The sequence below is a fragment of the Tropicimonas sp. TH_r6 genome (assembly GCF_033101155.1).
In the GTDB taxonomy this organism is placed as follows: Bacteria; Pseudomonadota; Alphaproteobacteria; order Rhodobacterales; family Rhodobacteraceae; genus Tropicimonas.
Genome location: NZ_JAWMPX010000003.1, coordinates 113467 through 168842, shown reverse-complemented (window position 1 = coordinate 168842; position 55376 = coordinate 113467). Strand labels below are relative to the sequence as shown.

Annotated in this window: 56 protein-coding genes (1 of these 56 running past the window's edge); 23 read left to right on the top strand and 33 right to left on the bottom strand. The window is 63.4% G+C overall.

What is annotated here, in order from left to right; genetic code table 11:
- Positions 1-538: 538 nt before the first annotated feature.
- The gene (locus tag R3X27_RS04835; protein ID WP_317707700.1) at positions 539-1066 is read left to right on the top strand and encodes a peroxiredoxin; all 528 of its coding nucleotides are present in this window, start codon (positions 539-541) and stop codon (positions 1064-1066) included.
- Between the two features lie 385 nt (positions 1067-1451).
- On the opposite strand, the gene R3X27_RS04830 is transcribed toward R3X27_RS04835, so the two are convergent.
- From R3X27_RS04830 to R3X27_RS04815, 4 genes are read right to left on the bottom strand one after another with little or no spacing between them, the layout of a single operon-like run.
- Positions 1452-2645, bottom strand: coding sequence for a carbohydrate porin (locus tag R3X27_RS04830; protein ID WP_317707699.1), 1194 nt, complete (start codon positions 2643-2645; stop codon positions 1452-1454).
- Positions 2646-2653: 8 nt separating this feature from the next.
- On the bottom strand, positions 2654-3382 hold the full coding sequence (locus tag R3X27_RS04825; protein WP_317707698.1) for a DUF3299 domain-containing protein: 729 nt from the start codon (positions 3380-3382) through the stop codon (positions 2654-2656).
- A gap of 8 nt (positions 3383-3390) precedes the next feature.
- The gene (locus R3X27_RS04820) at positions 3391-4335 is read right to left on the bottom strand and encodes a hypothetical protein (protein WP_317707697.1); all 945 of its coding nucleotides are present in this window, start codon (positions 4333-4335) and stop codon (positions 3391-3393) included.
- A 52-nt stretch (positions 4336-4387) separates the two neighbouring features.
- Positions 4388-5995 carry an amidohydrolase family protein gene (locus tag R3X27_RS04815; RefSeq protein WP_317707696.1) on the bottom strand — a complete coding sequence of 536 codons (1608 nt, stop codon included), beginning with the start codon at positions 5993-5995 and terminating at the stop codon, positions 4388-4390.
- On the opposite strand from R3X27_RS04815, the gene R3X27_RS04810 reads away from it, so the two are divergent.
- Positions 5977-6987 (top strand): AraC family transcriptional regulator, encoded by a 1011-nt coding sequence (locus R3X27_RS04810; protein ID WP_317707695.1) that lies wholly within the window; start codon positions 5977-5979, stop codon positions 6985-6987. The genes R3X27_RS04815 and R3X27_RS04810 overlap by 19 nt on opposite strands.
- Positions 6988-7799: 812 nt before the next feature.
- Here the strand turns inward: R3X27_RS04810 and R3X27_RS04805 are convergent.
- Positions 7800-10064 carry an adenosylcobalamin-dependent ribonucleoside-diphosphate reductase gene (locus R3X27_RS04805; protein ID WP_317707694.1) on the bottom strand — a complete coding sequence of 755 codons (2265 nt, stop codon included), beginning with the start codon at positions 10062-10064 and terminating at the stop codon, positions 7800-7802.
- 120 nt (positions 10065-10184) lie between these two features.
- Here R3X27_RS04805 and R3X27_RS04800 point away from each other — a divergent pair, with 120 nt between their 5' ends.
- Positions 10185-10616, top strand: a complete 432-nt coding sequence (locus R3X27_RS04800; RefSeq protein WP_317707693.1) for a DUF1489 domain-containing protein — start codon at positions 10185-10187, stop codon at positions 10614-10616.
- A 92-nt stretch (positions 10617-10708) separates the two neighbouring features.
- Here the strand turns inward: R3X27_RS04800 and hisG are convergent, their stop codons facing one another.
- Genes hisG through hisS form a run of 3 tightly spaced genes read right to left on the bottom strand, consistent with a single transcriptional unit; the run spans position 10709 to position 14000 of the window.
- Positions 10709-11407 carry an ATP phosphoribosyltransferase gene (gene hisG, locus R3X27_RS04795; RefSeq protein WP_317707692.1) on the bottom strand — a complete coding sequence of 233 codons (699 nt, stop codon included), beginning with the start codon at positions 11405-11407 and terminating at the stop codon, positions 10709-10711.
- Positions 11407-12516 (bottom strand): ATP phosphoribosyltransferase regulatory subunit, encoded by a 1110-nt coding sequence (locus tag R3X27_RS04790; protein ID WP_317707691.1) that lies wholly within the window; start codon positions 12514-12516, stop codon positions 11407-11409. Before R3X27_RS04790 ends, hisG begins: the two co-directional genes overlap by 1 nt.
- Positions 12517-12521: 5 nt before the next feature.
- Positions 12522-14000: a histidine--tRNA ligase gene (gene hisS, locus R3X27_RS04785; RefSeq protein WP_317707690.1), complete on the bottom strand. Its 1479-nt coding sequence runs from the start codon at positions 13998-14000 to the stop codon at positions 12522-12524.
- Positions 14001-14108: 108 nt separating this feature from the next.
- On the opposite strand from hisS, the gene R3X27_RS04780 reads away from it, so the two are divergent.
- From R3X27_RS04780 to R3X27_RS04760, 5 genes are all read left to right on the top strand, one after another.
- Positions 14109-14309, top strand: a complete 201-nt coding sequence (locus R3X27_RS04780; protein WP_317707689.1) for a SlyX family protein — start codon at positions 14109-14111, stop codon at positions 14307-14309.
- A 594-nt stretch (positions 14310-14903) separates the two neighbouring features.
- Positions 14904-16760: an ABC-F family ATP-binding cassette domain-containing protein gene (locus tag R3X27_RS04775; protein ID WP_317707828.1), complete on the top strand. Its 1857-nt coding sequence runs from the start codon at positions 14904-14906 to the stop codon at positions 16758-16760.
- 388 nt (positions 16761-17148) lie between these two features.
- Positions 17149-17988 carry an alpha/beta hydrolase gene (locus R3X27_RS04770; protein WP_317707688.1) on the top strand — a complete coding sequence of 280 codons (840 nt, stop codon included), beginning with the start codon at positions 17149-17151 and terminating at the stop codon, positions 17986-17988.
- Positions 17989-18010: 22 nt separating this feature from the next.
- Complete coding sequence (locus R3X27_RS04765; protein WP_317707687.1) at positions 18011-18991, top strand: threonine/serine dehydratase; 981 nt, start codon at positions 18011-18013, stop codon at positions 18989-18991.
- Positions 18992-19393: 402 nt separating this feature from the next.
- On the top strand, positions 19394-20614 hold the full coding sequence (locus tag R3X27_RS04760) for a polysaccharide pyruvyl transferase family protein (protein WP_317707686.1): 1221 nt from the start codon (positions 19394-19396) through the stop codon (positions 20612-20614).
- A gap of 248 nt (positions 20615-20862) precedes the next feature.
- Here the strand turns inward: R3X27_RS04760 and R3X27_RS04755 are convergent, their stop codons facing one another.
- The 6 genes from R3X27_RS04755 to R3X27_RS04730 all read right to left on the bottom strand — a co-directional run bounded on the left by R3X27_RS04755 (position 20863) and on the right by R3X27_RS04730 (position 25362).
- The gene (locus R3X27_RS04755) at positions 20863-21258 is read right to left on the bottom strand and encodes a GNAT family N-acetyltransferase (protein ID WP_317707827.1); all 396 of its coding nucleotides are present in this window, start codon (positions 21256-21258) and stop codon (positions 20863-20865) included.
- Positions 21259-21308: 50 nt separating this feature from the next.
- On the bottom strand, positions 21309-21953 hold the full coding sequence (locus tag R3X27_RS04750) for a phosphoribosylanthranilate isomerase (protein WP_317707685.1): 645 nt from the start codon (positions 21951-21953) through the stop codon (positions 21309-21311).
- A gap of 4 nt (positions 21954-21957) precedes the next feature.
- Entirely contained in the window at positions 21958-22323 is a 366-nt protein-coding gene (locus R3X27_RS04745) for a LapA family protein (protein WP_317707684.1), read from the bottom strand.
- A 13-nt stretch (positions 22324-22336) separates the two neighbouring features.
- Positions 22337-22627: an integration host factor subunit beta gene (gene ihfB / locus R3X27_RS04740; protein ID WP_317707683.1), complete on the bottom strand. Its 291-nt coding sequence runs from the start codon at positions 22625-22627 to the stop codon at positions 22337-22339.
- A gap of 544 nt (positions 22628-23171) precedes the next feature.
- Positions 23172-24659, bottom strand: a complete 1488-nt coding sequence (locus R3X27_RS04735; protein WP_317707682.1) for a D-alanyl-D-alanine carboxypeptidase/D-alanyl-D-alanine-endopeptidase — start codon at positions 24657-24659, stop codon at positions 23172-23174.
- Positions 24660-24987: 328 nt separating this feature from the next.
- Positions 24988-25362 carry a hypothetical protein gene (locus R3X27_RS04730; protein ID WP_317707681.1) on the bottom strand — a complete coding sequence of 125 codons (375 nt, stop codon included), beginning with the start codon at positions 25360-25362 and terminating at the stop codon, positions 24988-24990.
- A 103-nt stretch (positions 25363-25465) separates the two neighbouring features.
- Here R3X27_RS04730 and R3X27_RS04725 point away from each other — a divergent pair, with 103 nt between their 5' ends.
- Both R3X27_RS04725 and R3X27_RS04720 read left to right on the top strand, forming a co-directional pair.
- Positions 25466-26233, top strand: a complete 768-nt coding sequence (locus R3X27_RS04725) for an alpha/beta fold hydrolase (RefSeq protein ID WP_317707680.1) — start codon at positions 25466-25468, stop codon at positions 26231-26233.
- 73 nt (positions 26234-26306) lie between these two features.
- Positions 26307-26582 carry a hypothetical protein gene (locus R3X27_RS04720; protein WP_317707679.1) on the top strand — a complete coding sequence of 92 codons (276 nt, stop codon included), beginning with the start codon at positions 26307-26309 and terminating at the stop codon, positions 26580-26582.
- A 50-nt stretch (positions 26583-26632) separates the two neighbouring features.
- Here the strand turns inward: R3X27_RS04720 and R3X27_RS04715 are convergent, their stop codons facing one another.
- Together R3X27_RS04715 and R3X27_RS04710 are read right to left on the bottom strand one after the other, a co-directional pair.
- A complete protein-coding gene (locus R3X27_RS04715; RefSeq protein ID WP_317707678.1) occupies positions 26633-26815 on the bottom strand; it encodes a hypothetical protein in 183 nt (60 codons plus the stop codon).
- 361 nt (positions 26816-27176) lie between these two features.
- Positions 27177-27701, bottom strand: coding sequence for a CBS domain-containing protein (locus R3X27_RS04710; protein WP_317707677.1), 525 nt, complete (start codon positions 27699-27701; stop codon positions 27177-27179).
- Between the two features lie 208 nt (positions 27702-27909).
- Between R3X27_RS04710 and pth the strand changes: the two genes are divergently transcribed.
- The 3 genes from pth (at position 27910) to R3X27_RS04695 (ending at position 30131) form a co-directional block, all read left to right on the top strand.
- Positions 27910-28593, top strand: coding sequence for an aminoacyl-tRNA hydrolase (pth, locus tag R3X27_RS04705; RefSeq protein ID WP_317707676.1), 684 nt, complete (start codon positions 27910-27912; stop codon positions 28591-28593).
- Entirely contained in the window at positions 28590-29669 is a 1080-nt protein-coding gene (locus R3X27_RS04700) for a DUF2332 domain-containing protein (RefSeq protein WP_317707675.1), read from the top strand. The genes pth and R3X27_RS04700 overlap by 4 nt, the downstream gene beginning before the upstream one ends.
- Positions 29670-29732: 63 nt before the next feature.
- Positions 29733-30131: a DUF2237 domain-containing protein gene (locus R3X27_RS04695; RefSeq protein WP_317707674.1), complete on the top strand. Its 399-nt coding sequence runs from the start codon at positions 29733-29735 to the stop codon at positions 30129-30131.
- Positions 30132-30247: 116 nt separating this feature from the next.
- On the opposite strand, the gene trpB is transcribed toward R3X27_RS04695, so the two are convergent.
- The 4 genes from trpB to fabA all read right to left on the bottom strand — a co-directional run bounded on the left by trpB (position 30248) and on the right by fabA (position 34334).
- Positions 30248-31480 (bottom strand): tryptophan synthase subunit beta, encoded by a 1233-nt coding sequence (trpB, locus tag R3X27_RS04690; RefSeq protein WP_317707673.1) that lies wholly within the window; start codon positions 31478-31480, stop codon positions 30248-30250.
- Positions 31481-31766: 286 nt separating this feature from the next.
- Positions 31767-32555 (bottom strand): enoyl-ACP reductase, encoded by a 789-nt coding sequence (locus R3X27_RS04685; protein WP_317707672.1) that lies wholly within the window; start codon positions 32553-32555, stop codon positions 31767-31769.
- Positions 32556-32562: 7 nt separating this feature from the next.
- A complete protein-coding gene (locus R3X27_RS04680; protein WP_317707671.1) occupies positions 32563-33792 on the bottom strand; it encodes a beta-ketoacyl-ACP synthase II in 1230 nt (409 codons plus the stop codon).
- A 29-nt stretch (positions 33793-33821) separates the two neighbouring features.
- Entirely contained in the window at positions 33822-34334 is a 513-nt protein-coding gene (gene fabA / locus R3X27_RS04675) for a bifunctional 3-hydroxydecanoyl-ACP dehydratase/trans-2-decenoyl-ACP isomerase (protein ID WP_317707670.1), read from the bottom strand.
- Between the two features lie 176 nt (positions 34335-34510).
- On the opposite strand from fabA, the gene irrA reads away from it, so the two are divergent.
- The gene (irrA, locus tag R3X27_RS04670) at positions 34511-34927 is read left to right on the top strand and encodes an iron response transcriptional regulator IrrA (protein WP_317707669.1); all 417 of its coding nucleotides are present in this window, start codon (positions 34511-34513) and stop codon (positions 34925-34927) included.
- Positions 34928-35290: 363 nt separating this feature from the next.
- On the opposite strand, the gene R3X27_RS04665 is transcribed toward irrA, so the two are convergent.
- Together R3X27_RS04665 and R3X27_RS04660 are read right to left on the bottom strand one after the other, a co-directional pair.
- Positions 35291-36406, bottom strand: a complete 1116-nt coding sequence (locus R3X27_RS04665; RefSeq protein ID WP_317707668.1) for a glycoside hydrolase domain-containing protein — start codon at positions 36404-36406, stop codon at positions 35291-35293.
- A gap of 105 nt (positions 36407-36511) precedes the next feature.
- Positions 36512-37378, bottom strand: coding sequence for a hypothetical protein (locus R3X27_RS04660; RefSeq protein ID WP_317707667.1), 867 nt, complete (start codon positions 37376-37378; stop codon positions 36512-36514).
- Positions 37379-37516: 138 nt separating this feature from the next.
- On the opposite strand from R3X27_RS04660, the gene miaB reads away from it, so the two are divergent.
- Positions 37517-38836, top strand: a complete 1320-nt coding sequence (gene miaB / locus R3X27_RS04655) for a tRNA (N6-isopentenyl adenosine(37)-C2)-methylthiotransferase MiaB (protein ID WP_317707666.1) — start codon at positions 37517-37519, stop codon at positions 38834-38836.
- 36 nt (positions 38837-38872) lie between these two features.
- On the opposite strand, the gene R3X27_RS04650 is transcribed toward miaB, so the two are convergent.
- The 6 genes from R3X27_RS04650 to R3X27_RS04625 form a co-directional block, all read right to left on the bottom strand.
- Positions 38873-39670, bottom strand: coding sequence for an ABC transporter permease (locus R3X27_RS04650; protein ID WP_317707665.1), 798 nt, complete (start codon positions 39668-39670; stop codon positions 38873-38875).
- Entirely contained in the window at positions 39663-40430 is a 768-nt protein-coding gene (locus R3X27_RS04645) for an ABC transporter ATP-binding protein (protein ID WP_317707664.1), read from the bottom strand. The genes R3X27_RS04650 and R3X27_RS04645 overlap by 8 nt, the downstream gene beginning before the upstream one ends.
- Positions 40414-41106, bottom strand: coding sequence for an NAD(P)H-binding protein (locus R3X27_RS04640; RefSeq protein ID WP_317707663.1), 693 nt, complete (start codon positions 41104-41106; stop codon positions 40414-40416). Before R3X27_RS04640 ends, R3X27_RS04645 begins: the two co-directional genes overlap by 17 nt.
- Positions 41107-41134: 28 nt before the next feature.
- The gene (locus R3X27_RS04635) at positions 41135-42148 is read right to left on the bottom strand and encodes an ABC transporter substrate-binding protein (RefSeq protein ID WP_317707662.1); all 1014 of its coding nucleotides are present in this window, start codon (positions 42146-42148) and stop codon (positions 41135-41137) included.
- A gap of 558 nt (positions 42149-42706) precedes the next feature.
- Entirely contained in the window at positions 42707-43393 is a 687-nt protein-coding gene (gene rpe, locus R3X27_RS04630; RefSeq protein WP_317707661.1) for a ribulose-phosphate 3-epimerase, read from the bottom strand.
- Between the two features lie 88 nt (positions 43394-43481).
- Positions 43482-43817 (bottom strand): hypothetical protein, encoded by a 336-nt coding sequence (locus R3X27_RS04625; protein WP_317707660.1) that lies wholly within the window; start codon positions 43815-43817, stop codon positions 43482-43484.
- Positions 43818-43996: 179 nt separating this feature from the next.
- Between R3X27_RS04625 and R3X27_RS04620 the strand changes: the two genes are divergently transcribed.
- Together R3X27_RS04620 and R3X27_RS04615 are read left to right on the top strand one after the other, a co-directional pair.
- Positions 43997-45148: an amidohydrolase gene (locus tag R3X27_RS04620; protein ID WP_317707659.1), complete on the top strand. Its 1152-nt coding sequence runs from the start codon at positions 43997-43999 to the stop codon at positions 45146-45148.
- 289 nt (positions 45149-45437) lie between these two features.
- Positions 45438-45941 carry a hypothetical protein gene (locus R3X27_RS04615; protein WP_317707658.1) on the top strand — a complete coding sequence of 168 codons (504 nt, stop codon included), beginning with the start codon at positions 45438-45440 and terminating at the stop codon, positions 45939-45941.
- 90 nt (positions 45942-46031) lie between these two features.
- On the opposite strand, the gene R3X27_RS04610 is transcribed toward R3X27_RS04615, so the two are convergent.
- Entirely contained in the window at positions 46032-46289 is a 258-nt protein-coding gene (locus R3X27_RS04610; RefSeq protein WP_317707657.1) for a BolA family protein, read from the bottom strand.
- 110 nt (positions 46290-46399) lie between these two features.
- Between R3X27_RS04610 and R3X27_RS04605 the strand changes: the two genes are divergently transcribed.
- Positions 46400-47026, top strand: coding sequence for a J domain-containing protein (locus R3X27_RS04605; RefSeq protein ID WP_317707656.1), 627 nt, complete (start codon positions 46400-46402; stop codon positions 47024-47026).
- Positions 47027-47111: 85 nt separating this feature from the next.
- Here the strand turns inward: R3X27_RS04605 and R3X27_RS04600 are convergent, their stop codons facing one another.
- On the bottom strand, positions 47112-47411 hold the full coding sequence (locus tag R3X27_RS04600; RefSeq protein ID WP_317707655.1) for a DUF4389 domain-containing protein: 300 nt from the start codon (positions 47409-47411) through the stop codon (positions 47112-47114).
- Between the two features lie 137 nt (positions 47412-47548).
- On the opposite strand from R3X27_RS04600, the gene R3X27_RS04595 reads away from it, so the two are divergent.
- From R3X27_RS04595 to R3X27_RS04585, 3 genes are all read left to right on the top strand, one after another.
- On the top strand, positions 47549-48724 hold the full coding sequence (locus R3X27_RS04595; protein WP_317707654.1) for a dipeptidase: 1176 nt from the start codon (positions 47549-47551) through the stop codon (positions 48722-48724).
- Between the two features lie 143 nt (positions 48725-48867).
- Complete coding sequence (cobS, locus tag R3X27_RS04590) at positions 48868-49854, top strand: cobaltochelatase subunit CobS (protein WP_317707653.1); 987 nt, start codon at positions 48868-48870, stop codon at positions 49852-49854.
- Between the two features lie 313 nt (positions 49855-50167).
- Positions 50168-50554 (top strand): hypothetical protein, encoded by a 387-nt coding sequence (locus R3X27_RS04585; protein WP_317707652.1) that lies wholly within the window; start codon positions 50168-50170, stop codon positions 50552-50554.
- A 6-nt stretch (positions 50555-50560) separates the two neighbouring features.
- On the opposite strand, the gene R3X27_RS04580 is transcribed toward R3X27_RS04585, so the two are convergent.
- Positions 50561-50863, bottom strand: a complete 303-nt coding sequence (locus R3X27_RS04580; RefSeq protein ID WP_317707651.1) for a PAAR domain-containing protein — start codon at positions 50861-50863, stop codon at positions 50561-50563.
- A gap of 119 nt (positions 50864-50982) precedes the next feature.
- Between R3X27_RS04580 and R3X27_RS04575 the strand changes: the two genes are divergently transcribed.
- Together R3X27_RS04575 and R3X27_RS04570 are read left to right on the top strand one after the other, a co-directional pair.
- The gene (locus R3X27_RS04575; RefSeq protein ID WP_317707650.1) at positions 50983-52533 is read left to right on the top strand and encodes a CHAD domain-containing protein; all 1551 of its coding nucleotides are present in this window, start codon (positions 50983-50985) and stop codon (positions 52531-52533) included.
- An 82-nt stretch (positions 52534-52615) separates the two neighbouring features.
- Positions 52616-53101 (top strand): hypothetical protein, encoded by a 486-nt coding sequence (locus tag R3X27_RS04570; RefSeq protein ID WP_317707649.1) that lies wholly within the window; start codon positions 52616-52618, stop codon positions 53099-53101.
- Between the two features lie 202 nt (positions 53102-53303).
- Here R3X27_RS04570 and R3X27_RS04565 read toward each other — a convergent pair whose 3' ends face one another.
- Positions 53304-54179 carry a 1-acyl-sn-glycerol-3-phosphate acyltransferase gene (locus R3X27_RS04565; protein ID WP_317707648.1) on the bottom strand — a complete coding sequence of 292 codons (876 nt, stop codon included), beginning with the start codon at positions 54177-54179 and terminating at the stop codon, positions 53304-53306.
- 304 nt (positions 54180-54483) lie between these two features.
- Positions 54484-55376: the final stretch of an aminopeptidase N gene (pepN, locus tag R3X27_RS04560; RefSeq protein WP_317707647.1), read on the bottom strand. It continues 1660 nt past the right edge of the window; 893 of the gene's 2553 nt are visible here — the last part of the coding sequence; the start codon falls outside the window, past its right edge — the gene reads right to left on this strand; its stop codon occupies positions 54484-54486.

Here is a 55376-nt window from a genome sequence, read left to right as displayed (position 1 = left end):
TCGAAGTCGTCTCTGCGTCGCGGAAAGGTAAGATCTTCTCGACGCACTTGTCCAGAATCCGGAAATCGCATTCCACGATACAGAATGAACCCTCGCGCATGTCGACATCGGTCCCACGCCCAATTCGGGCACCGTACAGGCTGTGGACCGGTCGCTCGGTCTGCTGGAAGTCTTCTCTGAAGGCGCCACACGCCAGCCTATCCCTGCTTGCGACACCCGCGCGACCGAACGCGGGAAACGGCGAATCTCGGCGTGACAGAGGCAGAGGCAGAGGAAGCAGTGACCATGGCCAAAGTGAAAAGCCGAGAAATCATGCGGGCCATCGCCTTGGATGTCCGATCTGCGGCAGTTCAGCTGACGGCCGCGATCAGAGGGGGCACCGCAATGAACGGTCTGCCCCACGGGCCATTGCGCCGCGGATCGGGGAGGCCTCTGCGCGTCGCTCCAACCCGCGGTGCAAGGAGGACAACCGCCCGGCCCGCAGGGTCACCATAACGAGCGCTGGCCCCGACGGCCGTCCAACATAGAGGAGACATCGATGCATCCCAACTTCGTCCCAGAGATCCTGTTCCACACCCGGGTCCGAAATGACGCCCTGGAAGGACCCAACCCGTTCGAGTGGAAACAGGTGTCCTCGTCTGAGATATTTGCAGATCGACGTATCGTGCTGTTTGCACTGCCCGGAGCCTTCACACCCGCCTGTTCCGAGAGCCATCTGCCCGGCTTCGAGGCCCACTACGACGCCTTTGTAGGCCTTGGCGTTGACCAGGTGATCTGCCTGTCGGTAAACGACGCGTTCGTCATGCACCAATGGGCAAGAAGCCTTGGCATCGACAAGGTTTCGATGCTGCCGGATGGAAACGGCGACTTCAGCAGGGGCATGGGAATGCTGGTTGACCGGAGCAACCAAGGCATGGGTCGCCGGAGTTGGCGATACTCCATGTATGTGGAGAATACAGCAATCCGGAAGGTCTTTTCGGAACCCGGGTTCCAGGACAATCCAACCGGCGTTCCTGTACAGGTCTCAGACGCCAGGACCTTGCTGGCATACCTGCGGTCCCGATGACCGCGTTGTCTTTCGGTTTTGGGGATTCAACTATTTCGCAGGCGCAGCAGCATCCCTTGAAGCGGAAGCCGCCGTTCCTACCGTGTGCGTCGAAGGCCCGGGAAGGCCCGGGAAGGCCCGGGAAGGCCCGGGAAGGGCCGGCTTCGTCGGTGGCCGGCTCGGTCGGATTGATAGGCCCGCCGCAACGCAGAAACCTGCAAGAAGGGCGGAATCCGGACTTTCTCTGCAGGCGCGAACCGCTCATGGAATGACGTCAAAAGCCGACATCCACAATCGCCTGAATCCGAGATGTTCTCTGCGCTGCCGCAAGTCGGCTCGGAGCCCATTCTGGACATTTCCTACGTCACTTTTGAGCGACTGCTTCTGACGAATTCAATGCGGCACTTCAGAATACGATCCTTGCCCGCAGGCCGAGGATGGTCAGGTCGTCCTGGCCGGGGTTGAGCAGCGGGTCGCGGATATACTGGATCGAGGGAGTGATCTGGAAATCGGGCGAAATGTTGAAGCGGTAGAAGGCTTCGGTGGTAAACTGGGTTTCGTCGATATCTTTCGCCTCGGCCCAATTTAGGCCAATCCCGGCGAGATCATTGTTCCGACGATACCATCCCAAACCTGTGGAGAGGGAGCGTTCGTAGAGCGCGGCCGTGCCCTCGGCAACGCCGGCCCTCAGGAACGGCATCCAGGTATTGTCGATGAACCAGGCGGCGGAGAAGGCCGCGCCCTTGTCCTCGGCCCGGCTGCCATCCTTGGCTGCGTCCGACTGCCAGACGGTCAAGTGGATGTTGTCGAAGTAGATCCGGTCCGAGCCGCTGGTATAGCCGATCTCGATGGATTTGAACGTCTCCCCGGTTTCGAACACATCGAAACTGGGCTCGGTCGGGTCCCCGTTCGCGTCGGCCACCGCGCCCACAACATAGAAATTCTCACCCAGCTTCACACCGCCCGCAATCCCGAGGCCTGGATTGGGCGCGTTGATCGTCGGGTTGGTGTTGAAAGCGAGATTCTGGAACGACGTCCAAGGGCTGACAAGGCCATAGACGTCCACGAAATCGGTCAGGTCAAGTTGACCGACCTGCAATGTCCATCGACCCTCCGGATCGCGTTGGGTCCAGAACAGGTTCGTCAGCATCGTGCCGTTGTCGTTGAAGGCCGTGCCAGTGATCGACAACGCGCCGGACTCGAAGCCGAAGAACTGGGGCGCAACGGCGCCATAGGCCTGCCGGTTCTCGATCTTGAAGGTCAACGAGCCGTTTTCGGTGGCCTGCCAGTTGCCGTAGAACCGCAGCACGCCACCGCCGGCGTATCCTTCCCCCAGATCGCTGTCGCTCCACTGGCCGAGCGCGAAGTAGTCGAGGTTGAACCGGAAGCCGTTCTCGGCCAGCCCGTCCTTCCAACCGAAATATCCCGGCAGCACGTTGCGTGGGAAGTCCGTGCGCGGCTGCGGATCGGTCAGCCCGTCGCCGGGCGTCAGGTCCGCTTCGACCGAAGACGGACCAGAGAGGCCCTGTTGGGCCAATGCGGCATTCGGCAAAGGCGACAGCGCGAGCAGCGTTGCCGCCGCGTATCTGGATTTCGACATGGGGTCTCCTACTCGCCGGTCTCGGCCTTGTTCGCCTTCAGCTTCGCACGGAGTTGGTCAACCCATTCCGAGCTGGCATCTGCCGCAAGTGGCGCCGCGGAGTAGGTTTCCACCGCGATGGCATCCAGCTGCCAGGTCGCCGCCATCGGCACATCGCCGTCGACCACCCGAAAGACCTCTTGCGTCGGATTGATATGAAGCCGTCCGGTCAGGCTGACAGGCTGGTGCATGTATTCGGGCGTCCAGTCCGATGTAAGGCGCACCCGGATCATCTGGTTCGGCATGGGCGGAGGCATGTGGCTGCACATGCCGCGCTGCTCGACGAGATAGGCGACGGATGTCCCATCGGTGGCGGGGGGGGCGGGAATGGCGAACCCCGAAATCGTCACCTCCGCACCATCGAGTTCCGGGTTGCCGGCAAAAGCTGCCTGCTCCCGACGCTCTGCGACGACCCAACGTTGCGAGATCAGCCAATCCGCATCAACGTCATTCTCGGCCAACTCGGCTTCGCGCGCGGCCAGTTGGGCAGATACGGAGGCATCACCGGCTGCCACCTGCTGACGCAAGCGAGCGACCTCTACCAGGTCGTCAAGCTGGCCTGGCGAGAGGTCGCGGTACGGGTCTTCGAATACCTGAGTAGAGGCATCGACCAGATCGCTCCAGCCGATCTGCGCGTTGTCGGCCATCGAAGCACTTGCCAAGATGCCCAGCCCAAAGGCGGCGAGAAAGATTCGCATGTGCACTCCTATCTGATGGGCGCAAGAAGCGCCGCGCGTGTGGGTGGGTCAATCGGGGATGCAGGTGGATTGGGCTGGAAGGGGTTCTTGACCACCGGGCTGATCTGGAAGGTGTATTTCAAGTCTGATGCAAAACTGTCCGGGGCGATCACGTTCTTCTCGACAGCGAGATTGAGTTTCACCAGCTGTTTGCCGATTGTTGCCGTCTTGGCAATGGTCACCCCGATCGGAACGGTCCAGGCATCGTCGTTCTCAGCGTTCCAATCATAGCTGTTGGTGGGGCCGGTTCCAATCTGCCATCCGTCCCCAAGTCCGTAGAACAGGAAGTATTGCAGCGAAGTTATCGACGTCTCGGGGCCGTTTCCACCAATCTTCTCGTTATGGAACGGGAACAGACCGGCCACCCCCCAGTCAAAGGTCTTCACCGCCAGAAAGCTTGGGCCGAGGGTCCAGTTCTCCGACGACAGATCGGTGTAGGTCGGGATTGATCCGACGATCCCAGCGCCCAGTGTCCAGGCCCCGGATTGCCAAGAGTAGAGAAGATCGTAGGGAATATCTCCGAAGGAATCGACGTTCTCGAACGCCAATTCCTCAGCGTTGAAGCCGGGTTGATCCCAGACATAGGGAAACGCAGGGCGGAAGATCAGATTGTTGCCATTTGGCAGCTTGAAGGGCAACACCGGCTGGAACGTCAGGGTCAGGCTGTCCTGATCGTCGGCACCCGGGAGGTCGCCGTCAAATGTCCGGTACTCAAGCTTGAAGTTCAGCGTGGCATTCGCCGCGCCCGGATTGGCCAACTCCTTGGCGAGCTCGTCGATATTGGGACCCACTTGCGCTTGAATTGCACAGGGTACCAACGCCAGAGCGGCAATGCAGGGGCTGAGATGTTTCAGGGTCTCGACTCCAAGTCTGACAGGAAAACGGTCGCGACACCCGGAAGCTTCGTTCTCCATTCAATTAAAGAAAGGCGGGGCGGCCGAGATAGGAAACCGCCCCGATGCTCGATCAGTTCAGTGTGTTCTTGTAGATTACACCGTCCTTCATGATGATCCGGATTGTTTCGGGGCTGTCAGGCCGCGGCTCTGCGCCGAACCATTGGTCACCCGTTCCAACCACTGAGAAATCCTCCAGCGGATTGCCGTCGATCAGAAGAATATCCGCATAGGCGCCTTCCTCGATCACGCCGAGTTTGCCCTCAGGGTACGGGTTCATGAAATCCCCGGTCAGGGCCGCGATCTCGCCTCCGACCGAGGTCAACGCAACGAGAGACGTGTACGCGCCGAAGAACTCATTCGCGAGATGTTTTTCATAGGCGATTTGGATGTTGCAGGCATCAACCGTACCCACACAATCCGTGTGATGGCCGCGTTTCGCCGGACATTCGCGCATATTGTCGAGGTAGTCCGTGAAGGCTGCGGCGGCTGATTTTGCCTTGCGCAAACTGGCCGGAACCTCGCTGATGGCTGGGATATCGAACAGGTTCGGATCGAAGGCTGTCAGGTTTGTCGTGATATAGGCATCCTTTTCCGCCATCAGAGCGGAGATTTCGCAGTCGAACATGAAGCCGTGTTCGATCGAGCGGACGCCTGCATTGAGCGCGTTCAGAATCGCTTCCTTCCGGTAGGAATGCGCCATGACATAGCTGCCATATTCATTGGCCACCTGAACGGCTGCCTCGATCTCGGCCTGCGAACCGGCGATCAGTTGCCACGGGTCGAAGACCGATACCACGCCGCCCGACTGCATGAACTTCAGCTGGCTGGCCCCCATGCGGAAATTGTTGCGACCGAATTTCTGGACGTCGGCAACATTGTCTACTTCCTGCGCCATATTCAGCCGGCTGAAATTGGAGCTTTCCCCGACAGGCGACGTGTAGTTCGCAAAATCCGCATGGCCGCCCCGAGTGCTCAGAAAGGCACCCGACGGGTAGATACGCGGTCCGGCAACCGTTCCGGCGTTGATGGCGCGTTGCAGGCCGCCGTTCTGGCCGCCTGCGTCCCGGACGGTGGTAAACCCTTGCATCAGGTACATTTCGGCAGAGGCGACACCGGCAATCGCAAGGTCTTCCCAGGTGCTGTTCGCTTCCATCGACGGAAGCGTCGGCCCCGGCAGCATCAGGTGCACGTGGTTGTCAATGAAGCCCGGCGTCAGTGTCCGACCTCCGCCGTCAATGACTGTGGCTTCCCCTGCGTCGATGGCCTCCGTCGATACCGTCTTGATCAGGTTACCTTCGACCAGAACAGACCCGTTCTCGACCAGAGCTTCCGAGACCCCGTCGAATATGTTGACGTTGGTGAACAGCACCTGACGCGGTGCACCGTCCTGCGCCGAGGCGGTCGTCGCAATCCCGGCGGCCAGCGCAAGTCCGGCGACCGAGGCAAGAAAACTCTTCATATCCATCTCCCATTGGATCAAACCCCTTTGCGGGGCGTTTGACTGGGTAGCAGTATAACGACTGAAACAGCCCCTGCTTGTCCTCAGCGGGCGGGCCGGGCACCTTTTTGCACCATAGGGACTGATTTCTGTGGATTTTTCTGGTTCGGTCGCCGTCAGGAAGTAGGCTGGAACTGATCGAAAGCGCGAAGGCCGCACAAATGACGCAAACCTTGCCACTCGTGAAACTGAGCGTTCTGCGCCCCTTTGCCATGGAACTTCGCGAACGCGGTGTTAATCCGGAACCGGTCTTTTCAAGCGTCGGGCTGACGGAAGGTGCGACCTGGGAAGCCGACCTTTCGGTCCACGTGATGGTCATCCACCAGTTTGTCGAGAATGCCGCCAAGTCTGCCAAAGATCCCTATTTCGGGGCCCGCGTCGGAAGCAAACTCGACGTCCAGGGCTGGCCGGTGCTTGCCGACGCTGAGGCCCGTGCGTCCACGGTCGGAGACTACCTGTCGATCTTCATCGCGCGCGCCAACGAGATTGCCAGTTCTGTCACCGAGTATCTCAATGTCGCCGGCCAAACGGCTGTCTTTGGCGAGACGCGCTCCTTTGAGCCCACAATCCAGCCGGCACAGAACGATGCCTTCATGGCAGCTCTTGGCTGGGCTATTCTCCGGCGGGCGCTAAATGACCGCCTTGATCCGTCACAGGTCACCATGTCTATCAGCGATCCGGGTGTCCTTCCACCGGAGTTCGATCTTATGCACCCGATCAAGGGGGACAGGATGGGCTTCAGTATTCGCTTTCCGTCTTCCTGGCTGTCGTTGTCCCTTGATGCTGCCTGGTTTGATGCGCCGCAAGAGGAGCGATCGGACTCCCCCCCCAGCGGGTTTGTCCATGCCTTTCGGCAGATGCTCCGCGCGCACATTGGAGAGGGTGGACTGAATGCCGCAAAGGCAGCCGCTCTTGCATCGATGAGCCAGCACAAACTGAAGCGGCGTCTTGCTGCGAACAGCACGGATATCACCAGCGAGATAGGCTTCGTGAAGCAGGAACTCGCAAGAGAAACTCTTGCCGAAACCGACCGATCAATCTCCGACATAGCAACCGCATTGGGATTCACGGATGCTGCCAATTTCACCCGAGCCTTCCGCCGCGCGAACGGCATGACACCAACCACATTTAGAAAGCTGCAAAAGACCGGGGATGACGAATCCACTGAATAGTACGCCGAAGCTGACATTCATCGGTACAAGTGCAATGACCGCAGGGTCCCGCGATCTGTGCGTTCGCACCCGATCCGCATGTTGCGCTTGCAGCGAAGGGCGGCTTTGACGGGCCGCACTGCAGCAATATGATAGGATGCCCGAGGTCGGGATTGGGCCGGTCGCGACGGTCATCAAAATGCTGCACCTGCGAAGCGTCGGGATCTCGTGAATGGCAGGAATGCGCAGTTAGCGCCCGTTGGCCGCTCGGAGTTGATGAGCGCAAAGACCGCTGTCCTGTCCTTGGTGTGGGTCGCCGTGAATGTCCGGTCCTCGCTCGGCTTGCGGGATGCCGGGCCGAAATGAAGGGCAAAGCTGCGGTTGCAGCGAATGACCGGAAGGTCGGAAAAGTAGAAGCGCGCGACTGCCTCCCTCGTCGCACGCTTTCAACATTTATCGCAGGGGCTGGGGGGTATCGGACGCGACTTTGTCCAATGTCTTTGGGCAACCACATGGTATTCGGAAAATGGACCTCGGTCTGGAAAAATGCCACCAAGGCATTGGACGCAGAAACCCGCAAAATGGTCAAACTGGTTGTCCCTACATTGGGTGATCCTCACAGGCGAGGCCTCAGTGCGACCCAGTCCCGGAATTACGCGCATATCCCAGAGAATTTGCACCCAAACAGGCAAACGATCAGAACCAGTACCTTTTCATGCCAGTTTCCCGTCGTTCGAGTTCGATGGACCTTATTTGGTTGCGAAATGGACCTTTTGAACCCGCCGCTGGCCATTAATTGGTGGTCAGAACAAACAACCTGAAAGATACAGTTGCTAACCGCACTTGGAATGGCCACAACTCATGCAGGTATTGCACCCTTCGACCATCCTCATCTCGAACTGTCCGCATGATGGACAGGCCTTGCCACGCGGTCGTTCGCCGACAGCCAGTCTTTCGGCTTTCGGGTCTTCCTTCAACCCGAGGCCTTCTCCTTCGATGAAGCCGATCGAAATTAGATGGCGCTCGATCACGCCGCCGATTGCCGCCAGAATTGAAGGCACGTATTTCCCCTGCATCCAGGCTCCGCCGCGCGGGTCAAACACCGCTTTGAGTTCTTCGACCACGAAGGAAACATCACCACCACGCCGGAACACTGCCGAGATCATGCGGGTCAGTGCTACGGTCCAAGCGAAATGCTCCATGTTCTTGGAATTGATGAAGACTTCGAAGGGCCTACGCGTCCCGTTCAACACGATGTCGTTGATGGTGATATAGATCGCATGTTCGCTGTCGGGCCACTTGACCTTGTACGTCGCCCCGTCCAGCGCCTGAGGCCGATCCAACGGTTCGGAGAGATAGATCACATCGGCACCCTGGTCTATCTCGGGTGTGGCTTCCGTGGTCTCGCTGACCGAGAGAACGGAGCCTGTCACGTCATTCGGCCGGTAGGTCGTGCAGCCCTTGCAACCCTGATCCCAGGCTTGCAGATAGACATCCTTGAAGGCGTCGAACCCGATATCTTCGGGGCAGTTGATCGTCTTGGAGATGGAACTGTCGACCCATTTCTGCGCCGCGGCCTGCATGCGGACATGATCGGCCGGTGCAAGTGTCTGGGCATCGACGAAATGGGCGGGCAGGGGGGCGTCGCCGTTTTTCTCGCGCCAGAGACGAACCGCATAGTCGACCACTTCTTCCTCGCTGCGCGAACCGTCCTGCTGCAGCACCTTGCGTGAGTAGGCATAGGCGAAGACCGGCTCGATACCGGAGGAGACATTGCCGGCATAGAGGCTGATCGTGCCGGTGGGCGCGATGGAGGTCAGCAAGGCGTTGCGGATCCCATGCTCGGCAATGGCGGCGCGGATGTCATCGTCCATCCCGACGAGGGCGCCGCTGGCGAGATAGGGTTCGGCATCGAAGAGCGGGAAGGCGCCCTTCTCCCGTGCCAATTGCACTGAGGCCTGGTAAGCGGCGCGGGCGATGCGGTGCAACCAGCGCTCGGTCTGACGCGCCGCTTCCTCCGAGCCATAGCGAAGACCGACCATCAGAAGTGCATCCGCCAGGCCGGTTACGCCCAGCCCGATGCGGCGCTTGGCCTGTGCTTCCTGCGCCTGTTCGGGAAGCGGGAACCGGGAGATGTCCACGACATTGTCCATCATCCGCACCGCTGTCACGACGAGATCGTCCAGTGCGCCCTCGTCCAGTGCGGCCCCTGGCTCGAAGGCGTCCGAGACCAGTCGGGCGAGGTTGACCGAGCCCAGCAGGCAGGCGCCATAGGGGGGCAGGGGCTGCTCGCCGCAGGGGTTGGTGGCCGAGATCTGTTCGCAATAGGCAAGGTTGTTCATCGCATTGATCCGGTCGATGAAGATCACCCCCGGCTCGGCATAGTCATAGGTGGCGCGCATGATCTTGTTCCACAGGCCACGCGCCTCCACCGTGTGATAGACCTTGCCATCGAATTGCAGCTCCCAGGGCCCGTCTGCCTTCACGGCTTCCATGAAAGCATCCGTCACCAGCACGGACATGTTGAACATGCGCAGCCGCGCCGGGTCCGACTTGGCGGTGATGAAATCCTCGATGTCGGGGTGGTCGCAGCGCATGGTCGCCATCATCGCGCCGCGCCGGGAGCCGGCCGACATGATCGTGCGGCACATCGCATCCCACACATCCATGAAGCTCAGTGGCCCTGAGGCATCCGCTGCCACGCCCTTCACATCCGCTCCCTTTGGACGGATTGTCGAGAAATCATAGCCGATGCCGCCGCCCTGCTGCATTGTCAGTGCTGCTTCTTTCAGCATGTCGAAAATGCCGCCCATATCGTCCGGGATCGTGCCCATGACGAAGCAGTTGAAGAGCGTGACCGAACGGCCCGTGCCGGCGCCGGCTGTGATCCGGCCGGCGGGCAGGAAACGGAAATCCTCAAGCGCGGCGTAGAAGCGCTCCTCCCAGACCGAGGGCTCCGCTTCGCTCTCCGCGAGCGCGCGGGCGATTCGGCGCCAGCTATCCTCGACCGTCTGGTCGATCGGCGTCCCATCGGCTTCCTTGAAACGGTATTTCATGTCCCAAATGGACTCGGCGATGGGGGCGGCAAAGCGGGTCATGGGCGATCCTCGGTGTCTCGGGCAGGAAAGCAGATTAGCGTGAAGCGGATGTGAAAGCTACCAGCATTTGCATCACCGGCTTTTGGAACTACAGTATATACCTCAAAGGCGAGGGATTCCGTGAGCACGCATATCAACCTTTTGAAACTCTGTGTCGGCGCCGAACGGGTCGAGGACCTGATCGGCTGGCAGGAGATGACGCGTACCCGGTGGCCCGACGAGCTGCCGCGTCACATCACGCGAATGTGGCCGAAACGCGAGGCGGAACTGGTCGATGGCGGCTCGCTCTACTGGGTTTTCAAGGGGCAGATCCTGGCACGCCAGCGGCTCTTGCGGCTCGAAGAGGTGCAGGGCGACGACGGAATCCGGCGCTGTGCCCTTGTGCTCGATCCGGAAATCTGCCGGACGCAGTCCGCACCCCGACGACCCTTCCAGGGCTGGCGTTACCTCAAACCGGAAGATGCACCGGCGGATCTGCCAAAGGGGCGGGCGCAGGAGGATCCTCTGCCGCCAGAACTGTCTGCGGCTCTGGCGGAGATCGGCGTGCGGTGACGTGAGCGCAGACGCTGGCACGGCCGAAGAGTATTCCGGCGAGGGGCGCGCACAATGTCCTTGCGAGGTCCTGTGCTTCGGAAATGGTGTCCCTAGCGGAACTGCGCCAACCGGCCCGTCAGCTCCGCATAAGCCGTCCGCTCGGGCTCGTCCCAGGCCGCGCCTCGCGACTTGAACAGCGTCGCCTGGCTGCGATGGATCAACCCGTCGGAGAGGATCTTCAGGTGGTTGGCCCGCAATGTTTCGCCGGTCGATGTGATGTCGGCCACGGCCTCTGCGGTCAGGTTCTTCACTGTCCCCTCCGTTGCACCCTGGCTGTCCACCAGCTTGTAGTCGGCCACACCCGCCTCGCGCAGATACTCCCGCACCAGCCGGTGGTATTTGGTCGCGATCCGCAAGCGGTGTCCATGCACGCGCCGGAAGGCCGCCGCCGCCGCGTCCAGGTCATCGACGCAATCGACATCGACCCAGCATTTCGGCACCGAGATGATCAGGTCCGCCTGACCGAACCCCATCAAGGCAAGTTCCTCGACACGGTTTTCCCAGCCTGGAATGCGCTCGCGCACGAGGTCCGTCCCGGTGACGCCGAGATGGATCCGTCCGGCCTCCAGCTCGCGCGGGATCTCACCCGCCGAGAGCAGCACGAGATCGACTCCGTCGATCCCGCCGACCGAGGCGGCATATTCGCGATCCGACCCGGTGCGGCGAATCTCAAGCCCCCGCGCGCCGAACCAGTCGAAGGTCTTCTCCATCAACCGGCCCTTGGAGGGCACTCCCAGTTTCAGCGCCATCACAGCCCCTCCTGGCTCAGTTCCAGCAACAACCCAGGCCGGATCATCCCGCCCACGGCCGGAATCTCACGCCCCTGACCCAACACGCGGGCCAGCGCGTCATAGCGCCCGCCCGAGGCCACTGGCGGCAAATGCGGTCGGGCCCCGGCATAGAAGCCAAAGACGAAACCGTCGTAATACTCCATCGTCGTGCGCCCATAGCTGGCCTCGAACTCGATCTTGTCGAGATCGACCCCGTGGCCGCGCATTGCATCCAGTCGCCGTTCCAACCGCTCCACGGCCGGATCGAGCGCCGGCATATCGACGGCGATGTCGCGCAGCCGGTCCAGCGAGTTGCCGGGGGTCTCGCGGATATCGAGCAGGTCGTCGATCATCTCCACCAACGCTTCCGAGAGTGGTGGCTCGGCGGCATCCGCCTGCAGCACCCGCATCCGGGCGATGATCTCGGTGGGCTCACGCAAGCCGATGATCATCCCGGCATCAGCGAGGATCTCCTCCGGCGCTTCGGTCTCCATCCGTTCCAGCATGAGCTTGCGCGCATGCGGCACCTTGCTCCGACCGGCATAGCGGTCGAGCAACGCCCGGAAGCGCTTGGGCCGCCAGATATGGCGCATCAGCGCGTCGCGCCGTGCCTCGCTTGTGTCCAGCCCCTGCACGATCGCCGTCAGAAGGCCGATATCGCCCATCGCGGCTCGCAGGCCCATCGGCGCAAGAGCGGCATGGAACCGGGCGAAGATCTCCGCTTCGGCCTCGGCCGGGTCCTCGGCATCGAAGATCTCCATGCCGACCTGGAAATACTCGTTGGAACGGCCCGGCTCTTCCACTTCCTGACGCCGGAAGACCTCGCCGGAATAAGTGTAACGCGCCTCGCCGTCGCCTTCGGCTACATGCATCTGCACCACGGGCACGGTAAAGTCCGGCCGCAACATCTGCTCGCCCTGGAGCGGGTCCGCGGTCACATAGGCTCGGGCGCGGATGTCCTCGCCATAGAGATCGAGCAGCGCCTTGGCGGGCTGCAGGATATCCGGCTCGACGCAGCGCGCGCCGGAGCCCTTGAAGAATTCCTGCAACCGCGCGGCTTCGGCGCGGATCTGGTCCTTGCTGGGCATCTGGATCAGCCCTCCTGTTCCAGCATCTTGCGGATTTCGGCGACAAGGTCGCTCCGCGCAATCTCGCGCTGCGCAGGCTGGGATTTCCACTCTTCGAGGCTCGCGCTCTGAGCAATCCTGGCGCCAAGCACGAGGTCCTTGACCTGCACAACGCCGCGCGCAGCCTCATCCTCGCCCTGGATCACGGCGACGGGGGAGAGGCGCTTGTCGGCATATTTGAGCTGGTTGCCGAAATTCTTCGGATTCCCGAGATAGACCTCGGCGCGGATCCCGGCGGAGCGCAGCTCGCCGACCATCGCCTGGTAGTCGGCCATCCGACCCTTGTCCATCACGGTCACCACGACGGGACCGACGGATTTTCCATCCATCCGGCCCTTGGCACGCAGGGCGGCGAGCAGCCGGTCGACACCGATAGAGATGCCGGTGCCGGGCACAGCCTGCCCGGTGAAGCGCTTGACGAGATCATCATAGCGCCCGCCCCCCGCAACCGACCCAAATTGCTGTACGCGGCCTTTCGCGTCGGTGATCTCGAAGGTCAGTTCGGCCTCGAAAACCGGGCCGGTATAATAGCCAAGGCCGCGCACGATGGAGGGGTCGATCTCGGTCCGGTCCGGGCCATAGCCCTGGGCCGCGAGCAGCTCGCCCATCTGTTCCAGCTCGTCGATTCCGGTGGTGCCGGAAGCCGATCCCTGCACGACGTCGCGCAGATTGGCGATGGTCGCGGCGGCATCCGTGCCCTTGGCCTGCATGAAGGCGATGACCGTGTCGGCCACGTCGTTGCCGAGGCCGACACCGTCGATAAAGGCGCCGGAGGCATCCTTGCGTCCCGTGGTCAGCAGCTCGCGCACGCCGCCGGCGCCGACCTTGTCCCATTTGTCGATGGTGCGCAGCACCGCATCCGCCGTGGCGCGATCCTCGGCGGGGTTGAGGCCGACCGCCTCCAGAACGCCGTTCAGCACCTTGCGGTTGTTGATGCGGACGAGATAGTCGCCGCGCGGAATGCCGACGCGTTCCAGCGTGTCCGAGAGCATGGCGCAGATCTCGGCATCGGCGGCGACGGAAGCGCTGCCCACCGTGTCGGCGTCGCATTGGTAGAACTGCCGGAACCGCCCCGGCCCCGGCTTCTCGTTGCGCCAGACCGGGCCCATCGCGTAGCGGCGATAGGGGGTGGGCAGGTCGTTGCGGAACTGCGCGGCGACACGGGCGAGCGGCGCGGTCAGGTCATAGCGCAGCGCCAGCCAGTCTCCATCCTCTTCCCAGGCGAAGACGCCCTCGTTCGGGCGGTCGACATCCGGAAGGAACTTTCCAAGCGCCTCGACCGTCTCGACGGCGGAGCTTTCCAGCGGTTCGAAACCGTAAAGATGATAGACCTCACCGATCTGGCTCAACATCTGGTTGCGCTCGGCCACTTCCGCGCCAAAATAGTCGCGAAAGCCCTTCGGCGTCTCCGCCCTGGGGCGGCGGGGCTTCTTGTCCTTCGCCATGTCGGTGATCCTTGGTCCTCGTTCGGGCTCGCATCTAGCCCAAGGGGGGCGGGGTCGCAAGCATGGGCGGGCCAGGGGGCAGCAAAAACGCGGTATCGGGAGCAGAGTATGGCCGATCAGAGGATAGAAGAAGAACTGGCGCATTTGCGACGCGTGACGGAGGAACTCTCGGACGTCGTAACGCGACAGGCCGGCGAAATCGAGCTGTTGACGCGTCGGGTGCGGATGCTGATGCAGCGGGCGGCCGAGCAGGAGGCGACGGGCTCCGGTGGGGTCGTCCTGGCTGACGAGCGGCCACCGCATTACTGATCGATTCCATGGGTGGGGCAGGGGATGGTCTGCCGGTCGAGAGGCGTTGGTCGTGTTGATGAGCCGGTGAGGAACGGCCGATCCTGGCAATCTCAGAGTTATGCAAACGCGCGGAGGGGGGCGTGCCGCCGAGCAAGCTCGAGCGGCGGTGGCGCCGCTTCGCGGCGGAGTGGTCGTCAATTCGTGAATAGGCGATAGCGGATGTCGGGTTTGCGCACTGATTGGCACGGAACAAGGCCGAAGGCCGCCGTGCCAGCGCCTGCCCGTCCCTGCGGGCTGACGCTTTGTCATCCGTGCGCAACGCTCTGATCTATTTCAGACTTGCTTAGGGTAAAGTGCTGACCTCAACCGGTGCGGCGCTATCCCACGGGCAGGCGCTGGCACGGCTCGGGTCGCACTCCTTTGCAACCGCAGCGAAAGGCATCTCAGTCCGCCAACAAGACAATAGATCAACAGAGTCCGGACGGTTTTCGAATCTGACCTACGCCAGCGCCGACCATCGATAGGATTTCCAGGCAGATCGCCACCGTGCCAGATCGCACCACCCTGCCGCTTGCCATTGACGCGCCGCTCCGGCTGGGGCAGAGGCACGCCATGCTCAGGCTCTCCGATATCTCCTATTCCGTCGACGGTCGCCCGCTGATCGAACACGCCTCCGCCGTGATCCCCACCGGCCACAAGGTCGGCCTTGTGGGCCGCAACGGCACCGGCAAGACCACGCTGTTCCGGCTCATCAAGGGCGAGTTGACGCTCGAAACCGGATCTATAGAACTGCCGCGCGGGGCGCGAATTGGCGGCGTCGCGCAGGAGGTTCCTGGCAACGAGGTCTCGCTGCTCGACACGGTGCTCGCGGCGGACGTGGAACGCGCGTCCCTGCTGGCCGAAGCCGAGACCGCGACCGATCCCGGGCGTATCGCCGAGGTACAGACACGGCTCTCCGATATCGACGCCTGGTCCGCCGAGGCGCGCGCGGCTTCGATCTTACGAGGGCTCGGTTTCGAAACCGAGCAGCACGCCATGCCCTGTTCCGCTTTCTCTGGCGGCTGGCGGATGCGCGTGGCGCTGGCGGCGGTTCTCTTTGCCCGCCCCGACCTGCTGCTGCTCGACGAGCCGACCAACTATCTCGACCTCGAAGGCGCGCTCTGGCTGGAAAACTACCTCACCCGCTACCCGCATACCGTCCTCATTGTCTCCCACGACCGGGCGCTGCTTAACCGCTCTGTCGGCGCGATCCTGCATCTCGAGGACCGCAAGCTCACGCTCTATCAGGGTCCCTACGACACGTTCGCCGAGACCCGCGCGGCCCGCATCGCGGCCGCCGAGAGCGAGCGCAAGCGACAGGAGGCGCGGCGGGCGCATCTGCAAAGCTATGTCGATCGGTTCCGCTACAAGGCCGACAAGGCCCGGCAGGCGCAATCCCGGATCAAGGCGATCGCGCGGATGAAGCCGATCTCGACGCCGCAGGAAGCCGCCCTGCGCCGCTTCACCTTCCCCGAACCCGAGGAGCTTTCGCCCCCAATCATCGCCACCGAGGGCGCTGCCATCGGCTATGGCGAAACGACCATCCTCAGCCGGTTGAGCCTGCGGGTCGACCAGGATGACCGCATCGCGCTTCTGGGCAAGAACGGGGAGGGCAAGTCGACCCTGTCGAAATTCCTCTCCGGGCGGCTGGAGGCACAGAAAGGGCGGATCAACAGGGCCAACAAGCTGCGCGTCGGCTATTTCGCCCAGCATCAGGTGGATGAGCTTTTCATCGACGAGACTCCGTTGGAGCATCTGCGTCGCCTGCGTCCTGATGAGACGCCGGCAAAGCTGCGTTCCCGGTTGGGCGGGTTCGGCATTGGTGTGGAGCAGGTCGATACGGTCGTTGCAAAGCTCTCGGGCGGGCAGAAGGCGCGGCTCTCGCTGATGCTGGCCACGCTGGACGCGCCGCATCTGCTGATCCTCGACGAGCCGACGAACCATCTCGATATCGAGAGCCGCGAGGCGCTGGTCGAGGCGCTGACGGCGTATTCCGGTGCGGTGATTCTGGTCAGCCACGATCTCCACCTGCTGACCCATGTCGCGGACAGGCTTTGGTTGGTTTCGGAGGGACGGGTTCTGCCTTTCGAGGAGGATCTGGACGCCTATCGGCGGATGTTGCTGGAACGGGAAAAACCGGAGCGTCCGAAGGCCGAACTGCAACCGAAGCGGACCAGCCAAGCCCGGGTTCTCGAGTTGAGATCGGATGTCAGGAAATGCGAGCAACGGCTTGAAAAATTGACGGAAATGCACACCACGCTTTCTGATCGTCTGGCCGATCCGGCGGTGTATGATGAATCGAACCGTGACAAGCTTGATCTCTGGCAGGGCAAATTTGCCGAAGTGGAATCGGCGATGGAACGGGCCGAAACGCTGTGGATGGAGGCCGTAGAGCGGTTGGAGGAAGCCCAGGCCGAGACACGCGGCTAAGTCTTTGAAAATACTTCAAGGCGAGCCCGCAGAAAAGGCCGAAATGATCGCGCAATTATCGCGAGGCATCCGGTGACAGTTGAGGCCCCGCATCGCCCTTTCCGTCTGACGGAATTGATCCTCCCAAGGCTGCAATCGGGCGGAGGGCTCGGGACTTCCATTGAAAGGTGCCGGATTGCGAGACCGGGGGGCGCACCCTGCCAAGGCTGGCGCCAATGCTTCCTTTCTGGTGCCGCAACCGGCGGAGATGCTTGCAAGCGAGGATTTCGAGCTACCGAAGCGCATAAGAGCAGCCATTTCCATCCTGCAGCCGCTATGCCAGACTCTGAAATGCGGGACGTCCGGTTCCGTGTGTCCTTGCTGATCTTGCGAAAGCGGTGCGCCTGCCATGACCGATCACTTCATCACGGAAGACGGCCTCAGTCTGGCCTTTGACGATCAGGGCTCAGGCCATCCGCTTCTCTGCCTGGCCGGGCTGACGCGCAACATGGATGATTTCGCGCCAGTCGTCGCAGGTTTCGCCGGCACAGCCCGAATCCTGCGCCTCGACAGTCGGGGGCGCGGCCGGTCTCAACATGATCCGGACTTTCACAATTACAACATCGCGCAGGAAGCGCGGGATGCTATTGCCCTGCTTGATCATCTTGAGCTTGAGACAGTCTCCATTCTCGGGACCTCTCGGGGAGGATTGATCGCCATGGTGCTGGCCGCGAGCCACCCGGAGCGGATCCATGGCGCCATCCTCAACGATATCGGACCGGCTGTCGAAGAGCGGGGACTCTCCGAGATCATGGCCTATCTCGGACAAAAAACTGCCTTTCGGAGCCATGACGAGGCCGTCAGAGCGCTTCCGTCGGCGATGTCCCCGGCTTTCACCGATGTCCCCGAGGCAACCTGGCGCGCCTTTTCCGAGGCGCTCTGGAGCGAGACTGCTGAGGGTCTGGAGCTGCGCTACGATCCGGCCCTGCGCGATGCGATCGTGGCACAGAGCTCGGAAGAGGGTGCGGTGCCGGATCTCTGGCCGCTCTACGACGCGTTGGCGACCCGACCTATTGCTCTGATCCGGGGTGAAAATTCGAACATTTTGTCCCGGGAGACCGCCAAGGAGATGCACCGACGCCAACCAGCGCTTGTCCTTGCGGAGATTGCCGGGCGCGGGCATGTTCCCTTTCTGGACGAGCCCGCCGCGCAGGCGGTGATCGCCGACTATCTCGACCGCGTTGGATAACGCCTCCAGAGGACCGAAAGACATGGATATCGACAGGATCGAAGCGGCTGCCACGCGGGGTGCCGGGAGGGTGCGGCATACCCCGTTGCTCTCCTCGCCCTTTCTGGACGAGATTGCCGGGCGCCAGGTCTTCGTGAAAGCCGAATGCCTGCAGCATACAGGCTCTTTCAAGTATCGCGGCGCATGGTCGGCACTCTCGGCGTTGCCTGAAGACACGCGGGGCGTCATTGCCTTTTCTTCGGGCAATCACGCGCAGGGCGTGGCTCTTGCCGCCCGGCAGCACGGGCTGCCGTCGGTGATCGTCATGCCGGCGGATGCGCCGGCCCTCAAGCGCGCCAACACGGCGGCGCTTGGGGCTGAGGTTATCCTCTATGATCGGGCGAAGGAGGATCGCGACGCGATCGGCGAGCGGCTCGCGGAGGAGCGCGGATTGGCGCTGATCCGGCCTTTCGACGATCCGCAGGTGATTGCGGGGCAGGGGACCTGCGGTTTGGAGATTGCCGAACAGGCTACCGAAGCCGGGATCGACAAGGCGACCGTCCTGACCTGCTGTGGCGGTGGCGGTTTGACGGCAGGAATCGCCCTCGCGCTGGAGGCGCGGGCAAAGGGACTGCGCGTTCGTCCGGTCGAGCCGGCGGATTCAGATGATGTGGCGCGCTCGCTTGTGGCGGGCCGGCTGCTGCGCAACGAGGTCCAGAGCCGATCCGTGTGTGACGCCATTGTCACGCCGGCGGCCGGAAAACTCACCTTCCCGATCCTGCAACGCCTTTGCGGGCCGGGGCTGACGGTCACGGACGAGCAAAGCCTGCGCGCCGTGGCGCTGGCCTTCCTGCGGCTGAAGATCGTCGTTGAACCCGGTGGGGCCGTTGCGCTGGCAGCAGCCCTGTTCGGCGGGCAGGAGCTGGACGAGGGGCCGGTGATCTGCACCGCAAGTGGCGGCAATGTGGATCCCGGAATCTTCGGCCGCGCGCTGGAGGAAATGTCCGGGCTGGATGGGGTCTGAGCCGAACGGGGACGTTCGAGCGCGGCGCTGGATCGAACGATTGCGCGGTGGGAGCAACCACGTGTTCATTTTCGTGTTGGCGGTGCCGATCCGCGCCAACCACTCGCGCTGCTGCTGTTGCAGGTCCCGGGGAATAAGCGAACTTTCAACGCCGCCGAAAAAGAGGACAATTTACTGGACTACCCGGCGCAGCACATCGTCGATCCTCCCGGCACCGGCCGCCAATTCGTCCGGATGTGTCTCCCGCCCAAGCCCACCGAGCAAAAACTTCCTACCGAAGTTCAAGTCAGCTTCCAAGCCGCTCTGGAAATCTCAGCCATGGCCGCGTAATTAACAAAAACCGCCTCCGAAGAACTCGAGGCGGCTCGGCTCAGTGCTTGGGACATGTCCAAAGGGATTCTAATGACACATTGGCAGGTTTCGGCGATTGGAGCATTTGATCGGTTCAATTACGGCGATGTGCTTTTTGCGAAAGTCGCCGAGCATATGCTTTCGCAGCATTTTCCGGACGCTGATGTCGCGTTCTATGCACTGCGGGCGGCGGACCTGCAGGGAGAAGGCGGTGTGGTCACCGAGCCGCTCAGCGCGCTTTACAGAAAGCAGACGCCGCCCGACCGACGCCATTTGGTCATGCTGTGCGGCGGAGAACTTCTGGCGCCGACCTGGGCGCAGATGGCGGAACATCTGGTGGGTCACAATTTCAGCCTGCAGATGAAACGGCTGCACAGCAAGACAGGGCATTCCAATTGGACCTGGTTCTGGCGGCGATTCTATGGGTGCTCCAATTTGCAACCCTGGACGATCGATCCGGACGATATGAAGGACCCGGACCGGGTTTCTGTTGTCTACAATGCGGTTGGTGGGACCAGCACGTCCGCACTTTCGCCGCAGGAACTGGCGTGGCAAACACGCGCTCTTCGAAAAGCTGCATGGATCAGCATACGGGATGAAATCGTCGCGGGTGCGGTTGTGGAGCGTGGCTTGCCCACCCCGCGGGTTGTGCCGGACAGTGCCGTTGTCATGGCGGCGCTCCTGTCCGAAGCCGAGACACTGGCCGCCCGCCAGAAGGCGGTTGAGATTGCCGGGCTGTCGTCGGCACCCTATCTCTGCTTCCAGGCGGCCGAACGCTGGGCACGTGGCCACGAAGACGAACTGGTCGACGCCCTGCGCCGGGTCCACGACGAAACCGGCTTGAATGTCCTGTCATTCGCCATTGGGCGCGCTGCGGGACATGACGACCATGTGACATCACTACGGTTGCTGGATCGACTGAGCGGAGAAGACTGGTTCGGCATTGTCGATCAGCCCCTGACGGTAAATGAAACCATGGGCCTGATCGCGGGTTCGCAATGTTATGTCGGCACCTCTCTGCATGGTTTCATCACGGCATTCGCCTTTGGACGGCCGCGGGTCGGGTTGATGCCCCATCTGGAGAAGTTGATTGGCTTTCGCGACGCCTGGGATCTTGCTGAAATGCCGGCAGGAATGGAATTCTCTCAGATCCCCGATGGCGTGAAAACCGCAATGAGCCTTGATTCCGGGCTGCAAAGTCAGAAGGCCGCGACCGCTGATCAGGCGTATCGTCAGAGCTTTGCCGAGATGATCTCCGTGCTGCAACGGTAATTGGCCTACCCGTGGGATGTGGGCATATCCAATTGGCGAGATGTGCGCCGGTCGATCAGATCAACAACACTGATCGATACGGCGTCGGGCGGTGTCGGCTCGGCCGAAACGCCCGGTGTGTCAGTGGAGATTGAGGGCCGTCAGAGGGCGGGCGCCATACGGCAGCGCTGGCTCCTTCCGGTTCAATACCGGATTTTTTCCCGCCGCCCGATGCGCAAGGCGTGACCCGGGCCGCTCGCAGATCCGCCTCAGTCCAGTCCTTTTTTGAAGCCGACATGGGTCGGCGCGTAGCCGAGACTCGTGTAGAAATCATGCGCCCGCTTGCGTGCCGAGTTCGAGGTGAACTGCACCAATGTGCAGCCGCCCGCCCGCGCGCGCGCTTCGACATCCGCCATCAGAGCCGCACCGATCCCCTGACCGCGTCGATCCGCAGCGACCCGAACGGATTCCAGTTGCGCCCGCCGCGCTGCCCGGAGCGACAGGCCGGAGATTATCGTCAATTGGTAGGTCGCCAAGACCGTCCCATCCGTTTCGCCGACGATCAGGAGATTGCTGCCCTCCGCCTGCATGGCTTCGAATGCGGCGAGATAGCGAGCCAGGTCGAGGCCTTCCCGACCTTTCCCAAGCATGTCATCGGCGAGCATGGCGACGATCGCGGGCACATCCTCCGCCCGCGCCTCCCGCCATAGGAGTGTCACGACTGGGCTGCCACGACGAATGCGGAAATCCGGGCGCTGTCTTTTTCACCGGGGGCTGCTTCAACACCCGAAGAGACATCGACCTGCCGCGCCCCAGTCAGGTGCACCGCATCGCGCACATTTGCTGGCGTCAGCCCGCCGGCCAGCATCCAGGGCACCGCCCAGCGACGCCCGGCGATCAGCCTCCAGTCGAAGGCAAGCCCGTTGCCGCCCGGCAGACCGCCATCCTTCGGCGGCTTGGCATCAACCAGCAATTGGTCGGCTACGCGCGAAAACTCGACCAGTTTCGGAAGGTCCGACTCATCCGCGATCCCGACGGCTTTCATGATCGGAAGACCATAGCGTGCCCGCAATGCGGCCACGCGCTCGACGCTCTCGGCACCGTGGAGCTGGAGCATGTCCAGCGGAACCGCCTCGATGATCCGATCGAGCTCGGCATCCGAGGCATTCACGGTCAGGGCCACCTTGGCCAGTCCGGCGGGCGCTTCCAGTGCGAGTGCTTTCGCGGTGTCGATATCCAGGTTACGCGGCGATTTCTTGAAGAAGACGAAACCGGCATAGGCCGCCCCGGCCTCAACCACGGCGGCAAGATCCTGCGGCCGGGTCAGGCCGCAGATCTTCACTCGAATGTCGGAGGACATCGCGTCAGCCCGCCTTGCGCTTGGGTGCCTCTTCAAGGATCGCAAGAACGTCGTCCTTGCCCTTGTTCTTCTCGGCCTTGAGCTCGGTCACCTCGCGGTGGAGCTTCTTGACCTGGCGCTGGCGCTTAGAGACCTCGGAGCGGTGCTTGCTCTCGCGAATCCATTCCAGCAGGTAGCCCAGCAGCAAGCCGATGGCCACGAAGCCGAGCGCGACGATGAAGAGCGGCAGCTCAATGGTGAAGTTCCAGCCTGCCAGATCGGCCAGCGGTGTGGGCAGAACAGTCAAGGTAACGGAGCCGCGATTGGCCATGGACACCACGACGAGCCCGGCCACGATCAGCCCGACAAACAGGTAACGGATGTAACGCATCTTGGCGCCCCTCTCAGCTTTCCTCGATGCCGTTCAGCCGGTCCCTAAGGAGCTTTCCGGTCTTGAAGAACGGCACATGTTTTTCCTCCACATCCACCGCTTCGCCGGTGCGTGGATTCCGTCCCGTCCTCGCATCCCTTTTCTTCACAGAAAAGGCGCCGAAACCGCGCAGTTCGACCCGGTCGCCCCGCGCCATTGCATCGATGATCTCTTCGAAGACCGTATTGACGATCTTTTCCACGTCGCGCTGGAAAAGATGCGGGTTCTCCTCGGACAGGATCTGGATCAGTTCGGATCGAATCATGTTTCTCCCCCACAACCGCGCAAAAACCGGCGGTGCACTGTTCGTGTCATTCGCCCGACTATACGGCATTTTTAGAGTTCTGGAATGCAAAAGGGCGGCCTGTGGAGTGGATTTTTGTCTGTAACGCCCCGGAAAAAGGCAAGAAAAATGGAAGGTTCTGCTTGAGAAGGCGGCACAAGGCTGTTGGGGCGTCCAAAGGAGCGTGTCGAATCGCATCTGAGGAGGAGCGATTCTCTTTCGCTGTTTCGGGGACGGGACGAGAGCATCGGGCCGTTTCGGCAAGGGCGAGGGCACCCGCCGTTGACTGGTTGGTGACGAAGTGGGCCGGTCTCAGGCAGAACACGTCCGCGTTGGGTCGCGTCTGCGCGACGATGTTCGGTAGGTCCATCAATGCGTTGCGCGCGCCCGCCGGCGGTCGCGCAAAGTACGTTTCCGCACCGCGCCGAGCGGGACAGGTTCTGTCAGTGGAGGACCGTGAGACTCATCCCGGGGAAGACGTCTCAGGCTTCATCGACGGGGATTCCGCAAACGACACCGCCGGGGATCAGGCGCTGTAGACGCCGCTCCAGCGGTCGATCAATTGCAATTGCAATCTGCGCGCCCGCGCGACCCAGCTTGACATGCCGTCGGGCCGCTCGCGTTGTGCGCGCGTGAGCGCCTCGCGGCGGGGCACATCGGCGACGAATGTCGCGAAGGCGAGCCGGCGTCCGTCCGGCTGGACAGCGTACCCGGCCAGGCCGGAGACAAAGTTCAATGTGCCGGTCTTGGCGAGAATCTTCACCGGATAGTTCGCTATCGGACGGCCTTTGGTATCTTTCATGCGGATGGACTTGAGCAGCGGTTCGAGATCATGGCGCGGACCGAGTGTCACGAGGGCGCGGACCATGTCCTGCGCCGAGATGCGGCTGTCTCCGCCGAGACCGGAGTGATCGATCAGTGCAGGCCCGGTGGTGGCGGAAGTCGGCCCCGGCTCGCCGGCCACGAGGCTACCCGTGCCGACACTGCCCATAGCGCTGCCGAGCGCCGGCGCGACGCTGGCAGCGCCGCCAATCTCGCTTCCGACCCAGTCGCACATGCGCCCGGCGGAGGCGGTCAGCGTGTCCGGACGCGGACCGGCAGCGGCACTGGCCGCCAGTCCCACCGCCTCGGCGGTCAGGTTGGTCGAGTATTTCAGCATCCCGCGCACCACTTCGCGCAGATCCTCGCTCTCGACCCGGGCCAGTTCCTGCCCAGTGGGCAAAGCCGCGCTCAGCCGCGCGGCCGGCAGCGTGATGCCAAGGCTGCCAGCCAGAATCTGGAAGACCTCGGCCGTGTACGCGGTCGGCTTGCGGACGGGGAGCCAGCGCGCGCCATCCGTTCCAAGCGCGCCGGAGGCAACGGTCCAGCGATCGATATCGCCGGCATCCTCATAGGTATAGATCGGGTATTTGCGCCGCACGATTTCCATTCGCGACACGCGTACGTCCGGCCGGCGGTTCGCGGAGCGGGCGTCCATCGCGACGTTCCAGCCGGAGCCGGATTTCCGCCATTCGAAATGGACCCGGTTGAAATTCAGGTTCAGCCCGGAGACCGCCGGGTTGTAGCCGACCTGATCGGGCTGTCCGGGGTCGATGGAATGCAGGTTCGGAAGCGCCGCGTCCCAGGTCAGGAAATCGCCTTCGACCTTTGAGATGCCGCTGGCCTTGAGCTGGCTTGCGAGCTCGGCCAGCCTGTCTGTATCGAGCGTCGGATCGCCCGAGCCCACAAGCACAAGATCGCCTTTCAGGACCCCCGCCTCGACCGGGCCGGTTGCAACAAGGCGCGTCGCGAAACGATGGTCCGCGCCGAGCCGTTCCATTCCATAGAGCGCCGTCAATGCCTTGGCGACGGAGGCCGGGGGAAGGGGCAGTTCCGGGTTCATGCCCTCCAGCATCTCGCCGGTCTCGGCATCGGCCACGGCAAAGCCGACCGACGTAGCGCCCAGCTTTGCACGGGCGACCAGGGTTTCGGCAGACGGATAGAGCCGTGCCCCCGGATTGCCCGGCCGCGGCATGGGACGCAGCGAGCGTGTCGGCGGTTCGGCAAGCGCGGGCAACGCCAGGCAGCTGGCCCCTGCGACAAGTCCGGTGAGAAGCCGACGACGGTTCGGCGAGAAGTGGCTTTTTGACATGAAGCGGAGAAAAGCAAACTGCGCCCGCCCCGGCAAGCAAAAGCCCATCGGTTTCACCGAATTGTCAGCTGACGCGCGTGATCGAGACGGGGTCGTGGCGCGGATATTCGCGCGGCCCGGACGTACAATCACAAGTAGAATCAGGCAATACGGGGCGCTGCGCGCTCAACAGCACGGTTCCGTTGGGGATCTCGGGCCCCAAGCCGAGACCCTAAACCCGTCCCGTCATCACCAGCCAGATCACCCAAGCCGCGAAAACCAGCAGGATATTGAACATCAGCGGCGCGAGAATGCCGAGGAAACGGCCGATCAGACGGTCGCGGGGGTCGATGGTCTTCAGGAAGCCGCGCAGGCTTTCCTGCGCGCGTCCGACACGAGCCAGGTCGATCTGCCGGCGCAGCTTGGGGTTGTCCCAGAGCTGCTCCATCTCGACGAGGAACCGCACTTCGCGCTTGAGGCTGCGCGGCAGCGTTCCCGGGGCTCGCCGGAGCTTGGTCGCCAACCGGTCCTTCCCGCGCACGCCGAGCTGCTCGCGCCACAGCTGGGCGAGTTCGGCATTGGTTTCGGGCAAGGGGCGTTCGGTCATGGGGCTCCTTCTAGAGAGTTTCGAAAAGGAGGTGAAGCGCCCGCTTGCACCCCGACGCGAAACCGGGAAAGAAACAGGTAATCCCGTCACTGGAGTGTTCCCGATGCTAGCCACCTATCGCCAGGGTCCCGAGGAGGGCCACCCACTGCTGATCGTCCACGGGCTATTCGGCTCGGCGCGAAACTGGGGTGTGCTTGCCAAGCGCCTCTCGACGGACCGTCCGGTGATCACGGTGGATATGCGCAATCATGGCGAGAGCTTCCGCGCCGAAGCCAATGGGTATGCAGATATGGCGGCAGATCTCGCTCAGGTGATCGAGGTCAATGGCGGGCAGGCGGATCTGCTGGGCCATTCCATGGGCGGCAAGAGCGCCATGGTATTGTCGCTGACCCGGCCGGAACTGGTGCGCCAGATGATCGTGGCCGATATCGCGCCGGTCGCCTATTCGCACACGCAGCTACATCTCATTCAGGCGATGAAGGAGCTGAAGATCGAGGGGCTCCGGAGCCGAAGCGAGGCCGATGCCGCCCTTCAGGAGCATGTCGCGGAAAGTGCCATTCGCGCCTTCCTGCTGCAATCGCTCGACCTGAAATCCGAAGCCCCGCGCTGGCGGCTCAATCTCGATGTGCTGGCCGAGGAAATGTCGAAGATTCTCGGCTGGCCGGAAACCGAGGGGCGCTACGAAGGACGAGTGATGTTCCTCTCCGGCGGCGCCTCCGACTACGTGCTCCCGGAACACCGCGAAAAGATCCGCGGACTCTTTCCGACAGCCCGTTTCGTCAAGATCCCGGGGGCAGGCCACTGGCTGCACGCCGAAAAGCCCCGAGAGTTCGAATCGACCGTTGCGGCGTGGCTGAATGCAATAAATTGATCCATGTTAAGGACTCAGTTTGTCGAATTGTGCTAGCAGGTCGTTAGTGGATCAGCCGAAAGGGGAGGATAGGATGATCACACTGGACGACATGGAGGACATGTGCTGCCTGGATCGGGACCAGATTTCCGCCATCGCAGAGAGCCAGAGTATCAGCGTGGTCGAGGCGACCATGCTGGGCGAATACCTTATGCATATCCACAAGGGCGCGCAAAAAGTGCATCAGATGATTTGCGACGACATGCGTATGGCGATGCACAGGGATGACCTTGCCCACGCAAAGGACCTTTTCCGCACGCTTCAGCACTTCATGAAGGACCATCCGGAGGCGGCGCGCGGCGTTGCATGAGTGATCAGATCAGGCTGTTTTCGGGAGATGCCCCCGAGGCGGGACTTCGTTCACTCCTTGAGGAGTTCCTTCGCAATCAGCCGGGCAATCGGCCAGCCGAGCACAAGCCCGGCAATGATCGCGATCACGATCGCCTTGGCGGAGACGAAGCCCAGTGTGAGGGCGGCCACGATGCCAATGCCCATGATGACCGTAGAGGCGATGGCGTGCAGCAATAGGGTCAGTCTGAACATCGGGCCGGCCTGCCTTTGAAATGTAACCACGCGCCGCCGGGTAGCAGCCCGGGGGCTTTGGGTCGTTGATCGTGATCAAGCGGAAGGAAGCTCCGTAGCGGCTTCGTCGCGAGTTCGTGCCAATGTCAGGCGACCGCATCGTTCCCGCTGGTCTCCTTGCGCGCAGTCAGATCCGTCCGGCCTGCCCATTCCGTTTTCCGGCACTCATAAGTGCAGGATGGCCCGAGGCCGCGGTGCGAACCGTCTCCTTCCTTGTTCGGGAGACTCGAAAGCCGCGCATCAAAAAGGGCCGCACTGCCATCGCTGCGCGGCCCGTTGGTCTTGTCGGATGCTTCCTTGTCCCGGTAGGACGCAAGCGCCTTCAGCCGACAATCATCTGCTTGAGCTTCAGCGCCTCATATTCCAGCTCCCTCAGGCGGAACTTGACCACGTCGCCGATCGAGATCAGTCCGGCGATATGCTCGCCATCCAACACCGGCACATGGCGGAAGCGCCCTTCGGACATCGTGTGGAGAATCTCCAGCACCGGCGTTTCGGAGGTCACTGTCACGACTTCCCGCGTCATGAGCTGTTCGGCACATGTGTTGTCGGGGTCCTCGTCGGGATGAGTCGCGAATCCCATCACGAGGTCACGCTCGGTCAGCATGCCGACAAGATGCCCGTTCTGATCTTTCACCACAACCGAGCCGATCTGGTGGTCATACATGACCCGCACAACGTGCCGGATCGTGTCGGCCGGGCGCACGGAGACGACCTCGTGCCCCTTGTCCGCAAGGATATTCTCCGCCGTTCCCTTCGACGCATTCGCCACGGACGCTTCCACAGATTGGCTGTGGGTATGTGGGTTCTCGTGGCCGAAATGCGGGGTTTTCTTCTTCGATACCATGTGTGTCGTCTCTCGCTGCCTGTCGGTCGCGGGGAGCGAAATCTCCCCTTCGCGTACAGTTTAGCCTCTCCGCCCCTCGTTTCCCCAGTGTAAATTTCGAATTGCGGCATTGCAGCGTACGAAAATGTCTTCTGCACCTGCGCGGGCTGGAAATCGCGCCCGGTTCGCGGCATGAGGGGGCAACTGAACGGGAAACGGAGACTGCGCGGTGCAACTTTTTGTCGGCCTCGGCAATCCGGGCGCGAAATATGCCCGAAATCGGCACAATGTCGGTTTCATGGCTTTGGACCAGATCGCCTCTGATCACGGGTTCGGACCCTGGCGCGGCAAGTTTAAAGGCGCGCTCTCGGAGGGCCGCTTCGGCTCGGACCGCGTGATGCTGCTCAAGCCGGAGACCTTCATGAACCGCTCCGGCCAGTCGGTCGGCGAGGCGATGCGCTTTTTCAAGCTGGAGCCGGGCGACGTGACCGTCTTCCATGACGAACTGGACCTCGCGCCGGGCAAGCTGCGCGTGAAACAGGGCGGTGGCCATGCCGGCCATAACGGGCTGCGCTCGATCCATGCCGCCATCGGGCCGGAATACCAGCGAATTCGTATCGGCATCGGCCATCCCGGCCACAAGGATGCGGTCTCCGGCTATGTGCTGCGCGATTTTCCCAAGGCGGATGCGGACTGGCTCGACGACCTGCTGCGCGGCATCGGCGACGGAGCGCCACAGCTCGCGGCGGGCGATGCCGGCAAGTTCATGAATGCGGTAGCGTTGCGGGTGAACCCTCCGCGCTCCTCGACCAGCAAGCCGAAAGAAGCGCAGACGCCAGCCGACTCCACGCCCGAGGCCCAGGAAGGGGACAGCCGCAACCCGCTGCAGAAGCTCGTGGACCGCTTCCGGTGAAGCGCGCCGAGGCGGTCCGCGCGTCCTTCGCCGAGCAGGCACCGACCATGGAGCGGCTCGGCTCGCCCTTCATGGCCCGGCTGATGCGGCTGCTGGCGGCGCGGCTCGCGTCCGGGACGCCGGTGACGGATCGTGTGCTCTCCTGGCCGGGGGACCCGCGCGCCGGAGCCGACAATCTCTCCATGCGGCTTGCCGGAGGGTTGCATGCGCTGGTCATTTCGGGCGCAGCTCCTGAACTGGCCGCTGTCTATCCGCCGCAGGAGGTCGATGACGAAACGCTGTGGCGCGCCGTTTCGGCGGCCTTCGAAAGTAGGTCCGAACAAATCTTCCCCTGGCTCGACCGCCCGCCTCAGACCAACGAGATCCGCCGCGCCGCCGCCGTTATCCCGGCGATGCATCTTGTCGCTGGGGCGACCGGCCTGCCGCTGGCGCTTTGGGAGATCGGCTGTTCGGCCGGGCTAACCCTGCGCGCGGAGGCTTTTCGCCTCGACGCGGAGGCGGTGTCTTTCGGCCCGCCCGAAGCCGATTTGCGCCTCGCACCGGACTGGCAGGGATTGCCCCCGGTTCCGGCGGCGCTTGACGTGATCGAACGGCGCGGTGTCGATCTTGCGCCGATGGATCCGGTCGACCCCGTGCATCGCCTGCGCTTGCTCTCTTATCTCTGGGCCGATCAGCCTGACCGCCGCGCGCTGACCGAGGCCGCCATATCGCTGGCCGCACGCTTGCCCGCGCGGCTTGACCGGTCCGACGCGCTTGACTGGCTGGCAGAGTGGCTGCCGCAGCGCCCGCGCGGCGCAGTGACCTTCCTGTTCCACACGATAGCCTGGCAATATCTGCCGCCCGAGGCCCGTGCCCGGGGCGAGGCGCTGATCGCGGCCGAAGGCGCGCGCGCGACCCGAGAGGCACCACTGGCCCGGTTCAGCATGGAAGCCGATGGCGGCACGGATGCAGCGCTCACGCTCCAGCTCTGGCCCGGCGAGATTTGCCTGCCGCTCGGCCGCGCCGATTTCCACGGGCGCGCCGTGACCTGGACGGCGGAGCCGGGATGTCTCGACGGAACTGTCCCGACCCCCTGAGATCATTTGCAGAATGCGCGCGCCCGGCTATCTTGTCAGGGAACAGGAAAGAGGCCGCGCGACATGGAAAAAGACCCGTCCACCAATATCATCGGCAGCGATTTGTTGCCCTGCTCGAACGATCCGCTGACCGGCTTTTTCCGCGACGGGAGCTGCAATACCTGCGACGCGGATCAGGGGAGCCACACTGTTTGTGCGGTGATGACCGCCGAGTTCCTCGCCTATTCGAAATATGTCGGCAACGACCTGTCGACACCGCGTCCCGAGTTTCGTTTTCTGGGTCTGAAGCCGGGCGATCACTGGTGCCTCTGTGCCGGCCGTTTCCTGCAGGCGCATGACGAGGGGTGCGCGCCGAAGGTCGACTTGCTGGCGACCCATGTCCGCGCGCTGGAGATCGTGCCGCTGGAGGTGCTCTATACCCACGCCCATTCAGGCAGTGGTCCCGTCGAAGGCGACGGCTGAGACCGCGTCTGCCATGGGGTCAAAGGTAGAACCGCCGGCTTTCCCCTCCGGACCCGTGCAGGTCCGATAGAGGAAGGATCGGAGGTGCGCCCCCGATCCAACCCCCTGCCGGAGTGTCAGTCGCTCTCGCCCATATCGACATTGAGCGCACGCGCGACAGTGAAGATATCCTTGTCGCCCCGACCGCACATGTTCATGCAGATGATGTGGTCTGCGGGCAGTTCCGGTGCGATCTTCACCACATGGGCCAGCGCGTGCGACGGCTCCAGCGCCGGAATGATCCCCTCCTGCTCGCAGCAGAGCTGGAAGGCGGCCAGCGCCTCCTTGTCGGTGATCGAGACATATTTCGCCCGGCCGATATCGTGCAGCCAGGAATGCTCCGGCCCGATGCCCGGATAGTCGAGCCCGGCCGAGATCGAATGGCCTTCGAGGATCTGCCCGTCATCGTCCTGCAGCAGGTAGGTCCGGTTGCCATGCAGCACGCCGGGCCGACCGCCGGTCAGCGAGGCGCAATGCTCCATCTTCTCGTTGACGCCGTGACCGCCCGCCTCGACGCCGATAATCCCGACCTCCTTGTCGTCCAGGAAGGGATAGAACAGGCCCATCGCGTTCGAGCCGCCGCCAATGGCCGCGATCAGCGTGTCGGGCAGACGGCCCTCGCGTTCCAGCATCTGCGCCTTGGCTTCCTTGCCGATGATGCACTGAAAGTCGCGGACCATTGCCGGATAGGGGTGTGGCCCGGCAACCGTGCCGATGCAGTAGAACGTGTCGCGAACGTTGGTCACCCAGTCGCGCAGCGCGTCGTTCATCGCGTCTTTCAGCGTGCCACGCCCGGAGGTCACGGGGATCACCTCGGCGCCGAGCAGCTTCATACGGAACACGTTCGGCGCCTGCCGTTCGACATCGGTCGCGCCCATATAGACGATGCATTTCAGCCCGAACTTGGCACAGACCGTCGCTGTCGCCACGCCATGCTGGCCGGCGCCCGTCTCGGCGATAATACGTGTCTTGCCCATGCGACGTGCGAGGATGATCTGGCCGAGAACGTTGTTGATCTTGTGCGCGCCGGTGTGGTTGAGCTCGTCGCGCTTGAGATAGATCTTCGCGCCGCCGAGATGATCGGTCAGCCGGTCGGCGAAATAGAGCGGCGAGGGACGACCGACATAATGCGTCCACAGGTCGTTCATCTCGGCCCAGAAGCTCTCATCCGTCTTGGCGTATTCGTACTGCGCCTCGAGATCGAGGATCAGCGGCATCAGCGTCTCGGAGACAAAACGCCCGCCAAACTTCCCGAAGCGCCCCTTCTCGTCGGGTCCGCTCATGAACGAATTGAAAAGATCTTCGGCCATTGATGTCCTCGTTTCTGACGCCGCCCCGACGGACAGCCCGCGCGACCCTACACAAAGCCTCGGTCGGGGAAAATCCCCTGCACGAGGCAATCAACGAAAATTGTGGAAAGGCTGCGGTCGCAAACAGGTCCGGGAGTTGATGCAAGGGGCCGATAGACGACATTGGATTTGAGCACTGACTGGCGCGGCTTGGATTGGGTTTCATAGAAACCGCAGCGAAGGTCCGGCCTGTTTGCAAACCGGACACCGGGGCCGAAAATCGTCCTGCCGTCCCCGGGTGTCGCCGTCAGAGATTGTCCGGCTGCGGCATCCCGAGCACGTGATAGCCGCCATCGACATGGATGATCTCGCCCGATGTACAGGCGCCGGCATCGGAAGCCAGGTAGACCGCCGTGCCGCCGACCGCGTCCAGCGTTGCATTGGCGCGCATCGGCGCGTTGGCATTGGTGTGGCGGAATGTGGATCTGGCACCGGAAATCGCGGCTCCGGCCAGGGTTTTCATCGGCCCCGGCGAGATCGCGTTGACGCGGATCTGGTCCGGGCCGAGATCGTTGGCAAGATAGCGCACCGTCGATTCCAGCGCCGCCTTGGCCACGCCCATCACGTTGTAATAGGGGGTGACGCGGTTGGAGCCCTGATAGGTCAGGGTCATGATCGCACCACCAGCCGACATCATCGGGGCTGCCCGGCGCGCAACATCGATCAGCGAATAGCAGGAGATGGTAAGCGAGTTGCGGAAATTGTCGCGGCTGGTGTTGATGAATCGCCCGCCCAGCTCGTCCTTGTCCGAAAAGGCGATGGCGTGCACGAGGAAGTCCAGCTTGCCCCACTTCTCCCTGAGTGTCGCGAAGGCGGCGTCGAGCGAGGTGTCGTCGGTCACATCCACATCGATCAGGATATCCGAGCCGACCGATTCCGCGAGCGGCGCGACGCGCTTGCCGAAGGCTTCGCCCTGGTAGGAAAAGGCGAGCTCCGCCCCTTCCGAGGCCATCGCCTTGGCAATGCCCCAGGCAATGGAGCGTTCATTGGCAACACCCATGACAAGCCCGCGCTTGCCCTTCATCAAATCAGCCATGACTGGTCTACCCGTCGAATTTGGACAGCAGCATGGACCCGTTGGTCCCGCCGAAGCCGAAGGAATTGGTCATAACGGTGTCGAGCCCGGCGGACTCGACCAGCGAGGTCGCGATCTCCTCCGGCTTCAGGGCCGGGTCGAGTTCGGTGACGTTGATCGACGGCGCGATGAAATCGTTCTTGAGCATCAGCAGGCAGAACACGGCCTCCATCGCCCCCGCAGCACCCTGCGCATGGCCGGTCATCGACTTGGTCGAGGAAACCGGCGGCGTCGTGCCTTCCCCGAAGACCCGGCGCACGGCTTCGATCTCGCCGACATCACCGACCGGGGTCGAGGTGCCATGGGCGTTGATATAGCCGACCTTGCGGCCCTCGGGCAGCGTCTCCAGCGCCAGGCGCATCGCCCGCTCGCCGCCCTCGCCGGAGGGGGCGACCATGTCATGGCCGTCGGAGGTGGCAGCGAAACCGGTGACTTCCGCGTAGATCTTTGCGCCGCGCGCCTTGGCATGCTCCAGCTCTTCGAGCACGACGATGCCGCCGCCGCCGCCGATGACGAAACCATCGCGCGTGGCGTCGAAGGCCCGCGAAGCGGTGGTCGGGGTGTCGTTATACTTGGAGGACATCGCGCCCATGGCGTCGAACAGGCAGGACAGCGTCCAGTCCAGTTCCTCGCCGCCGCCGGCGAACATCACGTCCTGCTTGCCCATCATGATCTGTTCGGAGGCAGAGCCGATGCAATGCAGCGAGGTCGAGCAGGCCGAGGTGATGGAATAGTTGATGCCCTTGATCTTGAAGGCCGTGGCGAGGTTGGCCGAGATCGTGGAGGACATGCATTTCGGCACCGCAAAGGGGCCGATGCGCTTGGTCGCGCCGGTCTTGAGCACCGATTGATGCGCCGTCAGCATGGCCGAGGTCGAGGGGCCGCCCGAACCGGCGATCAGGCCGGTGCGGGTGTTGACGATGTCGCTCTCCTCAAGCCCGGAATCCGCGATCGCCTGTTGCATGGCGATATGCGCGAAAGCTGCGCCCGCGCCCATGAAGCGCAAGCTCCGCTTGTCGATAAGATCGGCAGGCTTGATGTCGAGCTTGCCCGAAACCTGGGAGCGGAACCCGTGTTCGGCCATCGTCTCGTCGAAGGAGATGCCGGAGGTGCCGGCCTTCAGGTTGGCGGTGACTTCTTCGGCGGAAGTGCCGATGGGCGAGACGATGCCCAGCCCGGTGACGACGACGCGACGCATATTGGTTTCCCCCAGGGATCGTTTTCGGATCAGGATTCGGCTTCGGCCAGGCCAACCTTCAGCCCGGTCACGTTGTAGATTTCCTCGCCATCGGCGAAGACCTTGCCATTGGCCACACCCAGCTTGAGCTTGCGGTCAATGATGCGGGTGTAGTCGATATTGTAGGTGATCACCTTCGTGGTCGGACGGACCATGCCGGAGAACTTGATCTCGCCTGCGCCGATGGCAAAGCCCTGGCCCTTCATGCCGCGCCAGCCGAGGCCGAATCCGGTCAGCTGCCAGAGCCCGTCCAGGCCGAGACATCCCGGCATGACCGGATTGCCGGGGAAGTGGCAGGGGAAGAACCACAGGTCCGGGTCGATATCGAACTCGGCCACGATATGGCCCTTGCCATGCTCGCCGCCATCCTCGGAGATCTCGGTGATCCGATCCATCATGAGCATCGGCGGTAGCGGCAGCTGGGCATTGCCCGGGCCGAACATCTCGCCGCGGCCACAGGCCAGCAGGTCTTCCTTCTCGAAATACGTCTTTCTTTCGGACATGTACCTGCCTCCCATTCGCCTGATCCGTGTGCTCCGCGCTCAGTATCACTGCGCGCGCGCGGGGTGCAAGGGGCGGCTTGGCGCGCGCGCGGTCGGGTGACGCTATCTGTTTTCGTTTGAAATTCAGATGGGAATGCGCATATTTTGTTCAACCGTCGGATTGCGGACAGGAACTCATGAGCGATCAGCAACAGAAACGCGTATCGGAATGGCTTGCACGCGGGGGGCTTCGGCCGACCCGGCAGCGCACGACGTTGGCTGGCCTGCTGGTGGGCGACGGCAAGAACCGCCATGTCACGGCCGAGAGCCTGTTCGAATCCACGCGCGACAGTGGCGACCGGGTGTCGCTCGCAACGGTCTACAATACGCTCAAGGCTTTCTGCGATGCCGGGCTGATGCGCGAGATCACGGTGGACGGGACGAAGAGCTATTTCGACACCTGCACCGAGGACCACCCGCATTTCTACTGGGAGGACAGCCAGTCCCTCTCGGACGCCCCTGCCTCCGAACTGGAAATCGCCCGTCTTCCGAAAATCCCGGACGGGGCGGAACTGGCCAGTGTCGACGTGGTGATCCGGCTGCGGCGGGTCTGAGTGGGATCGCCCCTCGCGGGGTTCGACGGCTTGACCAGATTGGGCGGTGTGTCGCGGCTTCCTTTTGGATGCTTTGATTTCGGTCTCGTCTGACGTTTGACCGGGCGCGATGAGCCGATAGGGGACGTTTCGGTCAAGCGCTTCTGGGCGCGGAATCAAGGCGAAGCCGCCGTGCCAGCGCCTGCCCGTCCCGGCGGGCTGGCGCTTTGTCACCCGCGCGCACCGCATTGAACTTCGTCGGGTTTGGCTGCGATAAAGTGCAGACCTCAATCGTACCAGCGCCATCCCACGGGCAGGCGTTGGCACAGCTAACGTTGCGCATGCAGCGAACGTCCCTTCTCTCCACATTCACGCCCGTCGGCTTCAGAATTTCGGCTGCTTGCACCCGCTTCGGTATCGCGGCATCTGCGAAAACGCGGCGAGATCGGCGTTCCGGCAATAGCCTTCGCCAATGCCATCTTCGTCGATATCCACCAACGCCCACTCGGCTTGCCGTTCGAGCACATGCACTGTCCGGGCGACGCAGGCATGGGTGACCGGCGTCCCGCCCGGCCGGTCCCGGACATGCGCCGTCAAATCGGTGACCCAGGCGCGGGCGGCGTGGATCGCGTCCAGCCGCGCGGGCAGGTAGATGCGGATCGTGCCGTCGGAATTGAACGCGCCGATGGAATTGCCGGCCGCCGGGTTGAGCATGTCGGTATCGATCACCACGGGCTGGCCCATATCCGCCGTCAGCGCACTCTTCGCCACATCGGTCTTGTTCTGGTAGAAGGTCCAGTCGCCGGAGTTCATGAAGTCCAGCGTCCCGGCCCAGGCCGGCGCCTCGGGCACCCAGTATTTCGTCGCCAGCGGTCGCGCCCGCCCATCGCCGCCCTTGCGCGCATAGAGCCTGTCGCGCAGCAACCGGCAGCGCGCGCCGGCCGCATAGACGCCGATCTCGAAGCGGTCGCCCAGCACGTCATTGAGCACCTGGAAATACTCGATCACCCCGGCATCGGTGTTCAGGCTCGCATCCGAATCCACACCGATATAGATCGCCGACCCTTCCGGCTGGCCGATCACCGCCATGCGGGCCGCGATGAAGGCGGCGTCCTGCACCGCCCGGGCGCCGGTATAGCGGTTCTGCGAGCGCCCCTCGTATTGATAGACCATGGCGACGGAGAAACCGTGCTCGTGCAACAGGTCGCGTTCGCGCCGCGTGATGTTCTTGCAGGTGATCCCGGCGTTGTTCTGGTCGGAATAGTAGCGGATGATCGTGTCGATCCCGTTCTCGCGCAGCCCGTCCAGAAAGCGGTGATTGGGGCGGGTGCAGGCATTGGCGCCATCGATATCCGTCGGCACTTCGTCTCGATCGAGAAAGGGTGCGTTGGAGAAATCGATAACGTGGATCCGCGTATCCGCATCCGCGATCCGCGACTGTCCGGGGCGCGCGACGAGCAGCGAGGCCGCGCCGGCAAGGAGGCTGCGTCTGTCAATCATGCCTATCGGTCCAATATCCGTTCGCGCACGGAGCGCACGCGTCCAATATCGGTCAGGATAGCATGATTTCGGCAGTTCCGGATATGGCGCGCTCGGATCGTGCGGTCAGAACCACTGCCCGGGCTCCATCAGTCCCAGCTCCATGAGCTGGCGCGAGGACCATTCGAACTGTTCCGAATTGTACCAGGTGAAGCTGTGGATGTCATAGGTCGAGCCGGGGTTCAGCTTGAGCGCCTTGGCTGTCCGGAACGAACAGACCGCCGCTGTCAGGTTGTGATGCCAGGGGCAGGAATAGGTGTTGAATTCCGGATCATTGAACGTGAAATCCTGTTGCAGCTTCAGCGCCGGTTTCGTACGAAAAAGCGAGATCCGGTCGATCCGCCGGCGGGATTTCGGCACATGCTCCTCGAAGCGCCAGCGCAATCCGCCGAAGAAGTCGAGCTGCCGCTCCTTCGGTCCGTCCTGACCGTTGCGCGCAAGGGCGAAATAGCCGGTCCGGTCGAGATAGGCCTCCTCCAGCGAAACCGCGTCGGGATTGGCATCGAAATCCGTCGCGTAGAGGTCGATGACGAAGGTCAGCATCGCGTCGCGCCGTTCCTCCGTGTGGAAGGCCAGCATCTCGCCGACGCTGCGATTCTCGCAGAAGGGGAAATGCAGGTACTCGGCGTTGTAGCAGTAATGCATCCACGTCCCCGGGGGCGCGGCGGCAATCAACCTGTTCATCGGCTCGGTCAACGCGTCGTCGCGATGCGGGTTGTTGGGGATGTAGTAGACATTGTCATGCAGCACGGTCGGCGGGCGCACGGTCGGTGCATGCAGCAGGATCGCGCTTCGGAAGCCGAGATTGAGCACATGTTCCAGCGTCGAGACCAGTTCCACCGCATCTTCGGCCAACACCACGGCAATTGGCCCCCTGGCCAGAACCTTCGGTGCGGCTTCCACGAGGAAATGGTTCAGATCCCGGAACTGCATGTCGTCTCCTGCTTGCCGCCGCGCGGCTCATGCGGGGCAAGTTACGGCCGGGCGGCGGGCCGCGCAATGGCTGGCGCGCGCCGTTGCGACTTGGCCGCGCTTGCGCTATGCCGCCCGGCAGCGATCAGGAGAGACCCGATGAGCGACACGCCGAAGAAGCTCTATATCAAGACCTATGGCTGCCAGATGAATGTCTATGACAGCGAGCGCATGGCCGAGGCCTTGGGCAGCAAAGGCTATGAGACGGTCGACAGCCCCGAAGCGGCGGACATGATCCTGCTCAATACCTGCCATATCCGCGAGAAGGCGGCCGAAAAGGTCTATTCCGAGCTGGGTCGGTACAAGCCGTTGAAGGCGGCCAATCCGGATCTCAAGATCGGTGTCGCGGGCTGCGTCGCGCAGGCCGAGGGCGAAGAGATCCTGCGCCGCCAGCCGATGGTCGATCTCGTGGTCGGCCCGCAGAGCTATCACCGCCTTCCCGAGATGGAGGCGAAGACGCAGCAAGGCGAGAAGGCGCTCGATACCGACTTCCCCGACGAGTTGAAGTTCGACCACCTGCCGAACCGGCCCAAGCCGAAGCGCGGCCCGACCGCCTTCCTGACGGTGCAGGAGGGCTGCGACAAGTTCTGTGCCTTCTGTGTCGTGCCCTACACGCGCGGGGCGGAAGCGTCCCGGCCGGTCTCCCGCATCCTGCGCGAGGCAGAGGGGCTGGTGGAGCAGGGCGTGCGCGAAATCACGCTCCTGGGCCAGAACGTCAATGCCTATCATGGGCAGGAGGGCGGCGAGGATTGGGGGCTGGCGCGGCTGATCCGCCGGCTGGCCGAGATCGACGGGCTGGACCGCATCCGTTTCACCACCTCGCATCCCAACGACATGGAAGACGACCTGATCGCCGCCCATGGCGATTGCGAAAAGCTGATGCCCTATCTGCATCTGCCGGTGCAATCTGGCTCGGATCGCATTCTCAAGCGGATGAATCGTGGCCATACAGCGGAAGACTATCTTCGCCTCATCGAACGCATCCGCGCCGCGCGGCCCGATATCCTGATGTCGGGCGACTTCATCGTCGGCTTCCCGGAGGAGACCGAAGCGGATTTCCAGGCGACGATGGATCTCGTTGAACAGGTCAATTACGGCCAGTGCTTCTCGTTCAAATACTCTGCCCGTCCGGGCACGCCGGCAGCCGAGCGCCCGCTGGTGGACGCCGTCGCCGCAGATGACCGGCTCCAACGGCTTCAGGCCCTGCTGACGCGCCAGCAAAAGGCCGCGCAGGACGCGATGGTCGGCCGCGAGGTGGGTGTGTTGTTCGAAAAGCCGGGTCGGCTCGACGGACAGATGGTCGGCAAGTCGGACCATCTCCACGCCGTGCATGTGCAGTGCGATCTGCCGACCGGGACATTGGCGCGCGTTCGCATCACCGAGAGCGGACCGAACTCGCTCGGCGGCGTGCTGGTCTGATCTGGCGCGAAGCAGGCCGCACCGGAGCGGCGGGTTTCAGACCCGCCAGCTCAGCAGCCGTTTCTCGATAGCCCCGATGACGGTGCTGACCACCACGCCGAGCAGGGACAGGATCACCACGCCCGCGAAGAGGCGCTCCAGATCGTAGAGCGAGCCGGCTTCGAGAATATAGGCACCAATGCCGTATTCTGCGCCCAGCATCTCGGCGGCGACCAGCAGGATGATGGCGATGGCCAACGATATGCGCAGACCGGACAGGATACCGGGCATCGCGCCGGGCAGCACGATCTTGCGCACGATGGAGAACCATCCCATGCCAAAACTCTGCCCCATGCGGATCAGCGTGCGGTCGACATTGTCCACCGCGCCATAGGTCGCCACGACCGTGGGGGTGAAGGTGCCGAAGGCGATCAGCGCGTATTTCGAGCCCTCGTCGATTCCGAACCAGATCACGAAGAGCGGCAGCAGCGCGATCTTGGGGATCGGGAAGAGGGCGGCGACGAGCGGGACAAGCCCGGAGCGGATGTAGGAGAAGAGGCCGATCAGGATGCCGGTCGACACGCCGACGGCAACGCCAAGCGAGGCGCCAACCGCGAGGCGGGTCAGCGAGGGGACGAGATGCTTGAAGAGCATGCCGGAGGTCCAGAGCTCGCCGAAAGTCGCCACCACGTCGGAGGGGCGGGGCAGGGTGAGCGCGGAGATCCAGCCTGTGCGCGTGCCCCATTCGGCCAGCAGCAGCAGCGTGACGAAGACGGCGAGCCCGACACCCCGGATAGCGACCGGGCGGAAGCCGCCGCCGCGGAAGGGGACAGGGCGGGTTTGTTGGTCATCCATGGAGCAGCTCCGCATCGGCCGCGCGGGCCTCTTCGCGCATCAAGGTCCAGAGATGTTCCTGAACCGCCTCGAGATCGGCATCCATGTGGATGCGCTCGGCCAGCGGCTTGTCCAGCGTGACGATTTCGCGGATGCGGCCGGGGCGGCGGGAGAGCACGGCGATGGAATGACCGAGCCGGACAGCCTCGGCGAGGTTGTGGGTCACGTAGACTGCAGTAAACGGGGCCCTGGTCCAGAGGCTGATGAGGTCTTCCATCAGCAGCTCGCGGGTCTGGGCGTCGAGCGCGGAGAGCGGCTCGTCCAGCAGCATCACGGCGGGGTTCACCGCCAGCGCGCGGGCGATGGCGACGCGCTGTTTCATGCCGCCGGAGAGCTGCTTGGGCAGCGCGTCGGCGAAATCGGAGAGGTTGGTGCGGGCGAGCACATCGGCCACGATCTCGTCGGCGCGGCCCGGCGGCAGGCGGTGCTCCTCCAGCCCGAGGCGGATATTGCCGGCGACTGTGCGCCAGGGCAGCAGGGCGAAATCCTGGAAGACATAGGTCAGCGGGTTGAGGCAGCCTTCGGGCGGCGCACCGACCTGGAGCACCTTGCCTTCCGTGGGCTGTTCCAGCCCGCCGATGATGCGCAGAAGCGTGGACTTCCCGCAGCCGGATGGGCCAACGAGACAGAGAATGCGGCCCGAGGGGATGTCGAGATCGATCCCCTCCAGCACGGGCAGGGCGTCATAGGCATGACGCAGCCCTTCAACGCGCAGATCCATCCGCGCTCCTTTCCTTCAAGGCGGCGAGATGGGCGCGGATATCGCGGTTCTGCCAGACCCCCCGCGCCTCGTTATGCAAGCCGGCATGGGACATGACCGCGCCGAGATCGCTATCGGTGAGGCCGAGCGTGGGGAAGAGGCGGAAGAGCGCTTCCAGCAGCCTTTTGGGCCAGAAACGGCCCTTGCCGGGCGCGGTCGGCACGATCAGGGCTGGGCGGAAGATCAGGTGGTCGTCCAGCGTGGAACCGGTCAGCACGTTCTCCGCCCGTCCCTTGACCAGCGCGAAGACAGCGCTGGCGGTCTGGTCCGGCGAGGCGCCGGCAGCGCCGTGCAGGCAGAGCCGAGCAGTCGGGTTGACCCGTTCCAGCGTTTCAACGAGGGCTGCGAGATAGCCGACGGTGATCTTCTCGTAGTCGTCGGGTGTGACCTGCGCCTGGTAGGCCGCAAGGCACCAGTGCACGATATCAGCCGTGGCGAGGAAGCCTTCCAGCGCGGAGAGATTGGTGAAGTCCTGATGCTGGATCTCTGTCAGATGGGCATCGGGCAGCCCGATCTCGCGCCGCCCGATAGAGATGACCTCGCCGATATCGGGGTCGGCGAGCGCGTGGCGCAGAACCTGGCCACCGACCATGCCGGTGGCCCCGAAGACCACCACCGTGGCCGATGATCGATCCATGCGCCGTTCCTTCTCAGCCGATCACTCGTCAGACGGCGTCGACGTAGCTCGCATTGACCAAAGTGTCCATGGTGATGGAGGCATCGACAAGGTCTTCGGACTGGAACCATTTCAGCTGGTCTTCGACCGAGGCCATGTTGAGTGCCGCGCCCTCGTTGAGGCGCATGGTGCCGTTGATGATGCCGGGGGCGGCCTTCTCGCGCGGGCGGTCGGTGTAGACATATTTGTGGATCAGATCGACCATCTCGTTGACGCCGTCGTCGCCGCCGGCCTTGTCGATCATGGTGCTGTTATAATCGGCGACCCCTTTGGAATAGCCGCCGAGGAAGGACTTTACGAGATCGGCCTCGCCGGAGGCGTTCTTCTCGGAGGTGAAGACGGTCGTGACCTGGTAGTTGGGGATGTAGTCCGAGACATTGCCGATGATATGCACCGCGCCGGAGCCGGCGAGCGGCTTGGCGATATGGGGTACGATGGACCAGGCGTCTATCTGGCCGGATTTCAGCGCCCCGATGATTGCGCCGACCTTCTGCAGCGGCTTGAACTTGACCGAGACGCCCTCGGCGGCGGCGATCTTCGAGCCCATGTAGTGGAAGGAGGACCCGGCGGTGGACATGCCGAAGGTCTTGCCGTCGAGCCCCGAGGGCGCGGTCAGGCCGGCCTGGAAGGCGGCATCGGAGGCGAGGATCTTCTGGCCGTCAATGCCCTCTTCTTCGGAGAGCGCGCCGCCGATCACCTTGACCGCGCCCTTCTGGGCCAGCGAGATGAGGCCGCCCGAGATGGCGGTGACGCCGAAATCCACGTCGCCCGAGGCGATGGCGACGGCCATGGGCTGGGCAGCCTGAAAGAACTTGAGCTCGACGTCGAGCCCGGCCGCGTCGAAGTAACCGCGCTCGAAGGCGATGAAGCTGCCCGAATGGCTTGTGAAGCGCAGCGCACCGACGGTGATCTTGGCGCCCGAGGCGATGGCCGGGGCGGCGAGCGCGGCGGTGGCTGCGCCGCCGATGATGCCGATGGCGTGGCGGCGATTGAAGTCTGTCATTGGGTTGTTCCTCCCGTTTCACCTTTATCCGACAAGGGTGTCCTGTCGGGCGGAACCCCCCGGCACCGCCGCGGGGAGTGAAGCCCGTGACGGCGCGCGCTGCAAGCTCGAAGCGGCGCGCGAACGCGGTGAAACTGCCGCAGGGGGACGGAGCAGGGAGCGCTCCCGCCGGTTTCCCGCGCATCGAAGATGCTTGGAAAACGGTTGGGCCGGGCGCGCCCTGCGGGCGCGTTTTCGGCAGCACGGAAGGCTTGGTCAATTGGTGGGGGCGAGTTGCACACGTCGCATTGAGCCGATAGCGGACGTCGGGTTTGCGCACTGATTGGCACGGAACAAGGCCGGAGGCCGCCGTGCCAGCGCCTGCCCGTCCCTGCGGGCTGACGCTTTGTTATCCGTGCGCAACGCTCTGATATATTCCGGTTTGATTAGGATAAAGTGCGGACCTCAACCGGAGCGGCGCCATCCCACGGGCAGGCGCTGGCACGGCTCGGGTCGCACTCCTTTGCAACCGCAGCGAAAGGCCTCTCGGTCCGCAGCTTGTCGCTTGCCCGAGCTTCCCTAAAGCACGCCGTCGGCCGCCATCCGGATTTTCCGGATATTCTCGCCATAGGGGGCCGGATCCTCCACCGAGCCGCCCTTGAACACCGCCGACCCGGCGACCAGCACATCCGCGCCGGCTGCGGACATCAGCGGCGCGGTCTCGGGCGTGATACCGCCATCAATCTCGATTTCGATCGGGCGGTCGCCGATCATCTCGCGCAGCCGGCGAACCTTGTCGATCTGGGAGTGGATGAATTTCTGTCCGCCGAAGCCGGGGTTGACCGCCATCACGCAGACGAGATCCACCATGTCGAGAAGATAGGCCATATCGTCCAGCCCGGTGCCCGGGTTGAGCGCCAGCCCGGCCTTGCAGCCCGCGCCGCGGATCGCCTGCAACGTGCGGTGGATATGTGGGCCGGCTTCGAGATGGGCGGTGATGATGTCGGAGCCCGCTTCGGCAAAGGCGTCGATATAGGGATCGACCGGAGCCATCATCAGGTGAACATCCATCACGGTCGAGATATGCGGCCGGATCGCCTTCACAAGCGGCGGGCCGAAGGTGAGGTTCGGGACGAAATGACCGTCCATCACGTCAACATGAATCCAATCAGCCCCCTGCGCCTCCACGGCGCGGATCTCCTGGCCGAAATTGGCGAAATCGGCCGCCAGGATGGATGGCGCGATCTTGATGGAACGGTCGGACATGGCTTTCTCCCCACTGGCCCCCCGTGGGCCGCCTCAGATCGGGGTTTGCCAGCTTCGCGCACCGCTGTCGAGCCGGATTGGCGTGGCGTCAGGCGGTGTCAAGCACGTTCCAGTGCAGCATCTCCGCCTCGACCACGCGCCGGGTGAAGGGGGCCATTCCGGCCGGGCCGGAGGCGCGGTCTTTCAAGTGGATGGCGAGATCCGGGCGGCGGGCGGCGATCACGCCGATCAACTCGCCGCGGATCGTGTCGTCCAGTCCGGCCCCCATCACGACGCATTGGATATTGGGTTCCGCGTCGAGCTGCGCGATCACCTCGGCGCGGTCATGGGCGCCGAGCCACTGGATCGGCAGATCTTCAAGCTCGCGAATGACATTGCGCATGACATCGGGCAGTCGCCCGACCAGAAGTACGACAGGTTTCATTTCTCCCTCCCTGCGGCTGCCGTTCGGAAGATCGCCGCCAAAAAAAGCGGCGGTCCAAGAGCAGGATAGCATATCGGGACGCAAAAATCCCTGATCGAAGGCAAGCCGGGGGGCGGGTTTGGTCTTGCGGCCAGGCAGAAAAAGACCTGAATTGGCGGCACAAAACCTCGGAGGCTGCCATGTTGACCAACTCTGACCTCGTCGAGTTGACGGAGTTCCGCCGCGAGCTGCATCGCTGGCCGGAGATCTCGGGCGAGGAGGCGGAAACCGCGACGCGGATCGCTGCGGCGCTGCGGGCGCTCGGAGCGGACCGGATCCTGACCGGGCTGGGCGGGCATGGCGTTGCGGCGGTGTTCGAGAGCGGGGAGCCAGGGGAGACAGTGCTGTTTCGCGCCGAGCTGGACGCGCTGCCGATCGAGGAACTGACAGAACTGCCCTGGACATCCCGCGTGCCGGGCAAGGGCCATCTGTGCGGGCATGACGGGCATATGACCATGTTGCTGGGGCTCGGGCGGCTGCTGTCGCGGCGCCCGGTGGCGCGGGGGCGGGTGGTGCTGATGTTCCAGCCGGCGGAGGAAGATGGCAGCGGCGCCCGTGCGGTGGTCGCAGATCCGGGGTTCGCCGGGATCGCGCCGGACTGGGCCTTTGCCATACATAACGAACCGGGGCGGCCCTTTGGCAGCGTCTCGACGCGGATCGGGCTGATCAATTGCGCCTCGCGCGGGCTGGAAATCAGGCTGACGGGCAAGACGGCGCACGCGGCCGATCCGGAAGACGGGGTCTCGCCCGCCCGGGCGGTGGCGGCTCTGATCCCGGCGCTGGAGGCGCTTGGGCGGGGTGGCGCGCTGGAGGCGGAGTTCCGGCTGGTGACGTTGACTCACGTGCGGATCGGTGAGGCGACTTTCGGGATTGCCCCCGGCGAGGCGGTGCTGCATGCGACGCTGCGCACCGGCGAGGATGCGGGCATGGCGGCGCTGGAAACTGAAGCGCGCGCACGCGTCAGCAGGATTGCGGCTGCGGAAGGTCTGGAGGTCGAATTTGCCTTGCAGGATGTCTTCGCGGCCTCGATCAACGATGCCGAGGCGACGGCCGTGGCGCGGGCCGCCATGGATGCGCTGGGCATCCCTCATGGCGAGGAGGGTGTGCCGATGCGGGCTTCGGAGGATTTCGGCGTGTTCGGGCGGGGTGCGAAGGCGGCGATGCTCTGTCTTGGCCCGGGTGAGGGCAGCGCGGCGCTGCACAATCCGGACTATGATTTCGACGACGGGCTGATCCCGATCGGTGTTGAGCTGTTCGAGCGGATCGCGCGGGATCTTCTCGGGCGCGCGTGAGTGTTGCATCAAATCGTTCGTGCGGAAGCAGATCGGAACCGGCTTGCGAAGGGGCAGGGGGCAAAGAGGGCCTATAGGGCCAGAAACAGGGGCAGGGGGCAAAGGCCGAAGGCGCTGTCCTCCAACGCCACGCTGGCCCGGTTCCGGTTGCGCGTCTTTGCAAGACCAGAGACGAGCGGCATGGTTCGCGCGGTTCCATCCCGGCCTCCGCAGAGTGCCCTTTGCACCTGCCGACCTCTTGCCTATAAGGGTCCGCGCTTCGGGCGCAGGTGACAGGAAAGAATCTTCGATGCCGATCTACGAATACAAGGTGATGCCTGCCCCCGAGAAAGGGCGAAAGGGCAAGGGTGTAAAAGGCCCGCGCGAGCGGTTCGCCAACGCTCTCGAAACGCTGATGAACGAGCTTGGCGCCGAGGGCTGGGAGTATCTGCGTGCCGATACCCTCCCCAACGAGGAGCGCAGTGGCCTGACTGGTTCCAGCACGACCTATCAGAACATGTTGGTCTTCCGGCGTGAGAAGGCCAGTGCCGAAACTCATCCTGTCTCCACTCTCTCCATCCACCCCCAGGAAGCCGCATCAGCGGCTGACGCAGGTGCCGACGCGGCCCCACGGGCCCCCGAGGCGCCTGCTGCCCCCCATGCGGGCGAGACGGAGAAGCCCGCCGAGTCGGAGACCGACACCGCCGCAGCCGCCGCGGCCGCCGCAGCGTTGACCGCCTACCGCGAAACCAGTTCTGCCGCGCCCAAGCTGGGGCCTGCCCCGGAGCGCAACCCCGAACGTAGCCAGGACTGAGCCGCCCTCGGGCGCGACATTGGATTGGTCCGCCTTGGGGCGCAGGTTTCAGCGAACGCAGCTCAGGGCGACGCGTCTAGCGAAGGCCATTCAGGGCGCGACATCCAGCGTCAGGGCATGGATGCGTCCAACCAGATCTGCGCCAAGCGCGGCATGGATCGCCCTGTGCCGCGCGATCCGCGACATTTCGCCGAAGGCCTCTGCCCGAATCATGACCCGGAAATGTGACTCCCCGCCCTCGCGATATCCCGCATGGCCCCGGTGCTGTTCACTCTCGTCCAGCACCTCCAGCGCCCGCGGCGCGAAGCAATCTTCAAGTTTCCGCGTGATTTCCTCAGTGACACTCATTTTTCGTCACACCCCCTGTTCGAATCCCCGTCCGGCAGATTAAACTCCTGCGTCCGAGTCGGAAAGAACTCAGGACCGAGTGCAGATGTTTCGAGAAAGGATCCCGTCCCATGGCCAAATCTGATCCCTTCGGTTTCGATATCCGCGTGAAGAGCGACAAGAAAAAGCGCTCGAGGGGCAAGCGTGGCATGTCGGGCGCAATCGAAACGTCTCAGCGGGTTTGCGAGCATCCGGGCTGCGAGGAGTCCGGTAAGTACCGCGCTCCCAAATCGCCCGACTCGCTCGATGACTATTTCTGGTTCTGCAAGGACCACGTCCGCGAGTATAATCTGAAGTGGAATTTCTTCGACGGCACGACCGAGGAAGAAATGCAGGCGCAGGTCGACAAGGACCGTGTCTGGGAGCGTGAGACCAAACCGTTCAAGCAATCCGCCGAAGAACGCGCCTGGGCCCGGCTCGGCATTGACGACGCGCATCAGGTCCTTGGCGAGAACGCAACCCGCAACCCCGGCAAGGGCTCCGGTGGCAGCCGCCGCCTGCCGCCGACCGAGCGTAAGGCGCTGGAGATTCTCGACGGCAAGGATCATTGGACCAAGGCCGACATTCGCAAAGCCTACAAGGGGCTGATCAAGGTGTTGCACCCGGACATGAATGGCGGCGACCGCTCCGACGAAGAACGCCTTCAGGAAGTCGTCTGGGCCTGGGACCAGATCAAGGACAGCCGCAGCTTCAAGTAAGCCCCGGGGAGCAGCCGCGGCTCTTGTTGCTCTTGTTTGGCAACGCGGCGAGCGACAGCGCTCTCTGCTCTCGAACTCTTTTTCCTTAGTCCAGATCCGTCCATGGCCAAGGCTTCACCTCGCTCGCGGCAACCTGGTAACGCGCGGCCTTGGCGATCCAGATCCCGAGATCGGTGCCGAAATCGGCCAGCCTTTCGTTCGGTTGCCGATCGTTGAGCAGCATGATCACGATCTGCCCCAATGTCGCCACGGCCAGGATTGTGTTGGCCACCCCGATCATCACATAGATCAACAGCATGTAGACCAGGCGCAGGAAGAGCGAATCCTTCTCGCCAGGCTCCGGTTGCGGGCCGTCGAGTCGCCCGTCGATATTCTCGTTTCGCATCTCTGTCTCCGTGAAACCGTCAGGCGCGAGCTTACTCGCTCCGCCGCCGCAATCAACGACCCAGCGTCATGGGTATGAAAGGCTTGGCAGGGCAAGCGGCGCATGTTTCGGTCGCGGCAGGAACGATGAGGGATGGTATGCGTTTGTTTGGAAAATGGATTGGTCGGGTCCTGTTTGTCGCCGGGCTCTTGTTGGGGGCCTTCCTGCTCCTTGCACCGGCAATTGTCGACCGGGTGCGGAATCCGGTGGTGTCGCATGCGCCCTATCCGGTCAGCCCGGAGGCCCAGGCGTTGCATGACAGCCTGATCGTCGGCGACTGGCATGCGGATACCTTGCTCTGGAAACGCGACCTGCTCCGGCGCAACAGCAACGGTGCGGTGGATCTGCCGCGACTTGAAGAGGGCAATGTTGCCTTGCAGGTATTCACCGCCGTTACCAAGAGCCCGGCGGGCCTGAACTACGAGGGCAATTCCGCCGAGAGCTTTGACAATATCACCGCGCTCGCCGTTGGTCAGCTCTGGCCCATCCGCACCTGGGACAGCCTTCTGCAACGCGCACTTTTCCAGGCGAAGAAGCTGCATCGCTTCGAGGCGGAGAGCGACGGGCGGCTTCGGATCGTCCGCACGCAGCGCGACCTTGAGGCGGTGCTGGCCGCGCGGGCTGCCGGCGAACGGGTGACCGGCGCGTTGCTCGGGATCGAGGGATCGCACCCGCTGGAAGGGGATATCGCCAATATGGACCTGCTGGAGGCCGCCGGGCATCGCGTGATCGGGCTGCAGCATTTCTTCGACAATGACCTCGGCGGGTCGCTGCATGGGTTGGACAATGCCGGGCTGACCGATTTCGGTCGCATCGTGGTCAGTGAGATCGAGAAACGCGGCATGGTGATGGACCTTGCCCATTCCTCGCCGCGCGTTGCCGCCGAGGCGCTGCAACTCGTCTCCAGTCCGGTCATCGTCAGCCATACCGGGATCTACTCGCATTGCGAGGTGAAGCGGAATTTCCTCGACGCACTGATGATCGAGGTCGCCCGGACGGGCGGGGTGATCGGCATAGGCTTCTGGAAGGACGTAACCTGCGACGACAGTCCGGCCGGTGTGGCGGGCGCGATCAAGGCGGCCATCGCGGTTGTCGGCGAGGATCACGTCTCGCTGGGCTCGGATTATGACGGCTCCGTCACCACCGCGTTTGACAGCTCGGAGCTGGCCGCGCTGACGCAGGCGCTGATGGAGGCCGGGCTGAGCGATGCGCAGGTCCGCAAGGTGATGGGGGAGAACATGCTGCGCGTTCTGCGCGCGCGACTCCCCGAGTGATGCCGGAGCGGGCCGGCGCCCCGCAGAGGGGGGCTGCCCGGGTATGGGGGACGCCTTCCTCTTGCGCCCTTTCCCGGAATGGTGCATCCCCGGTCCCGGCCCCGTCTCAACGCGGGGTCCGATTATTCGTGAGGATCAGGATTATGGCAGCCACTCAAAACGACCCCATTGCCCGCCCCACCGAGGAAATTTCGGTCCGCGATGTCTTCGGCATCGACACGGATATGGTCGTCAAGGCATTCGCCGAGACGATCGACCGGGTCCCCGAGATTGATCCGACCTACAAATTCGATCCTGACACCACGCTCGCGATCCTTGCAGGTTTCAGCCATAACCGCCGCGTCATGATCCAGGGCTATCACGGCACGGGCAAGTCGACCCATATCGAACAGGTCGCTGCCCGGCTCAACTGGCAGACCGCACGGGTCAATCTCGACAGCCACATCAGCCGGATCGACCTGATCGGCAAGGACGCGATCAAGCTGCGCGACGGCAAGCAGGTGACGGAGTTCCATGAAGGCATCCTGCCCTGGGCGCTGCGCAATCCCGTCGCCATCGTCTTCGACGAATATGATGCCGGCCGCGCCGACGTGATGTTCGTCATCCAGCGGGTGCTGGAGCATGACGGCAAGCTCACGTTGCTCGATCAGAACGAGATCATCACCCCGCACCCCTCCTTCCGCCTCTTCGCGACGGCGAACACGGTGGGTCTCGGCGACACGACCGGACTCTATCACGGCACGCAACAGATCAACCAGGCACAGATGGACCGCTGGTCGCTCGTGGCGACGCTGAACTATCTCAGCCATGACGCCGAGACGCAGATCGTGCTCTCCAAGGCGCCGACCTACAACACCGAGAAGGGCCGCAAGGTGGTCTCCCAGATGGTGACCGTTGCGGATCTCTCGCGCACGGCCTTCATGAATGGCGAGCTGTCGACCGTCATGAGCCCGCGCACGGTGATCAACTGGGCGCAGAATGCGTTGATCTTCCGCTCGGTCGGCTATGCGTTCCGCCTGACCTTCCTCAACAAATGCGACGAACTCGAGCGGCAGACCGTGGCCGAGTTCTACCAGCGCTGCTTCGACGAAGAACTGCCCGAAAGCGCAGTCAGCACCGCGCTGGTCTGAGGCCGCGCCGGTTCGCCGAGATGAATGTCGCGCCCCCGGGGCGCGGCACGTTCAGGCCGCCCCGGCCTGACGCGTGCCTTGAATAGGCGCGCCACCTGAGCCGCAACGCCCTTCGTTGCCGGGACTCTCTCCAGACAGTCAGATTGATGGTTGCAGCCCGGACCGGCTCGGTTGCGCGTGCGGAAACGCTTCGCTGAGACGCTGCCGCACGCGCGATCCAGACCGCGCATGTCGGTCGTCGCAGTTTCAATGATTTTTATTCTGCACAGTTGATCGGCGGAAAAAATCGCTACATGATTAAAAAATGCACGTAGTGAAAACTCTCCTTTTCGCGCTTCTGCTTCTGCTCCCCGGCCAGAGGCTGTCCGCCGAGCAAGTCGAACTGCCTGAAATTGCGCAAAATTTCGCGTCCTGCGCCGGACGGCTGACCGCCTTGATGCAGCACCAGTGGCTGCTCTCGGAATCCGGCTCAGACCAGACCGAGGCGTGGCGGGCGACGATGATCGATTTGCTGGACGCGGCGCTGCCCGGAGGTGCTCAGGCGGGGCGGGAAGCGCTGCGCTATCGGTTGGCTGCGCGGCAGGCGCATGCGGCGCTTCTCTCTCGCGCGAGCTTCAACGACAGCCGACGCGATGCCGGTTGGGCGAAGCGCCGGGCCGAGGCGGAGATTGCGCAATGCCAGGCGCTGATGATCTGGTAAGGCGGATCAGCCGCCGACGATGACCGTTGGACAGCCGACAACAACGGTGCCGCCATGGCCGGTCGTGTCGCCGATTCGGACCTGGGGACGCTTGCCGACGAGCACGGTCATCGAGCCTTTCGCGGTGACGTCCGGCGGGCCGACGCAGACCGCCATGTTTCCGATCGGTGCGGCAGGCATCATGCCGATGAGCACATTGATAACGCAGGGCGGCAGGATCGGACTGCCGACATGCGGCACCGGCGGCAAAGATGGCGTGACCATCGGGCAGACATGCATGTCGCCGATGCGCGAGGCAGGCATGGGCATGGTCGCCCTCCTTCCGGGAATGACTGCCTCAGCGTAGTCCGCCGGAGGTGTGTCGGTCGAGACATTTCATCCACGTATTTTCTATTGTACCTCAGGTATCAATCGCATAAATCTTCCGCATGACCGAGATCGAATTGAAATTCGTCCTGGACGAGGAAGGTGTCAAACGCCTGCGCAGTCGGCTGAAGGCACTCAAGCTGGATGAGAGCGCCACGCGGACGCGCAGCTTGCGCAGCATCTACTACGATACTGCCGAACATGGGCTGCGCAAGGCGGGGATCGCGCTCCGGTTGCGCCGCGACGGGCGGCGCTGGCTGCAGACGGTGAAGGCGGGCACGACGATCAATGGCGGCTTGTTGCGCGCGCGGGAGGTCGAGGTGCCGGCGCCGGGCGGGCGGCTGGACCTGTCGAACATCCCGACCGTGGCGATCCGCGCCGAGGTTGAGAATGCGATTGGCGAGGCCGAGCTGCAGGTGGTTTGCGAGACCCACATGAAGCGGAGCTCCACGGTGGTGACGTTGGAGAATGGTGCCCGGATCGAGCTGGACCTCGATCTCGGAGCGATCGTCGCGGGCGAGTTGAAAGAGCCTTTCCGCGAGGCCGAGCTGGAGCTTCTGGAGGGGGACGTGGATTCGCTCTACGACCTGACGCAGATGCTCTTCCCGGAAGGTGGGTTGCATCTCTCGACAATGGCGAAATCGGCGCGCGGTTACATGCTGGCGGAAACCGGGAAGATCCAGACCGATCCACAGCCGCGCAATGCCAAGCTGGTGCCGCTGGCCTCCGAAATGACCTCCGAGATTGCGGCGCGGGACGTGCTGCGCGAATGTTTCGAACAGATCGCGGCCAATACCGAGGTCGTGCTTTTCACAGACGCGCCGGAGGGTCCGCACCAGCTGCGGATCGGTTTGCGGCGGCTGCGCGCGGCGTTCGGCATGTTCAAACCGGTGATCGGCCATCCGGAAATGCTGCGGTTGAACGAGGCGGCCAAGCAGCTCGGCGCCCGTGTCGGCGCACTGCGCGATCTTGACGTGGTCATCACCGATATCATTGATCCGGAACAGGCGCTGCACCCGCAGGAGCAGGGGTTCAACACCTTGCGGCAAGTCATCGAGACGCGACGGGAGGTGGTGCGCAAGGAATTGCGGGCCTATTTGCGCTCCGAAACGGCGCAGTCTTTCCAGATCGACCTTGCGCGCTTTATCGAGACACGGCGTTGGCTGGCGCCCGAGGATTTCGAACAGACGGCGCGGCTGGCGCAGCCGATCCGGGACCTGTCCTGCAAGGCGCTTGGAAAGCGCTGGAAGAGCTGTGTGAAACATGCGCGTGGCATCGATCATCTGACCATCGACGCGCGCCACGAATTGAGAAAGGAGCTGAAGAAGCTCCGCTACACGATTGAGTTCCTTGGCCCCCTCTATTCGGAGAAAAAGGTCGGGATCTTCGTGAAGAAGATGAAGCGGATGCAGAACATCTTCGGCGATCTCAACGATCTTGCCATGGCCGAAGACCTGCTGTGCCAGCCCGACAGCCCCGGTGCGCGGAACGTCAATGCGCAGCGCGCGGTTGGCAGGGTGTTGGGCGCGCGCTCGGTCAAGGCGGAAGCGGCCTGGGCGCATGCGCGCGAACTCTGGCACGGTGTCGTCGAGACGGGGCCATTCTGGAAATAGGCGGCGCCCCGGCGAGAGGGCTTTCTTTTCAAGAGCTTCCGGTGCAGTCTGGTCGCAGGTTGGACTGTCGGGGGATGGCATCATGAGCGAGATGGAAGAGGCGAAGCAGGGTGGTTCGCCGCGCGCATTGGTTGCGGGGCTCATGGCCCTTCTTGGCGGCGTATTTTTCGCCGTGCTGTTGGGCGATGATGTCGAGAACTTCACCGGATCCGAATGGGCAGACCTGCCGACGGCGCTGATTGTGCGCTACCTCGTGGCGATGGCGCTTGGCGGCGCGCTTGCGGGCTGGCTGCTGGCCGGGATGTTCGGGCGGGGCGGGATCGGCGGCTGGGCGTTTGCGGCCATTGGCGGTGTGTTGGCGACCTGCTGTGCCGGACTGTTTGGTTCGGCCGTCGGGCTGTTGCCGGACCTTCTGGCCAATGGATGGCAGATGGCAGACCTGATCCCGATCCTTTTTGGCTTGCTGGTCGTGCCGCTTGCGATGGCCGCGCGTCCCTTCCTGGCGCTCGGTTGGGTGGTGTTGATCGTTGTAACCCACTTGCTGGCCAAGCGTCGCCGCGGCGGCTGAGGCGGCGGGGCGTTCGAGCTGTTGGATTCAGGTCCTGAGGGGGGCGGTGTCCGGTCCCATGATCCTTTTCGGATCGACCTGCCGCCGCTTTCGCCCGAACGCATGGTAACGGGCCGCGCTGCGTCAGCCAGAGTTGCGGGGAAGTTTGGGCAGAGCCCCTGGATCAGAGGGGGCGGCAGTGATCCTGTCTGTCTCGGCCCCCTCACGCGGAGAGCGTCGAGCGCACCCACCGCGGCCGCCGGGTCATCTCGGCCAGAGAGACCGTCGGCGCGTGCCGTCCGCCGAGTTTCAGCGTCGCGGCCTTCAACTCCTCGATCGCCTCGTTGGAGTTGGTCGACAGCGAACTCGCCGGGATCGGACGCCCGAAGGTCAGCCGGAAGGGCTGGCGATCCTTGTTCAGCGTCTCGTGGAACAGGGTGATATCGCGCAAGCTCGGGTGGATCATGTCGAAGAGGTAGAACAGCGCCGAATTGCGCGCGCGCACGTTGACCGGGATCACGTCCAGATCCCATTTGCGGGCGATCATCGCCGCCGAAGCCATCCAGTCGCGCTCATGCAGCTTCAGCCAGCGACGTTTCGCCAGCCGTCCGGCGGGAAAGATTACGCCGATGCGACCCGCGTCGATCGCCTTGCGCGTATAGGCCATTGTTTCACGTGTCTTGGCATGGCTGCGTTTCTCCAGCCGCCATTCCACGGGGCAGATCATCGACTCCATCTGCGGCATGACCCGCAGGATATCCGTATTGGCATAGATGAACGGATCCTGCCGCCGCCGCATGATCGCGTCCCAAAGGATAATCCCGTCGCCGATCCCGGTCGGGTGGTTGGCAACGATCAGAGCTGAGCCGTTCGCGGGGACGTTCTCGAGGCCGCTGATCTGCACGTCCCGCGCGATCAGGTCGGCCATGCACCGCATGATCACGTCATTGGGCTCGTCCTTGAGCTCCGTGCCAAGTTCGACGGTTCTGTCATAGCCCAGCATGCGGTTGAGCAAGCGGCGCGAATTGCGGCTGACGGGGTTGTCCTTGAAGAGCCAGGCCGCCCGTTCCTGGATCAGCGGATCAAATCTATCTTGCATGGCCTCACCCCAGCAAATTCATGGGGTTGGAAGAACCCGGCCCGTAATACGGCATTTTCCGACCCCAAGTCTTGCGCCCGCGCGCGCACAGTTTTGCAGCGCTACAGAGTCAGCTTATCAGCTTGATGACGGGTCGTCACGCGCAAGTGAACGCTATGGCGGTTCTCTGCCCCCCATGAAAAGCTGATTCTTCGGGTCATGTCATGGCGCGGCAGGGGCGGGGACCGCCCGGGCGATGCCAAATCCCGCAAAGTGTGATTCGCGGCACGCGGTGATTCCCGCGTGCCCGGCCAGCGCGATTCGTTCAGTCCCCGAGGATTCGTCCCACCATTTCGGCCGTGTCCCGACTCAGCCCGGGCGTGGCCGCGAGCCGCTGAAGATTCTCCCGCATCATCCCCTGTCGGTCGGCGTCGTAGCGCCGCCAGGTCTCGAAAGCGGTGACCATGCGAGCGGTGGTCTGCGGGTTAACCGGATCGAGACGGATCAGCCAGTCCGCCAGCAGCGCGTAGCTCGCCCCGGAGGGATCGTGGAACCCGGCGGCGTTCATCGCCAGCCCGCCCATCACCGCGCGGAAACGGTTGGGATTTTTCCAGTCGAAATCACTGTCCTCGGTGAGCCGGCGGATCGAGGTGGCCGTCTTCTCCGGCGCGGCTAGCCCCGCCTGCAGGCCGAACCATTTGTCCATGACCAGCCGGTCGCCCTGCCACTGTTTGCGGAAAGCCGCGAGCGATGCCTCGGCCTGGCCGATATCGAGCAGGCAGGAGAGCGCGCCGAGCTGCTCGGTCATGTTGTCGGCTGCCTGGTATTGCGCGGTTGCGCGGGCGCCGTCATCGACGAGGCTCAGGAAGCCGAGCGCGGCCTGGCGCAGCGCACGCAGGCCGGCATCCTCGGCATTCGGCTGGTAGGGGCCGTGGATCGCCATCTCGTCATAGAGTACGTCGAGCACTGGCCCGAGGCTCTCCGCAATCGCCTTGCGCAGACGCTGGCGCGCGGCGTGGATGACCAGCGGGTCGGGCGTGCGGCCGGCCTCGAACAGGGTCTGGGCGAGGTCATCCTGCCCGGGCAGGCCAAGCGCGAGGGCGCGGAAGGCTGGGTCGAGGCTGTCATCGCGGGCGACATCCTTCAGCGCGTCAAGGAAACCGGCATCCGGTGCCGTGTCCTCGGTAATCATGCGCAGCAGCACATCCTTGGCCAGTG

Coding starts and splice junctions, on each gene's coding strand:
- R3X27_RS04835 (WP_317707700.1), top strand. CDS start 539: ATGCATCCCAACTTCGTCCCAGAGATCCTGTTCCACACCCGGGTCCGA.
- R3X27_RS04830 (WP_317707699.1), bottom strand. CDS start 2,645: ATGTCGAAATCCAGATACGCGGCGGCAACGCTGCTCGCGCTGTCGCCT.
- R3X27_RS04825 (WP_317707698.1), bottom strand. CDS start 3,382: ATGCGAATCTTTCTCGCCGCCTTTGGGCTGGGCATCTTGGCAAGTGCT.
- R3X27_RS04820 (WP_317707697.1), bottom strand. CDS start 4,335: ATGGAGAACGAAGCTTCCGGGTGTCGCGACCGTTTTCCTGTCAGACTT.
- R3X27_RS04810 (WP_317707695.1), top strand. CDS start 5,977: ATGACGCAAACCTTGCCACTCGTGAAACTGAGCGTTCTGCGCCCCTTT.
- R3X27_RS04805 (WP_317707694.1), bottom strand. CDS start 10,064: ATGACCCGCTTTGCCGCCCCCATCGCCGAGTCCATTTGGGACATGAAA.
- hisG (WP_317707692.1), bottom strand. CDS start 11,407: ATGGCGCTGAAACTGGGAGTGCCCTCCAAGGGCCGGTTGATGGAGAAG.
- R3X27_RS04790 (WP_317707691.1), bottom strand. CDS start 12,516: ATGCCCAGCAAGGACCAGATCCGCGCCGAAGCCGCGCGGTTGCAGGAA.
- hisS (WP_317707690.1), bottom strand. CDS start 14,000: ATGGCGAAGGACAAGAAGCCCCGCCGCCCCAGGGCGGAGACGCCGAAG.
- R3X27_RS04780 (WP_317707689.1), top strand. CDS start 14,109: ATGGCCGATCAGAGGATAGAAGAAGAACTGGCGCATTTGCGACGCGTG.
- R3X27_RS04775 (WP_317707828.1), top strand. CDS start 14,904: ATGCTCAGGCTCTCCGATATCTCCTATTCCGTCGACGGTCGCCCGCTG.
- R3X27_RS04770 (WP_317707688.1), top strand. CDS start 17,149: ATGACCGATCACTTCATCACGGAAGACGGCCTCAGTCTGGCCTTTGAC.
- R3X27_RS04765 (WP_317707687.1), top strand. CDS start 18,011: ATGGATATCGACAGGATCGAAGCGGCTGCCACGCGGGGTGCCGGGAGG.
- R3X27_RS04760 (WP_317707686.1), top strand. CDS start 19,394: ATGACACATTGGCAGGTTTCGGCGATTGGAGCATTTGATCGGTTCAAT.
- R3X27_RS04755 (WP_317707827.1), bottom strand. CDS start 21,258: ATGCTCGCCGATGACATGCTTGGGAAAGGTCGGGAAGGCCTCGACCTG.
- R3X27_RS04750 (WP_317707685.1), bottom strand. CDS start 21,953: ATGTCCTCCGACATTCGAGTGAAGATCTGCGGCCTGACCCGGCCGCAG.
- R3X27_RS04745 (WP_317707684.1), bottom strand. CDS start 22,323: ATGCGTTACATCCGTTACCTGTTTGTCGGGCTGATCGTGGCCGGGCTC.
- ihfB (WP_317707683.1), bottom strand. CDS start 22,627: ATGATTCGATCCGAACTGATCCAGATCCTGTCCGAGGAGAACCCGCAT.
- R3X27_RS04735 (WP_317707682.1), bottom strand. CDS start 24,659: ATGCCGCGGCCGGGCAATCCGGGGGCACGGCTCTATCCGTCTGCCGAA.
- R3X27_RS04730 (WP_317707681.1), bottom strand. CDS start 25,362: ATGACCGAACGCCCCTTGCCCGAAACCAATGCCGAACTCGCCCAGCTG.
- R3X27_RS04725 (WP_317707680.1), top strand. CDS start 25,466: ATGCTAGCCACCTATCGCCAGGGTCCCGAGGAGGGCCACCCACTGCTG.
- R3X27_RS04720 (WP_317707679.1), top strand. CDS start 26,307: ATGATCACACTGGACGACATGGAGGACATGTGCTGCCTGGATCGGGAC.
- R3X27_RS04715 (WP_317707678.1), bottom strand. CDS start 26,815: ATGTTCAGACTGACCCTATTGCTGCACGCCATCGCCTCTACGGTCATC.
- R3X27_RS04710 (WP_317707677.1), bottom strand. CDS start 27,701: ATGGTATCGAAGAAGAAAACCCCGCATTTCGGCCACGAGAACCCACAT.
- R3X27_RS04695 (WP_317707674.1), top strand. CDS start 29,733: ATGGAAAAAGACCCGTCCACCAATATCATCGGCAGCGATTTGTTGCCC.
- trpB (WP_317707673.1), bottom strand. CDS start 31,480: ATGGCCGAAGATCTTTTCAATTCGTTCATGAGCGGACCCGACGAGAAG.
- R3X27_RS04685 (WP_317707672.1), bottom strand. CDS start 32,555: ATGGCTGATTTGATGAAGGGCAAGCGCGGGCTTGTCATGGGTGTTGCC.
- R3X27_RS04680 (WP_317707671.1), bottom strand. CDS start 33,792: ATGCGTCGCGTCGTCGTCACCGGGCTGGGCATCGTCTCGCCCATCGGC.
- fabA (WP_317707670.1), bottom strand. CDS start 34,334: ATGTCCGAAAGAAAGACGTATTTCGAGAAGGAAGACCTGCTGGCCTGT.
- irrA (WP_317707669.1), top strand. CDS start 34,511: ATGAGCGATCAGCAACAGAAACGCGTATCGGAATGGCTTGCACGCGGG.
- R3X27_RS04665 (WP_317707668.1), bottom strand. CDS start 36,406: ATGATTGACAGACGCAGCCTCCTTGCCGGCGCGGCCTCGCTGCTCGTC.
- R3X27_RS04660 (WP_317707667.1), bottom strand. CDS start 37,378: ATGCAGTTCCGGGATCTGAACCATTTCCTCGTGGAAGCCGCACCGAAG.
- miaB (WP_317707666.1), top strand. CDS start 37,517: ATGAGCGACACGCCGAAGAAGCTCTATATCAAGACCTATGGCTGCCAG.
- R3X27_RS04650 (WP_317707665.1), bottom strand. CDS start 39,670: ATGGATGACCAACAAACCCGCCCTGTCCCCTTCCGCGGCGGCGGCTTC.
- R3X27_RS04645 (WP_317707664.1), bottom strand. CDS start 40,430: ATGGATCTGCGCGTTGAAGGGCTGCGTCATGCCTATGACGCCCTGCCC.
- R3X27_RS04640 (WP_317707663.1), bottom strand. CDS start 41,106: ATGGATCGATCATCGGCCACGGTGGTGGTCTTCGGGGCCACCGGCATG.
- R3X27_RS04635 (WP_317707662.1), bottom strand. CDS start 42,148: ATGACAGACTTCAATCGCCGCCACGCCATCGGCATCATCGGCGGCGCA.
- rpe (WP_317707661.1), bottom strand. CDS start 43,393: ATGTCCGACCGTTCCATCAAGATCGCGCCATCCATCCTGGCGGCCGAT.
- R3X27_RS04625 (WP_317707660.1), bottom strand. CDS start 43,817: ATGAAACCTGTCGTACTTCTGGTCGGGCGACTGCCCGATGTCATGCGC.
- R3X27_RS04620 (WP_317707659.1), top strand. CDS start 43,997: ATGTTGACCAACTCTGACCTCGTCGAGTTGACGGAGTTCCGCCGCGAG.
- R3X27_RS04615 (WP_317707658.1), top strand. CDS start 45,438: ATGCCGATCTACGAATACAAGGTGATGCCTGCCCCCGAGAAAGGGCGA.
- R3X27_RS04610 (WP_317707657.1), bottom strand. CDS start 46,289: ATGAGTGTCACTGAGGAAATCACGCGGAAACTTGAAGATTGCTTCGCG.
- R3X27_RS04605 (WP_317707656.1), top strand. CDS start 46,400: ATGGCCAAATCTGATCCCTTCGGTTTCGATATCCGCGTGAAGAGCGAC.
- R3X27_RS04600 (WP_317707655.1), bottom strand. CDS start 47,411: ATGCGAAACGAGAATATCGACGGGCGACTCGACGGCCCGCAACCGGAG.
- R3X27_RS04595 (WP_317707654.1), top strand. CDS start 47,549: ATGCGTTTGTTTGGAAAATGGATTGGTCGGGTCCTGTTTGTCGCCGGG.
- cobS (WP_317707653.1), top strand. CDS start 48,868: ATGGCAGCCACTCAAAACGACCCCATTGCCCGCCCCACCGAGGAAATT.
- R3X27_RS04580 (WP_317707651.1), bottom strand. CDS start 50,863: ATGCCCATGCCTGCCTCGCGCATCGGCGACATGCATGTCTGCCCGATG.
- R3X27_RS04575 (WP_317707650.1), top strand. CDS start 50,983: ATGACCGAGATCGAATTGAAATTCGTCCTGGACGAGGAAGGTGTCAAA.
- R3X27_RS04570 (WP_317707649.1), top strand. CDS start 52,616: ATGAGCGAGATGGAAGAGGCGAAGCAGGGTGGTTCGCCGCGCGCATTG.
- R3X27_RS04565 (WP_317707648.1), bottom strand. CDS start 54,179: ATGCAAGATAGATTTGATCCGCTGATCCAGGAACGGGCGGCCTGGCTC.